Raw genomic sequence first — 54,749 nt, forward strand, 5'->3', positions numbered from 1 at the left:
GCTTGAGGACGGCGCGGTCATCGGCATGGCCGGGTTCGCCAGTGGTGCCCAGGTTGAACAGCAGGACACAGCTCATTGCGTCTTGGTCGATGAAGCCGCGCGCGCCTGGTTCTGCGCGTTCCACCACGTAAGTGCTGAAGTCTGCCAGCGAATGGGTGCTGTAGGTTCCACGGAAGCGGCTACGGCCGGCCTGGAACTTCTCCAAGTCGATGACTTTCGAGCTTTCCGGCAGCACCACGGTAGGGACCAGTGTTTCCAGCTTCTTGCCGTTGGCTTCCAGAGCCGTATCGGTGATCAGCTGAATTGCATCTTTGGTAAGTGACATCGCTTAATTCCTTGGATTGCGGAGGGAGGGTGAGCGGTGTGAATCAGGTGCGTTTGGGAATTGGTGCGTCATCGCGGCTAAACAGCTGGTCATGCTTTTCCGCGAAGAGGGTCACGCGACCACCGGTCCCCACGTGCATTGGCGTATCGAGGCTGGTGTTCTCGCTACGGGTGCCGCGTTTGGTTGGCACCTTGTAGTCGAGCTTGTGCTTGATCTTCACTTGGTGCGATTCGCCGATCTGGCTGAAGTCCAGGGTAATAACCAGCTTGCCGGCCTTGCCATAATCGACAACCCCGGCGGCTACTTCGGATATGGCGTGGCCGATTTGGCTGGCGAAGGCGCCGCCGTTGAGCTCTTCAAGAAACTCGGCTGTATCTGTTGCTGTGGACATGGCTGTTTCTCCGGGATGGCCAAGAGGCCGCTGGGTGGAAGATGGAATTGCGATTGGCGAAGGCGCTGGCGCACCTGGTTGCTGATGCGCCTCATGGGGTGTCGGCAAACTTAAAGCCGTTCTCCTGAGCGATCAGCGTCACGCGCTTTATGTGCATGCCCAGGTTCTTTGCTGCCACGCTGGCCACGACACCCTTGGCTGCTTCTGCGCGCACGGAAGGTGCAAGCTTGTCGCGTTCTTTGCGCAGGCGTTCGTGGTGTGCCGTGGTGCCGTTGTAGGGACCGTCAACACCAACTCCGCTCGGGATGACCTGCGCTTTCTTGCCAGAGCCGAAGAACGCTTCCATCTGCTGGTTCAGCTCGTCGATGATCGAGCGCCGTGGATCCGGCATTGGTTCGCCGATCATGGTTGTGCGCCGTAGTAGGCGAAAAGAACAAGCGGCGACGAGAAGCCAGCCGTCCAGCGCACCATGCGCCAACCGAAGCGCTTCGACGTGGCCTTGGCCGCATTGAGGAAGTCAGCGTTGCGCTCGAGCTGATCGGCGTACTGACATGCACCGTCGTGGCCGGTGCGTGCGCCGCGGGAAACGCCGGTGGAGCGCTCCACCACATCGAACAGGTTCTTGCCGAGCGGGACCACGTTGAAGCGCGGCACCTTCACTGGCTGGTCGCGACCGATCTTCATGTACATCTCCGAAGTGTAAAGCGAAACACGTTCCCGCAGGGCCTGCAGAACGGCTTGGCTTTGTTGGATGGCTGGGTTCATGCCGACTCCTTGGTTGTGGTTGCGTTTATTCGTCAGCACCCTGACCGCCTGGTATGTGCCGGTGGGCCCAGGGGAGGATCCTGACGGATAAAGGCCAGTCGTAGAAAAGCCCAGTCGAAACCGGGCTTTCAGTGCGCTTCGTAGACCTCCCTACGTCACGCGGTCGACGCTGTGGCGTCTAGGGTTCGTTGTGGTTCACATGGCTGCCAATCCTCCCTCTGTTCGCTCACTGGTTTGGCAGTGGCTACCGTTCTCTAGGCCTGTTGAATGCAGGTGGCCGGCGCGCGCCGGGTTTTCGTCCGCATCCCAAAGCCCACTCATCGAATGGGCAGAGGTGATGCTTATTCGGCCTGTAGCGCTTCGATTGCCTTGCGGTAGTCGGCAGCGTTGGGGCGGTTGGTAGCGGCACTTTCGTGTTCGCCTTCGCGCTCCTGGATGGCTGCGTTGTTTTCGCAGTTGGATGCGTGGGTTTCGAGCTGGGAGATTGCTGTAGCGTGCTTCATGGTGGGTGCCTCTGGTGGATGAATTAGGCGAGCAACACGGGTTGTTCGGCCCGGCGCACCATCCGCACCTGTGCCGTACGGCGTTCCGGTACTCGGCGATCACGACGCATTGAGTCGTCACCGATCATTGCGTGCATGGCGATCAGGCTGGCCAGGACAAAGCACATCGGCGAAATGATCTGGCGGCGCATCGCCTCGGCTACCGCAGCTGTCTGGCGGGTCACGCCGAGCTTGAACATGGCGCAGGAAAGGCGCTTGGCCACTGTGCAGGCCGCCACGTCGAACTGGCGGGCAATCTCTTTTGCTGTCTTGCCCTGGGCGGTGCCCAGCAAGTACTGAACTTCCTTTGGCGCAAGGCCGCGTCCGAGATGACCCTTCCATGCGCCGCTGACGATTGTTGCTTCCATCAATGTGACTCCCGGTTGGTTTCCGAAAGCGCCCGATACAGGCGCTGACGTGAAATCTTCTGGTGTCGCTTGCCGGCTTCCCGCTACTGGCGCTGCCGCCGGCCTTATCAAATTGTTCGTCCAGCCGCGGGCCTTTCGGCTTGTTCTCCCGCTGGATAACTCGTCTTGGTGTTTTACGCTGCACACCCGGGTCAGTTGCCAACCCTCTGAACCGTTGAGGCCGGTTCATCGCTGCCTTCCAGCTGGCCGGTTGTTATCCGGCGATGGGAGAACAATACCTCCGGTATTTAAATCGGTCAATACCGCCGGTCATGTATTTTTGATGGGCAATGAAAAGCCCGCTCAGTGGCGGGCTATGGATTCAGATCGAGGAGGAAAGAAACAAGAAGCCCGGCGCTGGGCCGGGCTTTTGAATATTCCGATAGGCGCTTAGTGTATGAATTTAGCAGCCGTAAACGCGATAGCGGCAAGACCGGTTGCGACACCTACGAACTTCCAGGTCTGCTCATTCATCGTCTTGTGAAAGGAAACTGCAAGATCCTGAATGTCTTTGCTGCTGGCGCGGACAAAAGATGAGAGATCGTCTTTCGAGGCTAGGTTGGAAATATCAACCTTGGTAGCCATATGCGATTCAATTCCGTCGAGACGCATCTCCACGCGCACCAGCTTATCCCTAATTTCCTGGGATGCTTTTTCAAGCGCTATTACGCGTGCTTCCATTGGATCGCCTCCGGGTGGATTTCCACCTCCAGTATCGCGACCTTTTCTCGGCTTGTCACTCTCGACACTCGTCGATGACCAGCTTGGGTGCCCATCAACTAGAGACATTTTTGGAGTACTCATGGCTAATAAAGTGACGAATTCGACCCCATGCAAACGTTCTCGTGTTGCCGCAGTTGTTACAGAGTAGGCACAAAACGGCCATCCCTTTGTCAATGTCTCCGACATTGACAAATTGGAGGAGGGTACGCTGGTTAGAAGTCCACTCATTGACACCACATGCTTCGCACTTTCGGTTGCCGATGTGAGTTAAAAAGGCCTCTATTACCTCGCTGGGAGTGTTTTTTGCTTCCATGGCAATATCATTTGCCGAAAAAACTTTTTCATCAGCCATTCGACACCGCCTGGGCGATCAGTAACATATTCATTTAAAGCATCCCTCCGCGCCAAACCACGCGCCCAATGATACGAACCTCGTTTATCTCCCCATCACGCAGCGTCTCATCGCCATAGCGCGCCTTGTCCGGGTTATCACTTCGAATAATCCAACCGTCGAAGTCTGACTTGACCAGGCGCTTCACGATCGTGCCTTTCGACTCGCTCTGCATGGCGAATATCTGACCGTCCTTCGGCTCCACCCTTGACTCATCAACCAGAAGTACGTCGCCATCATTGATGGTCGGCTCCATGCTGTGCCCGTTCGCGTAGATCACGTCCAAGTGCTTCTGGTTGAGGTTGTTCGCACGAAGCCAGGCCGACTTGAAAGCCATGACGCCGCGGATCTCGACATGCGAATTGTCTTCGCCATCGCCGGTTGAGCCGCGAGCGGTCAGCTGCAACACGCCGGTGTAGTTCTTGTCGTCAGCGAGATCAAAGTTTCGCGGAGGAATGCGACTGTCGATTGCTGGTTCTTCACTGTGGCGCCCCGGAACGCCCGAGGTCATCTTCTCTATCTGAGCTGCAAGAGTTGGGCTTATTTCTGAAACCGGGACCTGGAGCGCCCTGGCAAAAACCACCGCAGCCTTGATGCTAAGCGCTGTTCTCCCATTCATGAAATGGCTGACAGCACCCTGCGTAACGCCGTCGCCAAGTTCGCCCGCAATCTTTTCTTGGGTCAGCTTCAGCTCCCCACGCTTCGCCTGGAAAAGCGCTTTCAGTCGAGCACTGTCTTGGAGCTGCCAATCGGACAGCGGGAGCCTTCGGGAATCTTTTTTCATCTGCTGATGTTATTACCTGCGGTATTGAGTCTGCCAATATCGCCGGTATTGACTAGTAACAATACCGGCGGTCATACTCTTGATGAATACTTGTCGAGGACGCCGCAATGCGCCGTATCCCACTTACTGAATTTGCCAAAGAGCACGGGCACACAAAGGCGGCCCAGATGCTCGGATGCACCCAGGGCGCCCTGAGCAAAGCCATTCGCGTTGGCCGAGATGTTTTCGTAACTGTCGAGGAGGACGGCACTTTATCTGCTCTAGAGCAGCGCCCTTTCCCATCTCAACGATCAGTAGCTTGAACGCGTGATGGAGTGATTTTCCGTCTCTTTGAGTACCGGAAGTAGTGATTTGGATTAGCTGTTGATTCATCCAGTACCCAAATCGCGGACATAAAAAAACCGCCTGGCAGGGCGGCTTAGTACAGCTGTATTTCGAGGTGAATAATGATCAATAAAGCCCCCACAGTCAATAGTTATAGGGGTGTCGAGACACTTTCCGACAGCTCCGAAAAGGTGTCTCGACACCTCACCACAAATCAATCCGCCGCGATGAATGCCGCCCTCCTGATTGGCGTCCAGTACTCGCCCGCGTCTAAATCTAAATACCGCCAGGAATGCCTGAGTCACCTGAAGGCATCTCTGGCACCTGCCCAGGATGTTTCCGCATGAGCACCATTATCATGAGCCTGTGCTGGCCGTTGCAAGGCATGAGCGGTCCGCAAAAGGCCGTCCTGATATCGCTGGCTGATAACGCAAACGACGAGGGTGTTTGCTGGCCTTCTGTTGCTCGTATCGCCGAGCGCACTTGCTTGGGGGAGCGCACTGTTCAGTCGGCAATTAAGTGGCTGGGCACATCCGGGATTCTGTCATTCCGCGAGCGCATGGGACGTTCGACTATGTATACCATTACCCCCGCAGCAGATGCACCACCACTCCCGCAGGAGAAGCACACCCCCCCCGCAGCAGCCGCACCCAGAACCGTAATAGAACCATCAAGTGAACCATCAACCCTCAGCGGTGATGAGCCGGCACAGAAAATCGCGAAGCCGAAATGCCCGTCACAGGCAATCGTCGACCTGTTCAACAAAACGCTTCCTGGGCTCCCTCAGGTAGCGATGTTGACGAAGGACCGGGTCACAAAGATTTCTGCTCGCTGGAACGACAGCACGGTTCACCAGGACTTGGGGTTTTGGGCTGAGTTCTTCGAGTTGGTCGGATCGAGCCCGTTTTTGATGGGAGAGGGCGAAGGCAGGGATGGAAACAAGCCTTTCCGTGCCACGTTCGACTGGCTGATCAAGCCAAGCAACTTCGTCAAGGTCGTGGAGGGTAATTACCATGCGTGATCCCTACAGCACCGAGGCGGAACACGCACTGCTTGGCGCCATGATGCAGCGCCCTGACCTGATCGAAACCTTGAGCGACGACCTGTCCGCCGAGGCGTTTTACTTCGCCGAGAACGCCGATGTATTCCGGGCGATCACGGTACTCCGCTCGGAAGGGCGGCCAGTGGATTTCCTCACCGTCGGTAATCACATCGGTGACCTGGCCTCAACGGGCACCCCGGCCTTTGCATATTGCGCCGAGATCGTAAAGAACACTCCGAGCGTGGCCAACGCTGCAGCGTATGCCGCCATCATTCGAGAGCGGGCCGTAGACCGGGCTTTGTACGATCTCGGCAGCCGGGCCATGGAAATTGCGCACGACGATCAGGATATCCAGGCGAAGATTTCCGCCATCCAAGCCGCCGCCATGGCCATTGATTGCGGGTCCGGCGATGACGACATTGTCAAAATCAGCGATGTACTGACCGATCAGTTGGAGGTTTGGCAGGAGCGGCATGATCGGCACGCCAGAGGCGACACACTGATTGGGCTCTCTACCGGCTTGCCAGACCTCGACGACAAGATTGGAGGCCTTCAGCCCGACCACCTGTACATCGTCGCTGGCCGCCCAGGCATGGGAAAGACGACTCTTGGGATGGGCTTCATCCTTGATGCGGCCGTTCGGCAGAGCAAGTCCTCGCTCGTTGTCAGCTTAGAAATGAACCAGGGTCAGCTGCTGGACAGGGCCACGGCTTCAGAGGGGCGAATCCCGCTGACGCTGGTGAAAAACGGAACAGCGTGCCAGAGCCACGGCGCAGAACTCGCCGCTGCTGCGGGCCTGCTGCGTCGTGCGCCGCTGTACATCGCGGACCGGGCAGGGTCGTCGATTGGGCGTATTCGCTCATTGGCTCGCCGCCACAAAATGCGTTACGGCCTCGACCTGTTGATGATCGACTACCTGCAACTGCTTGACGGTGAGGGCGGCAACCGTACTGAAGAGGTCAGCAGTATCAGTCGCGGATGCAAGCTGCTCGCCAAAGAGCTAAGCATTCCCGTCGTGCTCCTCAGCCAGCTCTCCCGAAAGTGCGAAGAGCGTCCAAACAAACGCCCAATCCCCTCGGACTTGAGGGAGTCAGGAGCCATCGAGCAAGACGCCGATGTGATCCTGTTCGTGTACCGGGACGAGGTCTACAACGAAAATTCCGACGCCAAGGGTATTGCCGAAATCATCATCGGCAAGGGCCGTGATATCGAAATGGGCACGGTCCGCGCTGCCTTTCTTGGCCAATACAACCGCTTTGAAACCCTTGCTGCTGGGTGGAGGCCTGAGCCAGTCGAACAGCCGGTCGGCAAGGTGACCAGCATGCGTGACCGTTACAAATCAAAGGATAAATTCTAATGGCAGATCCCCGCCTTGCCGTTCCCAAGCCCGACCTGTACCGCTACGCGGTGTTTTGCTGTTCTTCCAAGATAGACCTGGGGAGTGCATCAGATCATGCGCTAGCGCTCTTTTTTGATAAGGCCATGGCAGTTCGATACGGCGGCCAGATGTGGCCGTCGACGTTTGAGGTTATCGACCTCCTTAATCCGGAGGAGGGCGCGTTTTGAACACCCAAATCAAAACCCTGACGGTGAAGCTGTCGGATGCCGAGATCGCCCTCAATGCCAAGCTTGAGCATGTGCGCGACCTGCGGGACGCCGGACACCCGGCGCTGCACTTTCGTTTCGCCAAGAATCGCACGCGCGGCTCCTGGTACCTGCTCAACAAGCGCAAATGGCATCGCATCGGCGGCTTTCCCGACCTGAATACCAAGCAGGTGATCGCCGCACTGCCGGCGGTGCGCCTGCGGGTCGCTGCCGACTGCGCAGCCAGTGTTTCCGGCTGGGTTACTGTTGGCGAGCTACTCGATTGGTTCGGTGATCGCATGGCCAAGTCGCGCGCGCTGTCCGACAAGCGCCGGGCTGCGGGCAAGTCGGCCATCAGTTGCCAGCTCAAGCCGCGCCTGGACGATCTGCTGCTGCGCGACGTGAGCGCCCAGACCCTCGACAAGCTGCTGATGTGGCCAGCCCAGGCCGAACTATCGCTGTCCTACGTGCAGCAGCTGTACCGGCTGCTAGCGGTGGCCTTCCGTCAGGCCCGCAAGCTGGACCTGATCCCGGTCAACCCGATGGCGGAAATGAAGTTCGTCAATTTCACCACGGCGCGGATCCTGCCCAAGCCGGCGCGGTTGCGTGACGTGCAGTTGCAGGACCTAGTGAGCCTGCTGGCCGAGCGCTTCGACAGCGCGCCGGGTGACGCCATGCTGGCCTTGATGATGCTATGCCACGGCACTCGAATTGGCGAAACCCGTCAGTCCCGCTGGGCCGATATCGCGCTGCCAGAGCGTGAGTGGTTCATCCCGGCAGAACACACCAAGACCAAGACCGAGCTGCGGGTGCCGCTGACCGATCAGGTGTGTTCGCTCCTACAGCTATACCGCACCCGGCAAAACACCCAGGGCTACGAAGGGCCGCTCCTGTTCCCGTCACGCCGTGGCAAGGCACTCAGCGATCACCAGGCGAGCGCGGTATTCACACGGCTAGGGCAGGGCGCTTGGACCAGTCACGACCTGCGCAAGGTGGCCCGTACCGCGTGGACTGACCTCGGCGTCGACGGGCACATCGGCGAGATGCTGCTCAACCACTCCCTGGGCAAGATCGCCTCCACCTACATCAACACTCAGGCCAAGGAGCAGCGCCGCCTTGCCCTGGTGAAGTGGCACAACTGGTTAGATCAGCGTGGCTTCAAGGCGATCCACATGCAGACAGGTGTTAGATATGAAGATTCTCAAAACCTCGCAGACGCCTTGAACGGCGGGGCCTGCGAGGCAGAACCACAATTTGTTAAGGGCGAGGTTTAAAAAATGGCATTTCATCACGCTCTTGCCTGCAAATCTTGCAATGCGATCAGTCGCTTCGACCGCCACTGCGCCGATTTCTATAACTCCTTCGAGAGCCTAAAGCTTTGCGGGCATTGCGGAGCAAGGAAGGGCTGGCGGGACACCGTAGTGGTTTGGGTGCCTCAGTGGGGGTGGTTCAACCCTTTGACCTGGGGCTCTGGAGAATGGATCGAATGAGCATGATGAAGAAGTCCCACGGCCCAGCATTCCGCGCCGCTCAACTGGATCTAGCCAAGTGCCCGGCATGCCGTGGTCGCGCGGTGATCAAGGGCGTGTTCCATGAGCTGCCCTGCGTGCAGTGCAACGCCTCGGGCTGGGTCACTGCCGAAACCGGTGAGGCGCTGCCGCTGGATGTGCTGGTGACACAGTTGAGCATCCGGCTTCAGGCCGCCGAGCACCAGATCGCACAATTCAACTGCTTCAAGCCTGCCGGTGCTGAAGCGCAATACAACGAGAACAACCGCCGTGGCCCAGGTGCCACCAACTACACAGGGGATTGAGCCATGGCCTTCACACCAAGCTTTAGAGAGCGTACTGCCGAGGATCTGCTGGAACATTGGGGCCGCTGGGTTGTGCTGGGCTCCGGTGTGTCGTGCTGCGCATCCCGCGAGAACACCGTCCTGTCGCCAATGATCACTGATGACGACGCCCTGATGATCGATGGCTTGATGGGCCGGTTGCTCAAGCGTTATCCAGAATGCGGCCAGGTTCTAATGAAGTACTACACCAGTCTCGACAGCTCTTTGATGGAGGTAGGAAAGAAGATGAGCTTCGGGGAAGAGAAGACGCGGCAGCTTTGGAAAGCAGGTGTTGCCTGGATCGATGGGGCTTTAGATATTCGTCGTCAGGCTGCTTGAAAATACGATTCGGATTTGGTTCACACGATGGCAGAATGGTTCTAATTTCTATTTTTTGTTATTACTTCTTGGAGTATTTGCGTTGAGCTCAGTCTATAAATATTTCCCTCCGGATAGAAAAAGCTTTCTCGAGGATTTTTTAATTCGTTTTTCGCCACCTGTAGAATTGAACGATCCTTTTGAGTGCTTGCCGGCTTTTACTTTGGCAGATTTGGAAAAAATTGCTGCCCACGTCAGAGAAAGTATTGAGCGCAGGCACAATGCCGATGATGCTCCAGAGGATATTAGGGAGATTGCCAATGAAATTATGGAAATTAAAAAGAAAAAAGCTCTCGAAAGATACGATTCATTAGATAAGGTGCGATCCGCTTGTTATGATATTGCAGGGTCTAACATAAATAGTGGTTTGGGTATACTGTCCTTATCCAGGAGGTGGAATAGCTCACTCATGTGGTCGCACTACACATCATCTTACAGTGGTTTTTGTGTCGGTTTTAACAGTTTGCATGACTATTTTAAAGGCGATGGTAGCTCTCTCGGTAATCGCTCAAAACTGCTTTCTGTGAGATATAGTGAGAAAAGGGTTGTTGTGCCCCCGGGTGATTTTACTGAGGAAGACATTCGAGATATTCTCTTAACTAAATCGAAAGATTGGGAATATGAGCAGGAGGAAAGGCTCATAAGCTCTTTGTTTTTGGCGACGCAGCGAAAGCATAAAGAACCATATCCTATTGATTTGTTTAAATTGCCTAGTGATGCAGTCACGGAAATTATTGTCGGATCTAGAATGGACAGCAAAATTCTAGAGTTTGTGAAAACCGCATCCAGTGCTCTTAATGTCAAGCTGTACCAGACGAAGGCGTCTGAGATGACTTTCGATATCGACCGAATAGAGATAGAAATCTAACCAATTAGTATTGATAGAGAGATGTTGACAGGCCCGGGGCCGATCTATAGATTTAAGTTACTTTGCGTTTTCTACGCGAGCAAAACCCAGCCCTAGAGCTGGTTTTTTTGTTTTTATTACTCATTGGGCCTCGGCATTTGCCGGGGCTTTTTAGTTTTTCGGCTCCACCACACCCGTTGCTCCGAGCTGGGAGTGCTGCTGGAGCCGGACCTAATCGCCCCCCTGATCGGGAGGACAACGGATGCCCAACATGCCCGATAAGCCAGACACCTGGGTTCTTGTACTCGCGTGGCTGAGTCAGCACGCCCCGGCCTTTTACGCCGCAGGCTTTGCGATATCGATCTCTGCGCTGCGGATCATCTACGGCGGTGGCACACGCAAGGCGGCGTTCTTCGAGAGCCTGCTGTGTGGCTGCATCACGCTGTCGATGCTGTCCGGCCTTGAGCTGATGGGCATCCCGCAGTCAGCAGCCAGCTTGATCGGCGGCATGGTCGGGTTGTTGGGCGTAGACAAGGTTCGTGCCTTTGCTGATCGGGTCACGGGCTTCAAGCTTCCAGGTAGGAATTCTGATTGATGGCCAAGCTGACGATGCACAAGTCGCCTCTAAAGATGTCCACGAGCCAAACCTTAAAGGTTCACGTAGTGGCTGACAGGCGAATCACTGGCCGCCGGCTCCAGGCCCGCCGCTTGGCTGTGTGGCGACAAGACCCAACCTGCGCCGCCTGCGGCCGAGTGGCCAACTTCCCTGATGGTTTCGAGTTAGACCACAAGACTCCGCTATTCATGGGTGGTGAGGATGTCGAGGCGAACTGCCAGGTGCTCTGTGTGCGCTTCGAGCTGGTCGATGGCCAGCGCATCAAGAAGGGCTGTCACGCATCCAAGACCATGGCTGAAGCATCCTGAACCCGGCTTGAAAGGCTGCTCCGAAACGGTGTGGCTTTGGGGCTTTGGCGTGCTACAAGGGGAGGGGAGGGGGTAAAACCTCAGGCCCCTTTTACCCGGAAACCTCACCCTCTCCCACTCGTAGATTTTATTCCCGTTAACAGGATCCGTTAACTATGGCGTTAACCGAACAAAAGCGCCGGTACGCCGAAGCGCGGCTGTCCGGTGAAAGCAAAAAGCAGGCAGCAATCTCTGCTGGATGCCCCGAAAAGACTGCATCGCAGGCGGCATCTCGGCTCGAAAAAGATCCGGAGGTTCAGGCAGCGATAGGGCGGTCGACGGCTGTTAAGTCGGTAGCGGCGACAGTCGCACCATCCGGCGATCCAGACCCCTACATCCCCAAAGCTGCCGCCGACCCGCTGGAGTTCTTCGAGGGCATGATGAATGATCTTGCGGCCGATCCTAAGCTACGCCTGGACGCAGCGAAGGCGCTGGCAAGTTTCACGGTCAGCAAACCCGGCGAGAAGGGCAAAAAGGAGAAAGTGCAGGAGGCTGCCGAACAGGTGAACTCGGGCAGGTTTGCGTTGCGTAAGCCGGGTCAGCTTAAGGCGGTTAAGTGATGAGCTGGACGACCAGTTGCCCAGACTGGGAGGCGCGCATTGTCGATCAAGAGTCGATCATGCCTCTGCTCCCGATCTTTCAAGATCAAGCTGATGACGCGCTCGACGTGTTCTGTAACTTGCGGATGGTTGATGCGATTGGCAGCCCGCTGATGGGAGAAACATGCCAGCCGTGGGTGCTGGAGTTGGTGGGAGTGCTGTTCGGTGCCTATGACGTTGAGACCCGGCGCCGACTGATCACTAACTTCTTCCTAATGGTCAGCAAGAAGAACGGCAAGAGCACTATCGCTGCCGGGATCATGCTTACCGCGCTGATACTTAATGCTCGGCCTTCAGGTGAGTTCATCATCCTGGCGCCCACCAAGGAAGCTGCTGACAACGCCTATAAGCCGATCCGCGACATGATCAAGGCGGACGAGGAACTGGAAGCGCGCTTCCACGAGCAAGAGCACCTTCGCTTGATCACCGACCGATTGAATCAAGCGACGCTGAAGGTGGTTGCCGCAGACAGCGCGACGGTTACCGGCAAGAAGGCCATCGGCGTATTCATTGATGAGTTGCACGAATTCGGCAAGCAGGCCAAGTCGGCAAACATGCTGACAGAGGCAACAGGCGGTTTAGCATCTCGGCCAGAGGGCTTTGTCTTCTACTGCACAACGCAGTCGGCATCACCACCCGCAGGCGTGTTCAAGGCCAAGCTGGATTATGCCCGCGGCGTGCGCGACGGCAGGATCATCGACAAACGATTCCTGCCAATCATTTACGAGTTTCCAAGGCGGATGATTGAGCAAGGTCTCCACAAAGATCTTGCTAACGCTTATGTGACAAACCCGAACTGGGGGGTTTCGGTAGACCAGCAAGTCATTGAGCAGAAATATCAGGAAGCCCAAGAGGCTGGCGAAGAAGCCATCCGTGACTTCCTGGCTAAACATATGAACGTCGAGATCGGCCTGGCGTTGCTCAGTAATCGCTGGCCAGGTGCCGAATTTTGGGAGGCCCAGGTCCGTAAGTGCATCACGCTGGACTACATCCTTGAGCGCAGCGAAGTCGTGACCATCGGCGTCGATGGCGGCGGCCTGGACGATTTGCTTGGCCTGGCCGTTCTGGGTCGTGATCGTGAAAGCAGGCAGTGGTTGGTCTGGTGTCGGGCCTGGGCGCATCCATCAGTGCTTGAGCGGCGCAAGGACATCGCGGCGAACCTTAACGACTACGCCCGTACCGATGACCTGGTGCTTGTCAAACACATTGGCGATGACGTTGATGAGGTGGCTGACATCGTGGATCAGGTCGACGCCTCTGGCCTCCTGCATCAGGTAGGCCTAGACCCCGCCGGCATCGGTGCAATTCTTGAAGCGATCACGGCCCGCGGCGTCAGCCAGGAGAAGGTGGTTGGTGTCAGTCAGGGTTGGCGACTTGGTGGCGCGATCAAAACAACTGAGCGAAAGCTGGCCGAGGGCGGGCTTATTCATGCCGACCAGCCTTTGATGAACTGGTGTTGCGGTAACGCAAGGGTCGAGCCCAAGGGCAACTCAATTTTGATTACAAAACAGGCCAGCGGCTCGGCAAAGATCGACCCGCTCATGGCTCTGTTCTGTGCGGTTTCGATAATGGCAACAAACCCGAAAGTGGAAGGCACCCTTTCTGACTACATCATGAAACACGGATTAAGAACCCTATGACCGATGAAATTAAGGCGCCAAAGCTTGCTGCGCTGAAGGAAGCCTTGCCTGACGTTATCGGGATACTTGGGCTTGGCCTACTGACCCGGGGTTTGTGGACATGGATGGGTGAACCTCTGGCCCTGACTGTTTGCGGAGCGCTCCTGATCACCTTGTCTGTTGCCTCGATATTGCGGGGTGACCGGTAATGCTGCGATCACTCCTTGGAAGAAAGAGCGCCCCGCAGGCCATCGATACGTCGGAGAAACTCGCGCAAGCCTTGGGCGCAGGATACGAAAGCAACTCAGGACAGCGTGTGACCACGAATAGCGCCATGCAACAGTTAGTCGTATTCAACTGTGTCCGAGTCTTGGCGGAGTCGATGGGGATGCTTCCTTGTCAGCTTCTCAAAAAGACCGACCGAGTTCGGTTGCCTGCTACCGGCCACCGGCTTTACCCGCTCATTACCATGGCTCCCAACAGCTACATGACCGCTCAGGAGTTCTGGGAGCTGCTGGTGGCCTGTCTGTGTCTGCGCGGTAACTTCTATGCCTACAAGGTATCGGCGCTTGGGAATGTGGGCGAACTGCTACCACTGAACCCAGACATCGTCACACCCAAACTCAAAGACGACTGGACGGTTGAGTACACCGTCAACTTCAAGTCAGGCACCAAGGTTCTGACACAGGATGAAATTTGGCATGTCCGGCTGTTCACGTTGGATGGCCTGAATGGGCTTAACCCTATTGCCTATGCCCGCCAGGCGCTTGGTCTTGGTCAGGCTATGGACGCCCATGCTGCCAAGCTGTTTACCAATGGCGCAGTTACAAGTGGCGTCCTGCGCACCGATCAGGAGCTGTCTCCTGAGGCATTTGATCGGCTCAAGACGGAGTTTCAGGGCGAGCACATGGGCGTGGCCAACGCCTATAAGCCAATGATCTTGGAGATGGGTCTGGATTGGAAGCCGATCAGCCTCAGCGCTCAGGACACCCAGTTCATCGAATCCAAGAAACTGACTGAGGCACAGATCTGCGGCTTGTTTCGCGTGCCGCCACACCTGGTGGCCAGCATGGAAAAGATGACGCTCAACAACATTGAGCACATGGGCATGAGCTTCGTGAACTACTCGCTGGTTCCGATTATGACTCGCATCGAGCACCGCATCCAAGTCGGCTTGCTCAACGAGAAAGACCGTCTGACCCACTACGCCAAGTTCAACGCCGGTGCCTTGATGCGGGGCGACCTGAAAGGGCGATACGAGGCGTATGCCAAGGGTATTCAGTGGAGCATTTTGAACTCCAACGAATGCCGCGACCTTGAGGACATGAACCCGCGTGAAGGGGGGGATGTGTACCTCACCCCAATGAACATGACCACCAAACCAGAGGCTGCCGACGATGCAGACAAAACAGCGTCTTGACCGACCGCTGACGATTAAATCGGTCAGCGAAAGCGGCGAGTTCGAAGGCTATGGCTCGGTGTTCGGCGTTGAGGACAGCTACGGCGATGTGGTTGTTCGCGGTGCATTCACGGCCAGTCTGGCCAAGTGGAAAGAGAAGGGCCGTCTACCGGCCATGCTCTGGCAGCACAACATGAGTGAGCCGATCGGCATCTACACCGAGATGCGTGAGGACGATGTGGGGTTGTTCTTCAAAGGGCGCCTACTTATCGATGACGATCCGCTTGCCAAGCGCGCCCATGCGCACATGAAGGCAGGCAGCCTGACCGGTACCTCGATCGGTTACATGCTCGATGACTACGAGTACGACAAGGAAAAGGGTGTTTGGATTCTGAAGGCGATCGACCTTTGGGAACTCTCCTTGGTCACGTTCCCGGCCAACGATGAGGCCCGGATCACTGATGTGAAATCTCTGCTGGCCCGCGGCGAAACGCCGCCGCCCAGCAAAGTGGAGCGAGCCCTTCGAGAGGTTGGGTTTTCTGGCTCCCAGGCCAAGGCCTTTATGGCCAAGGGCTACGGCGCAGTTTCACCGCGAGAGGCGGAAGCCGACGATGCAATGCAATCCCTCAAATCTCTACTGACCCGCATTTAAGGAGCCTCTCATGGCTGTTGAAAAGAAAGATATCGATGACGTCGCGGAAGCCCTGGGCAAGAAGTTCGACGAATTCAAAAAGACCAATGACAAGCGCATTGATGGCCTGGAAGAAGAAAAGGGCAAGCTGTCCGGCCAGGTCGATACCCTCAACGAGAAGTTAAGCGAGCTGGATGAGCTGAAAAGCAACCTAGAAAAAGAGCTATTGTCCCTCAAGCGTCCAGACGGCACCGGCACCAAGGCCGCCAGTGAGCACAAGACCGCATTCATGCAGTTCGTGCGCAAGGGCATCGAGACCGGTCTGGGCGAACTGCAGGCCAAGGCCTTGCAGGTAGGCGTTGATGCCGATGGCGGTTTTGCGGTTCCTGAAGAGCTGGATCGCAGCATCATCGAGCTGCTGCGCGATACCTCGCCAATGCGCCAGGTATGCAATCAAATCACTGTTGGCAGCCCGGACTACAAGCGTTTGGTGAACCTTGGCGGTAACGGTGCTGGCTGGGTTGGTGAAACCGATGCGCGCCCGGCAACCAATACCCCGAAGTTGGGTAACATCTCTGCCTTTATGGGCGAGCTGTATGCCAACCCACAAGCTACTCAGACCAGCCTTGACGACATCTTTTTCGATGCTGAAGGCTGGCTGAATGGAGAGGTTGCCCGCGACTTCGCCGAGAAGGAAGGTAATGCTTTCCTGAAGGGGGATGGCGTCAACAAGCCAAAAGGCCTGTTGGCTTACGGCTTGGATTTGAAGGGCGACGACGAGCGTGCTTTCGGCGTCCTGCAAAAGCTCGTCTCTGGCACCGCCGGGGCTATCACTGGCGACAGCTTGATCAACCTGATTCACGCCCTCAAGGCGGGTTACCGTGCCAACGGCACCTGGATGATGGGCAACCTGACCGTTGCTTATGTCCGCAAGCTGAAGGACAGCGAGGGCAACTACCTCTGGCGCCCAGGCCTGGAAGCGGGCGCACCGTCGGTTCTTCTGGGCTACGGCATCACCGAAAACGAAGACATGCCGGATGTCGCCGCCGATGCCAATGCCATTGCATTTGGCGACTTCAAGCGTGCTTACACCGTTGTCGACCGTATCGGCACCCGCGTGCTGCGTGACCCCTACACCAACAAGCCGTTTGTTGGCTTCTACACTACCAAGCGCGTCGGCGGCATGCTGGTCGACTCCCAGGCTGTGAAGATTCTCACCCTGAGCGCCGCTGCCTAAATGGACGGGCGCCTACGGGCGCCCAGCCTGCTGGAGGATTTATGCCGATCATTATTGTGAAAAAGCCGTTCCCATTCTCTGCGGACGGCAACCATGTGGTTGAGGTTCCTGCTGGCGAGCAGGAGGTCTCGGAGCGTTGCGCGCTGGTGGCGGTCGAGCACCTGGGGGTGGCGTCTTATACCAATCAACTGGACGCCAATGGTCTGAAGCTGGATGGCCCGACCATTGCTGAGTTTTTAGCAGTCGGATACCTGGCAGTGAATTACCCGCCCGAGGGTTACGCTTCGCGCAGCTCTCAGGAAGAAATCGACGCTGCGATCGAGGCTCAGAAAGAAACCGATCCGCTGAAGATGAAGGTTCCCGATCTGAAGGGCTGGCTCACCGGCAAAGGGATTGAGTTCGATCCCTCCGCCAACAAAGAGGCGCTTCAGGCGCTGGTGCCAAAGAGTGATTGATCTCCCCATCGTCAAGGCTCACTTACGGGTCGACCATGACGACGAGGATGCGCTGATTGAGGGCTACAGGGATGCAGCCCTCAGCGCGTTTGAGACCTGGACCAATCGAACACTTGTCGATCCAGAGATAGCGTTGCCAGATCCGGTCGGCAATGCGCTGCTGATGACCAAGGCGATTAAGCAGGGAGCGCTTTTGCTAATCGGCCATTGGTATAGCAACCGCGAGACGGTGGTAATTGGAACGATCACTGCTGAGTTGCCTATGGCGACCAATGCGCTTTGGAAGCCTCATCGCTGGGTGAATATATGAGAGCCGGCCCAATGCGTCACCGCTGCATGCGGCGCGGCTACATCGAAGGCAAGGACGGCCTCGGCCAGCCCTCGAAGGTCTGGGGCGACCTGGGCAAGCTCTGGGCGGAGATCAACATTCCCTCTGGACGCATGTACGAAGCCGCGTCACAGATGCAGGTCACGGTCAATGTTGAGATCAACATCCGCTACCGCAAGGACGTAGTAGCGGGCCAGCACCTGGTGCACGACGGCACCACTTACGAAATCATCGCGCCGCTTGCCACCAACCAGCGCGACATGCTGAAACTCATGTGTAAAACGGTGAAGCCAAAATGAGCAACGGATCGCTGACTGTTTTGGGGCTTGGTGAGCTGCAGGCCGATTTCGAACGCCTGGCCAAGTCAGTAGGCAACAAGATCGCCAGGGATGCAGTTATGGCTGGTGCCAGGGTGGCTAGGGACAAGGCCCGAAGTACTGCACCAGTTCGCACGGGCAAGTTGAAGAAAAACATTATTGCGGTCAGCGTGAAACAGGCTGACACGCCTGGCGGCGCTACTGCCGGCATTCGCGTAAAGAATCCAACGGGCAAACAAGCCAAGGCGCTCAAGCGCCCCGGCAAAAAAGGGCGCACCTCCAAAACGGATTACGAATCACCGTTCTACTGGAAGTTCCTGGAGCTGGGCACATCGAAGATGCAGGCTCATCCATTCATTCGACCATCTTGGGACGGCAGCCTGCCTCAGATCGAAAAGGCTGTTGCCGACAAGCTGGCCGAAGGCATCGACAACGCCATCACCCGGTAACCCCAATGATTGAGAAATACCTCATCGACAGGCTTTCGCCTCTGGTCGACGGGCGAGTGTACTTCGGCGTTGCGCCGGTGGACGCCGCCCAGCCACGCCTAGTGATTCAAACGGTAGGCACCACCACCGGTTTCACGCTCGCCGGCTGGGACGGATCCAGCGACCTCACTATTCAGCTCGACGCCTGGGGAGAGAGCTTCCTCGAGGCGCTCACGCTTGCTGGCCAGGCCTTTACCGCGATGGCCACGGATGACGCTGACTTCACCACCGGCAGCGCAGACCGCTTGGCGGATGTGTTCGAGAACGACACCAAACTTTTCAGCGTGAGCTGGGAATACACCCTGCAACCATAGGAGGCCACATGGCCGTTCAAACTCCAACGAAAGCGAAGTTCGTCAAAACGCAGGGCACGGCTCTCAGCGTTTCCAAAGCCACCACGCTCGACCCCAAGGCCGTCGGCATTGAATGGGCCGATCTGTCCGTAACGATCAAACAGCCGCAGTTCCAGGGCGGGCAGTCGGATGAGATCGAAGTAACGGTGCTCGCCAGTGAGGCGAAAGAGTTCACCGTAGGCCTGGCCGACAACGGTACCTTCAGCATGTCCGGCAACTGGAAGGCCGACGACGAAGCCCAGACCGTGCTGCGTACTGCTCGTGATGACGGTGAGCCGCGCGCCTTCAAATCGCTGTTCAAGGACGGCTCGTCTTCGAGCTTCCTAGGTCTAGTGACCCAGTTCACCTGGGACGCCGCGCCAAACGGCACCGTCAACGGCACGTTCAACGTGCGTATCACTGGCGCCGTTTCCTTCGACCTGCCGGTGGTGCCGTAATGGCCCGGGCAAAAAACGGCGCCGTGGCTGATCTGCGTTCCATGGCACTGGACCCAATGCGCAACTTCAAGCATGAGCGCCTCACCATTGATGAGTGGGAGGGCGCCCAGGTGGTGGTCAGGGCGTTGAGCGCTGGTGACTGGGTTGAGTATCGCCGCCGCGCCGCTTTGGCGGTTGCTGAGGCCCGTCAGGATGCTGGGCTTCCGGCTCAGTTTCCTGCCGCCGATAGTGCTGATGAGGCGCCGCTGGAGCCGCGGGTGGAGATTCATTCCTCGCCGCTCTATGCATTCGTCCTGGTGCGGGCCTTGCTTGATGAGAACAATGCTCGAGTGTTCCAAGACGAGGACGTGCCTTTCGTAGCTGATGCCTTCAGCCCAGTGCATGACCGGCTCGTCGGCAAGGTTTTCGAGCTGAGTGGCGTAGCGGCCGGCGCTGGCGCGCAAGACCCGGTGGATGCCGCGGGAAACGACTGACGGAGGAGCCGGAGTTGGTGTTTATGCTGACTCTTGCCCTTCGGCTTGGCATGACACTCCAGGACCTGCGCTCACGGATGAGCGCGGAGGAGCTGTTCCTCTGGATGGCCTATAACCAGGAGTCACCGCTAAGCGACACCCGCGGCGATATCCAGGCCTCGATCATTGCTGCTTCGGTGTTCCAGGCTCAAGGCGCGAAAGTTTCTGCTGTGGACCTGATGCCTAAGTGGAAGGATGAGGCGGCTGCGGTGGTTGATGTGGCGGCGGAGGCTGAGGAGGGAGAACAGCTCTTCAAGGCGTTCTTGATGGTCAAGTCATCCGAGTGACGTAGGTTACTCGCCGTCCGAGGTCCCATCCTCATGCTAGATTCTCTCTTTTGCAAGGAAGATGGTCATGAGGAAGTGCGCGGTTTTAGTTGCTGTCGTTATCGCAGGCTGTGGAAATTCGGAAAGGCCGGACTCAGAAGTTGTGATCGATGAGTCCGCTCTTTCAGTTTACTCCAAAGAGCATTACCCGAAGACTTATCAGCAGTGGGGCGATGATGGCGTTGAGCGAATAAAAGTCGCTGAGCGAGCGGCGCTGATAAAGTCAGCCAAACAGATGAAATGCGACAAAGTTGAATACGTGGGGCTCTCTGAGCAGATGAGTAGCCCGCCTAATAAAATAGTTGTTTTTGCCGACTGCCTGAATCGATGGCGTTTCTACATCGATCAGAATTCTGAAATTCTCAGTAGTGAGAGAACCAAATAACCCGCCAAGGCGGGTTTTTTAATGTCTGGAGAAAAGCATGGCAGGGCAAACCCTTCGCTCCCTGATCGTCAGCGTCTCAGCCGAAACGAGCGCATATCAGCGTGAGATGGCAAGGGCTGGCCGCATGGGGCAGAGCTATCTGCGAACCATCACTTCTGGAAACCGTGACGCGACTAGTTCGTGGAGATCCCAGGAGGCAGCAGTTCGAGCCCAGGGCTCTGCGATGCAGGCGCTTACATCCTCAGTGGGAGGCTACGCAAAGGCCATGGCCGGCGCTCTTGCTGTGGGGAATGTCATTCACCAGGCTGACAGCTGGAATCAGGTAAATGCTCGACTGAAGCAGGCCTCCACGAGCACTGAGGATTTTTCTGTAAACCAAAAGGCGCTATTTGAGATCAGTCAGCGCACCGGTACTGCCTTTGCCGACAACGCAGGTCTATTCAGTCGTTCGTCCGCATCGATGCGCGAGTTTGGCTACTCATCGAGCGAGGCTTTGGGTGTCACCGAAGCGTTGGCCCTTGGGCTTCAGCTTTCCGGCGCTGGTGCAGCAGAAGCCTCCTCTGTTATCACGCAGTTCTCCCAAGCTTTGGGTCAGGGTGTATTGCGCGGCGAGGAGTTCAACTCAGTTAACGAAAACGGTGATCGCGTAATCCGGGCGCTTGCCACCGGCATGGGCGTTGCCCGTAAAGACCTCAAGGCAATGGCAGACCAAGGCCTACTTACCATTGACAAAGTGGTGCCGGCACTGATTAGCCAGCTTGGTACCCTTCAGGGGGAATTCAAGGATCTACCTGGCTCGGTTAGTCGAGCCACTACAACCGTCAGCAACTCATTCCAGGCTTGGGTGGGCGGGATGGACGGCGCGACCGGCAGTACCAAAATTCTTGCCCGTGCCGTTACCTTTGTTGCCGAAAACATGGACGTACTTGCGGCGTCGGCGCTTACTGTTGGTGCTGCGTATGGCAGCCTGAAAGCGGGAGATTTGATCAAGAGTCTGTGGGCCCAGGTTACTGCTATTCGGGAAGCAAACTCAGCTGAAATAGGGCGCTCTAGGGCTCAGCTTGATGCCGCCAATATGGCGGTCAGACGGGCAGCAGCCGAGACGGTGGCTGCAAATGCGCAAGTTGCGGCGACAAGGTTTACTGATGGGCATGCAGCCGCTCTCAGCCGCTTGCGGATCGCCAGGCTTGCAGATGCGCAGGCCGCCGCTGCACAAACTGCAGCTCAGTCCGCCCAATCAGCAGCGACGTCGCTGGCTGGGCGTGCTGGGGCGGCTCTTCTTGGCGTTATGGGTGGGCCTGCCGGACTTGCACTGACCGTCGGTGCCGTGGCTGCCAGCTACCTTCTGTTCAGTGATAACAGCGATAAAGCCCGCCAGGCTACCGTCGATCTCAAACGGCCCGTAGAGGAGTTGCGCAAGGAGTTTGCGGCACTCGGTAGAGAGCAGGCTCGATACAAGCTCGGCGGCGTTATCCAGCAGCAGGCCGATGCGCAAGTGGCGGCACAGAAGGCGTTGCGCGAGATCCGCGCCGCTGCCCAAGGCAATGACAAGTGGGGCGATACCTACTCGGCCAACCCACTCCAGCGCGACAGGGCGGTGACGGACTTCAATCGCCGCATTGCCGGCGGCCTGGATATCGACTCGGCTAGCCAGCAGTTGGTCGCGGCAATCGGCCCAAACGAGGAGATGACCAAGGCTATCAATGCTTCTGCATCAGCGTACGGCGAAGCGATCAAAGCCTCTGGCGATTACGGCGACGTCGCCAATATGCTCACCGCCCGCCTGAACGATGTGGCCACCGCAGCCGGCCAGGCTGGCGCCGGGCTGAAAAAGATTGCGGGGCCCGACAAGAAGACCATTGAGGGCTGGAACTCCTACACAAAAACCCTCGTTGAGCGCTTGAACTCCGTCAGAGATGGGGGCGATCTGGTTGGCGAGGTGAACCGGAGGATTGAACGGGAGGGCGTTGACCAGGGTACTGCCGAGGGCTGGCGCATTCTGGCCGGTGCGATCAAGGGGTCTGAAACGGCAGCCAAGGCTTCTGAGGAGGCACAGCAAAAAGCCAAGAAAGCCTCGGAGGACATTCAGCGGCAAGCTGAGCAGCTCAACAATGCATACAAGCAAACCCTGGACAACCTTACCCAACAGGTCGCGCTTTACGGTGAAACAACCGAGATAGGGCGTCTTCGCTACGAGCTGTCAACGGGCGAGCTGTCGAAGCTGTCGGAAAAGAACAAGGTCATGCTTCAGGGCAAGGCTATTGAACTTGATGCGCTAAATGCCAGAAAGGCCTATGACGGCCTGATGTCTAGCCTTCAAACCAAAGAGCAAGCCCTGCTCGCAACGACGAAAGAACGGATGCAGGTGCTGGAAACAGCCAACCGTACCGGCAAACTCTCGTCGGACGACTATCGTGCTGGCGCTGATGCCATATCGAAAGCCACGGTCACCGAGGCGCCGGAGTTCGGCGGCATTGATTCATCGGTGGGCGGTCCTTCCGGTGAGCTGGTAAAAATTGCCGAGGCTGAAGCAGCCCTGAAAAAGTGGCACGACAAGCAGCTGTCCATGCAGGCAGATCTGCGCGATCAGATCCTGGCCGACCAGCAAAGCACCAATGAGCAGAAGCTCGCCGCCGAGCAGCAATACCTGGACCGGGTCGTCGAGATCAATCAAACGAACCAGGCGAGGCTTTCTGACATTCAGGGCGCTTATAAAGTGGCCGTGATCGGCACCTTCAGCGAGTTGTCAGGTCAGGCCGCCGATATGGTTGGCAAGATCGCTGGCGAGCAGTCCGGCGCGTACAAGGCATTGTTTGTAGCGCAAAAGGCGTTCGCGGTGGCGTCGATCATCATGAACGCCCAGATAGCTGCAGCGAAGGCACCGGCGGAACTGACCATCCTGGGCGGTATCCCGGTGGGCGCGGCGCTGCTTGCTGCGGGCTATGCCAATGCGGGCATGGTCGCCGGCATGGCGCTGGCCGGCTTCTCTGAGGGTGGCTATACCGGCCCCGGTGGCAAGTTTGAGCCGAAGGGGGTGGTTCACGGCGGCGAGGTCGTCATCCGCAAGGAAGTGGTCGATCAGCCCGGGATGAAGGATTACCTCATCGGTCTGAACCGTAGCGGTAAGCCGGGTTATGCAACCGGCGGATTTGTCGGAAGCCCAGGTATCTCGCCAGCCTTCACCGCTCCATCTGTCGCAGCAGCCGCCGGCTCAGGATCGGCGCCGGAGATCCACTTGCACATCAATGGCGACGGATCGGGCGGGGCGGTGAACGCTCCGGAAGTATACGAGCAAATGGGTCTGGCGCTTCTGGCCACCGCTCGTTCCGAAATGCCAAAGATAGCCCGGCAGGTGATTCAGCAAGAGAAAGGCCAGAACGGCCTACTTGATCCAAACAATCGGAGAAACAGCTGATGGCAGAAGTATTCAACTGGTCGCCCCGGGTTGGCTCATCCGGTGACGACCAGCCTGACGTGCTTGAGTCGAAGTTCGGCAACGGCTACAGCCAGCGATTATCGGTCGGAATAAACAATGTCGCCGGTGCGTACACCGTTTCATTTACGGGCGGAGAGGCTTACATCAAGCCGATCCGGGAGTTCTTCAAGCGGCACAAGGGGGCAAATCACTTTCTGTGGACTCCGCCGCTTGAGGTCCAAGGGGCGTTCATCACCACCGGAGGCTGGCAACTGCAAACCCACGGCAACAAGAAGTACACCCTAAGCACCACTTTCCAGCAGGTATTCAACCCATGATCACGTTGGACGACCAGAAGCTAGAGCCCGGCGCGATCATCCAGTTGATCGAGCTGGATGGTGAGGCTAGGGGCATGGGCATCTTGCGGTACCACGCGCACCAGCAGTCCACGCCGATCATCTGGAAGGGCGACGTGTATCTGCCACGGCCTTATGAAACGGGTGGGTTCGGGCGAAGTGTTGAGGGCAACAACTCCACACCCATGCTGAAGATCAGCAACATCGACGGCACGATCACCGCACTCTGTCGGCGCTTCCAAGGGATGAGCGGCGTAAAGCTGACGGTTCGACAGACGTATGCGAAATACCTGGATGCAGCGAACTTTCCAGAGGGCAACCCTACGGCCAGCACCATGGAGAGGCTCGACATCTCCTATATCAACCAGGTCACCAGCTTGTTGCGTGAGGAGGTGGTGTTCTCGCTGGCGCCGCCGACGGCCGTTAAAGGTCAGAGGCTTCCAGGCGGCCTAATCATGAACCGGTGCGAGTGGTGCCTATGGGGAGAATACCGCGGGCCCGACTGCAACTACACCGGGATCAAGATGTTCGACCTCGACGGCAACCCAGTCGACGACCCGGCACTGGATCGCTGTGGTGGCCGGCCAAGTGACTGCGAAATCCGCTTTGGCAAGGGCAACCCATTGTCGTTCGGCGGCGCCCCTGGCGCTGCGCTTATTGGATAGACCCCATGAACAAGACGATGCTGAAACAAATTCAGGCCCACGCTGAGGCGGAGTTTCCGAAGGAAAGCTGCGGCGTGGTGATTCGTGAGGCAGGGCGGCTGAAGTACGTTCCCTGCCGCAACGATGCCAAGACCCCGAGCGAGCACTTCATCATCAACCCCGAGGATAAGTGTGACGCTGAGGACCGTGGCGAGGTGACGATGATCATTCACTCTCATCCCGACGTTCCGCCCATGCCGAGCATGACCGATCGTGTCAGCTGCGAATTGCATGAAAAGCCGTGGGGTATTGTGAGCTGGCCGTCTGGCGAGTACTTCGAGTTCAAGCCTGATGGTTACCAGGCCCCGCTGGTTGGCCGCGAGTTCGGCCACGGTCTGCTGGACTGCTATGCCCTGTGCCGCGATTACTACGAGCGCGAGCATGGAATTGAATTGCCGAACTACCCACGCCGGGATGGCTGGTGGAACAATGGTGAGAGCCTCTACGAGAAGTACTACGAGGAGGCCGGTTTCTATCCGGTTTCGATGCCGCGCAAGGGCGACATGATCGTCATGCAGATCAACGCCGCTGCACCGAACCACGCAGGAATCTATCTGGGAGACGGTTTGCTGACCAGCGCCCCGGAACTACACCCGGCCCCAGGCACCTTCCTTCATCACCGCTACAACAAGAAATCCACCCGCGACGTTTACGGCGGCATGTGGGCCGATTACACCGTGCTGATTCTTCGGCACCAACGCATGCAGGAGGTTGACTGATGGCAATGAAAACAACGGTTAACCCGCAGCCCTTGGTGGTGCTGGTGATGCTTTATGGCGTGCTTGGCGCCCGGTTCGGTCGCGTTCACCACCTGGCCGTGACGTCATGCGCTGAGGCAATTCACGCGTTGTGCGTGAAGATCCCCGGCTTCAGACGCTTCTTGCGCTTTTCGGAAGAGCGCGGCCTGACCTACGCAGTGTTCCGCGGGAAGAAGAACCTGAGCGATACCGAGATTGAGATGCGCCAGGACACTGTTGAGCCGATCCGCATCGCCCCAATTGTGATCGGCAGCAAGGGAGGCGGTTTGTTCGCCACGATTGCCGGTCTTGCCCTGGTGGTGATTGGCGCGATCACCCAGCAATACTACCTGGTGGCGGCTGGTGCTGGCCTGATGATCGGCGGCATCGCCATGAGCATGTCTCCGTCACCGGTTGGCGTGTTGGACAAGGAGGGCGACGGCAACAGGCCTTCCTATGCGTTCGGCGGCGCGGTCACCACCACGGCCCAGGGCCGCTGCAAACCACTTCTGTATGGCGAGCGCGATATCGGCGGCGCTCTCATCTCGGCTGGCGTCTTTTCGGAAGATCAGCAGTAAGGAAAACCCATGTCCAAAATCGCAACAGCGCCTGCTGCAAAGCATAGGCGCCGGCCTACTGCTGCCCGCGTTTTGGGCGCCAAGGGCGGCGAGCAGAAGCCATACACGCCCTACAAAGCACCCGACACCGCGCTTTCTGTCGCGACCGTGAAACTGCTCTATGCCTTGAGTGAGGGGCCAATTGTTGGCCTGGTCGATGATAGACGGTCGGTAAAACTCAACGGCACGCCGCTGGTCTCGCCTGACGGTAGCGAGAACTTTCCCGGCACCGTTTGGGATTTCCGCTCGGGCACTGTGGATCAAGAACACATCCCAGGCTTTCCGGCCATTGAGAACGAGGCGTCCCAGGAGCTGCCGGTTGAGCTGAAGTCGGATAACGCCTGGACGCGCGCGATCACTGATCAGCAGTTGTCGGCTGTGCGCATCCGGTTGTCCTGGCCTCAAATTTGGCAGGTCAAGACGAATGGCGATCAGATCGGCTACCGCATCGACTACGCCATTGATCTTTCCGTAGATGGTGGAAGCTATCAAACGGTCTTGTCGGCGACCCTGGACGATAAAGGGACGACTGAATACGAGCGCACCCATCGAATCGATCTCCCTGAAGGCTTTACCAGTGCATTGGTGCGCGTACGTCGGCTCACCCCCAACCGCAACGACTCCAATTTTGCGGACCTGATGCGTATCAAAGGATTGACGGAGGTAATCGACAAGAAGCTGCGCTATCCGAACCTGGCGCTGGGCGGGCTGCAGTTCGATGCGAAGCAGTTCCAGGACACGCCGAAGGCCAGCTTCCTGATGCGCGGCCGCATTGTGCAGGTGCCGACCAACTACAACCCGGAGACTCGAACCTATACAGGTGACTGGAACGGCACTTTTAAGCTTGCCTACACCAACAACCCAGTCTGGGTATGGCGCGACCTGCTGTTACACCGTCGCTATGGCCTGGGCCGTCGCATCACCGCCGACATGGTGGACCATTGGACGCTGTACGAGATCGGCCGCTATTGCGATGTGATGGTTCCAGACGGGAAGGGCGGTATGCAGCCGCGCATGACCACCAACGTCTACATTCAGGACTCGGTTGAGGGCTACGCACTTCTTTCGGATCTGGCCAGCGTGTTCCGTGGCAGCAGCTGCTGGAACGGTTCTCAGGTCACCATGGTGGCGGACATTCCGGGCAACGAGGACGGCTACGTCTTCACGCGCTCGAACATCATCGGTGAATTTGAGTACGTCTCCGCAGCGCTTCCTGATCGCCATACACGGGCGAAGGTGGCGTGGGACAATCCTGAAAACGAGTTCAAGACCCAGCCGGCCCCCGTTACCAACGAAGAGTTGATCGGTGAACTCGGGCACCGGATGCTGGATATCTCGCGATTCGGCTGCACCGTGGAAGGGGAGGCAATCCGCCACGGCATTTGGGCGCTTAAGTCGGAGCAGTATGAGGAGTGGTCGGTAAGCTTCACCGCCGGCTTGGAGGGCCGCAACGTCGAGCCCGGTCAGATTATCTGCGTAGCTGATGAGATGTTCTCTGGCCGTGCAAATGGTGGGCGCATCAGTGCCGCGACCAGGCGCGTGATCACGCTCGACATCGACGCCGAAGTGCACGAAGAGGATCGGCTGATCCTCAACCTGCCCAGCGGCAAGTCCGAAGGGCGCATTGTGAAGTCGGTCTCCGGCCGCCTGGTCACCGTCATGGCAGACTATTCTGAGCTCCCAGAGGCTGAATGCAGTTGGTCCGTGGAGAGCGCTGACCTGGCCGTGATGCGCTTCCGTGTGCAGACCATCGATCCGCAAGGGCTGCACCAGTTCAAGATAGCTGCCACTCAACATGAGCCCCTGAAGTACCCGGCGATCGACACTGGCGCCCGGATTGACCCCCAGCCAACAAGCATCATCCCGCCTGGGGTAATGTCTCCGCCGGAGAACATTGGCATTGAGGCACGCAGTGTCGTGTCTCAAGGTATTGCTGTCACCAGCATGCGTATTACCTGGGATTCTGTGCCGGGGGCTACTGCGTACAACGTGGAGTGGCGCAAGGACAGCGGTAACTGGATCCGCTTGCCACGTACCGGGAATCTCGGTGCGGACGTTGAGGGCATTTACAGCGGCCGCTACGTTGCACGTGTCAGCTCGGTTAACGCCATGGATGTGGCTTCTATCTGGGGCGCCAGCCCTGAGGTAGTACTGACCGGCAAGACCGGCTTGCCGCCGGCGGTGTCGTTCCTGACCACCACCAGCGAGCTGTTCGGCATCAGCATCAAGTGGGGCTTCCCCGCTGGCGCCGAGGATACCCAGCGCACCGAGCTTTGGTATGGCCCGGCGAACAACCTGGCGGCCGCGACGAAGCTGGCCGACTTGGCATATCCGCAGGCCGACTACCGTATGCAGTCCCTGCTGGCGGGCGCGACGTTGTTTTTCTGGGCGCGCCTGGTGGACCGTACTGGCAACATCGGTCCGTTCTATCCGGTGGTGAATGGGGTGATGGGCCAGGCCAGCTCGGATGCTGGGCCGATCCTTGAGCAGATCAAGGGGCAGATCGACGAGACGTCCCTGGGGCAACTGCTGAATGAGCGCATCAACCTTATCGACGGCAATGGCCCAGGCTCGGTCAATGGGCGCATCGAAGCGGCCAAGGATGAGCTGGAAGGGCTGATTGACCAGATCGTCGACGCGCTTGAGTACGATCCTGCGAAGGCGTACGCGCTTAACGATATCGTCCGCATGGGCCAGCACCTGTATCAGGCGAAAGGCCCGGTGCCGGCGAATAATCCTCCACCGAACGCGACCTACTGGACCGATATCGGCACTGTAGCCCAGACGGTGGATGCCTTGGCCACCCAGGTACAGCAGAACAGCGCGACCATTACGCAGCATGGCCAGGACATCACCGCCCAGGCTTCGCAGCTCAATGCGGTGAAGGTCACTGTCAACGATCCAGTCACCGGCGTGAACGCCACGGCCAGCGGGTTAAGCACCCTCAAAGCCACAGTAACCACGCTCGACGGCAAGGTCACCACCACGGCGCAGCGGGTTGACGGCATCTACTTGCAGGTCAATCCACCGCTTCAGGGTGATGACACGGCGCTGATCGGCTCGGACGAAAGCTACGTTGGTGTCTGGTCTGTTCAGTCTGCCCTGATCGAGGGCGACCTGGTGCAGGGGCAGCGAACCGACACAGTGGAAGTGAAGGTTGCCACAAACGCCGCTGCGGTTGTCTCCGAGCAAACCGCGCGTATCAACGCCGATGGGTCTCTCTCTACGCGGATTGATACCGTCACGGCACAGACGGCAAGCAATGCCGCAGCAGTGCAGGGCGAAATAACTGCGAGGACGAATGCTGATCAGGCGCTTGGCCAGCGGATCGACACTGTTCAAACGACGGTTGGCGGCAACACTCTCGCAATCCAGACCAACGCTACGGCCATTCAAACGGTCGATGGCAAGGTCACGGCGAACTGGTCGGTGCGGATGCAGTACGAGACCGCCAGCGGCCTCTATAAGTATGCAGGTATAGGGCTTGGCCTGGAAAACGGTCCAGGCGGGCTGCAGTCGCAGTTCATCATCGACGCGGACAGGTTCGCCATCGGCCAGGCCGGATCGGTTCCGTTCGCAGTCCAGGGCGGGCAGACCTTCATCAAGTCAGCGTTCATCCAGGACGGCACAATCACAAACGCCAAGATCGGTAACTACATCCAGTCGAACAACTATGACCCAGGCAAGGCAGGCTGGAAGCTTTTCTTCGACGGGACCTTTGAAATCAATAGCTCACTGGGAACTGGGCAGGCTCGCCAAGTAATAAACAATGCTGGCGGCAAGGTATTCGATGCCGGCGGAATTAAGCGCTATCAATGGGGAGATCTTAACGCATGAGTTTCGGCGCGAGGGTGTGGGGGCCTACTGGAGTACTGGAGCTTGATGAGACCTCATTTACCGTGGGGGTCACGTATTCGGCCTTGGTGCCAAAGAGTGCCGGTAGATACGTTGATATCTCGGTTCCTGGCGTCGAGCCGACAAAGTATTCGGCGGTTTGCGTACCCATTGCGCCTTATGACACAGGTGGGCAGTTCTATAGCGCGATTGGATTTATTCCAGAAATATTAAATGGCGTTGTCCGGGTTTGGTTCGGTAATAGGCAAAGCGCGAGTGGGCCGCTGGGAACATCAACTCAAAGGTTACTTGTGATGAGGTACAGGTAATGTCTTATGGAATGATGTTTAAGAACGGGTCGGATGTTGTAGTCATCGACTCTGAATTCTCAAGGCTGTCAACGCTGGATAAAGGAACTTGGAGCGGTACAGGGTCGGGCGTCGTGGTGAACTTTGCAAAAACCATCACGACAGATGAGCCTCCACTGGTATTTGTTCGGCCTGATCAGTCCAATTGGTTCTGCTTCTGCTTGGTGCGCGGATCAGCTGGGGCCTGGACCGGTTTCTCCTTTGTGGGGGTTGTTGGTCAGGCTACATCCGGAAAGTGGTTTGCAGCCGCGTTCAAGTCCGAGCCGATCGCCAGTTTCGGGTTCAGATTGTGGGATGCGAACGGAAAGCTTCTCTTTGATAACGGAACTCCTTGTGCTCAGTTCACCAGAACCATCACAAGCTGGACTTACCTGGGGTCAGTGTCCACTGGGCAGGGGCAGTCGCGCCTCTCATGGACGGCCCCATCTAGTTTGGCTGGTGGTGACTACATGCTGCTAAATAACATCGCCATGGATGTTGCTGGACTAACTTCTCGCCAAGGAAATATGTACGCGATATGGGAATACAACAATGACCGGCTTCTAATTCAAGCTGTTGGGGTAGACCTAGCAACCACCTTGTATAACCCTGTCGTATTTGCGAAACAAATTATTTAAGGAGTCGAGAATGGCACGGCAAGAAATAAATATAGGTGTAGCTCCAACAGGTGCTGGCGGCGACACGACTCGCAGTGGTGCGGTAAAGATAAACGCAATGACGCAAGAGCTCTATGCTAGGACCAATTTATTGGGGTCGGCAGCCAATCTTGATGCATCGGCATTGGTCCTCAAAAACCCTTCTGGTGTTTCTACGCCGGTCGCACCTGGTGCTTCTGGCTATGATTCTCCTGGCAACGGTCAGGGCGGAGGGTTCTATCAAGTAGGAGAGGGACCTTCATCCTCTGGAGTATCATACGCAGGGATGATCCGGATCCCCTACAACGCTACATACGAGGCGCAGCTCTATTTCCCGATGGGCTTTTCCAGCAATCGAATGCTTTTTCGCTGCGCTCTCGGAAATGCAGGGACATTTGGTGCTGCTCAAGAGGTGTATCACACCGGGAACACCACTCGCGGTTCGGGCGGCGCTTTGTCAGCAGCATCACCCATCGCTCGAATCGCAAACGTATCGCAAAGTGAGCGCCGAGACCTTCAAGAGCAATCGTTTGAGCCAGCCGGAGAATGGGGCGTGGCCAATGATGAGGCTAGGGGGATCACAGTAGAGCGCATCAGTTTGGGCGAGTACAAACTGTCGGGTAGCCTTGGGCTGGCGCTTGAGGGGTGGCGCACCCATGATCCGAGCTCCCCTGACGGCGGTCGAATGCTGGGGCTCACTGAAAGCCACCAAGATGAGGATGGCACGGTCGTAGTGCGCCTGTTCAAGCAGCGATGGACGCTCACTGAGGACGGGGAGATGGTGCCGGGCCGGGGGGCGCCCATTGATGTGCCTCTGAATAGCTGGATCGATGTGCGACTTGAAATGCCCAGGGTAGACATGCAGCCGCCAACGACCACTGCCGAAAAATAACAGCCCGCCAACTGAGCGGGCTTTTTTACGCCTGGAGAAAAGTATGAACGCAACCGAGAAAGACCGGGACATCCTGGCGCGCACGCTATGGGGTGAAGCCCGCGGTGAGGGGCTGTCCGGCCAGATCGCCGTGGCCTGGACCATCCGCAACCGTGTGTTCGACGGCAAGGCCAAGTCGTGGTGGGGGGAGGGTTACGCCGGCGTGTGCCTGAAGCCCTGGCAGTTCAGCTGCTGGAACCAGAACGACCCGAACTACGCATATCTGAGCGGTGCAAAGCAGATCCCGGCGGCGCAGTTCGCCCAGGCGCAGCGGGCGGCTGACCAAGTGATGTCTGGCGCGGTACCAGATCCAACCGGCGGCGCCACGCATTACTACGCGACAACCATGCCCAAAGCCCCGGCTTGGGCGGCGAAGGCCACGCAGACGCTGCGCCTTGGTCACCATGTCTTCTTCAAGGATGTGCTGTGATGACGCCCGTTCAGAAGCTGATCGGCTTGGGGCTGGCAATCCTGCTGGCGCTGGCCATCGGATTTGGTGGCGCGTGGCAGGTTCAGGACTGGCGCCTGGGCAAGAAGATGGCCGAGCGTATCGCGGAGCAGGGCGCCCATCACCAGAAGGAACTGGATGCAATCACTGGCGAGGCCTGGCTTCAGCAGTCGGCCGAGCTGGATAAGCGCCTGGCCACCGAGGAAAAGCTCGCGCTCCAGGACCAACAACACACCAAGGAATTATCCGATGCTCAGCGCAATCAGGCTCGCCTGCGTGACCAGCTTGCTACTGCTGATGTCCGGCTGTCAGTCCTCATCGAGGATTCAGCCAGTGGCTGCAACGTGCCTACCACCCCCGGCGCCATCGGCGTGGTTCATGCAGCCCGTCGAGCCCAACTTGACCCAGCGTATGCTCAAAGAATTTTTGCCATCACCGACGATGGGGATAACGCCGTAATTGCCTTGCGTGCGTGCCAAGCGTATGTCAGAGCCATCAAATGAATCATCCATGGGGTGCTAAGGAGTCCTTCGTTTAAAATGCAGAGCGAGTGAAAAAAAGATATTATGGTAGGAATGAATAGTAAAAATACAATAGGAAGTAAAAAGAGTGGAAGTGATTGGCGTGCTTTTTGCCTTTTTGGCGATATCTATAGCTTTGTTGTCGACTTACTTTATTTCTAGCAGATTGTCTGTTTCAGATAGTGTCGGTCGGTTTGTTACTATTGATGGATTGAGAGGGTATTTGGCTTTTTTTGTATTCCTTCATCACTCTTGCATATGGTTTTTTTATTTGAAGAGTGGTAGTTGGTCTAATCCGCCAATTAGAGTTTTTGTAAGTTTTGGACAGGTCGGAGTTTCGCTGTTTTTTATGATAACGGGATTTCTGTTCTTTTCTAAAATGCTCGATGCTCGTAACACTGGAGTTGATTGGCTTAGGTTGTATGTGTCTAGATTTTTAAGGTTGGTACCACTCTACTTTTTCTCGATGGGGTTGCTGTTTTTAATTGTTTTTATGGTTACCAGGGATAAGCCGCTCGGTGAGCCCAGTGAAATACTTCTGAGTATTTCCAAATGGCTTTTATTCACTATTAGATATGGCTCTCCTGATATAAATGGTCTGGCGAATACAAATCTTATTAATGCGAGTGTTGCATGGAGCCTCCCATACGAGTGGACGTTTTATTTTGCGCTTCCTTTGGTATTTTTGGCCATTGGAGGTAGGTCCTCAATTAAGTATCTGTTTTTGAGTGTGCTATGCATGTATATGTTTGGTAGCCTGTACTTTGCCAATGGTTTTTATTGGCTGTTTGTTGGCGGTATGTTCGCGGCACTTGTTGTCAGGCTGGAGTCGTTTAAGAATTTCTCCGCTTCTAAGTTTTCTTCTGTAATTATCTTGTTGTTATTGGGTGTGGTTTTTACAGGGTTTTCGTCTATTTATGAGAGTGTGTTGGCGAAGGCGTTAATGGTAGCTGCTTTCTGTCTGATTGCAGGTGGTAATAGTGTTTTCGGTTTGTTTAAAAGCAAGGTCTCGCGAGTGATGGGGGAATTAGCTTATAGTATGTATCTTCTTCATGGGATTCTGTTGTATGTGATGTTTAAGTTGGTTTTTGGGGTTGCGGTGATTAGTCAGGTCAGTGCGCTTCAATACTGTTTTGTTATTCTGGCGCTCACGCCGGTTTTGGTTTTTATATGTGGCCTAACATTCTCCTTGATTGAGCGTCCTGCGATGAAAAAAGTTACAGCCGTCACAGAGTGGCTTAGGTTTGAGAAATCAACCCAAGTAAAGCTCTAGGTGCAGCGGGGGAGCAGTTAAAGACTCTGGGATAGTGTTTTGATGGAGCGCGCGCTCCCGGATTTCATGCTCAAGATTCCAGACTGCTCTCCAGTTGGAAAGCTCCATGAGATCAGCCTCAAGGAAATGCTCATCTGCATAGAAATTGGAAAGCAGGGAAGGTATAACGAGTACCGTTTTTCCAGCTTGCCTATTTTTTCAAGCGCCTCGGCGAGCTTTGCTTCTGTCTCGGCCTTTCCCTTCATCAGCAGGTCGTTCATCTGCACCAGGCCGGCGATATTCGCCCGCGCTCTACGCAGCATGCGCTCGGTCTCTACCAGCTCGTCCACGAGGATTGCGCACTGGTGCTGGTACATCTCCAGCGGAGTGGGGCAGCCGAGCCAATCATCGGTGTCCATGTCAACGTTCATAGCGTGAATCTCAAATACTGTATGTACGTACAGTAATCGAGGTTTGGACGTGGCGCGATTTGAGCCGACGAGCTGTAGGGGCTTGCGGCTATTCCGATTCCATCAGCACGGCGAGAGTCATTTTGATGAACTCTTCGTTGTGCCCGATGGTGAAAAGAGCGCCTCGCACGTTGTCTGCCACCTCGGCGGAGCCACGTTGCTCAACCCAATTTGACAGCTCCAGGATGAACGCCTCGAGGGCAAGCTGGTTTTCGTAGAGTTTGGAAAGCAGGGAAGGGATTAGGTCTGAGTTCGGCATCGGTGTTCCTCCGTGGAGCGAACAGCGTAGCAGGCAAATTATTGAGTTGGGAGATCGTTCGGCAGGACGCCGGAGGAGGGGTAAATCATTTCCGCAACCCAATGCACGCCCCTTGATACATGCGGGCTGTAGGCTGGCTAAAAACTCCAAGTTGCGGAAACGATAAATAGCTAACCTATTGATTTTTTTAGTTAACTCGGCAGTCTTGAAAACCGGCGGACGTTAATAGCGTCTCCAGGGTTCGAATCCCTGGTTTCCCGCCAAACATCAAAGAGAAATCCCGCGAGCTAAACGCTCCGCGGGATTTTTTTGTCCCCGATTTATGCGCCTACCCCGTCTGTACCCCCGTTTGTGACGGGATTGGCATGGCCCGTGTGGGCCGGTATGGCGGAGGGGGGGGAGCAAAAGTGACAGGCCGGCAGCACCGCTACGGAATAGGCCTGTGCTGCAGGGCTGACACTTCGAAGAGTATGCAGCACCAGCCGCCGCATCCAGGGGGGATAACCGTCCAAGCTGCGGTTCAACCAGCGCCGCCAGTCGTAGCGCACATGATCGCGGACTTCCTCGGCATCCAACTCACCCCCAAAACCAATCGGCGACAGCGGGCTGCAGCCGAGAACGCGCTGGCAGTTGGCAAACGAGAACGGCAGCGGGTCGTGGCGGGCTCGGCTAACACCCAACGCAGGGTGTCGAATTTCTCTGTCAGCGGTGCAAGAGGATTGGCCAACTCGCCGACGTCCTGAAGCAGACGCCAATGCAGGTAGACCGGTTCTTCTTTATTCCAGTCGGATGTATCGCCAGGCGACTCGTTCGCTTGCGCATGTGGGATGCCCGTCAGCGGTAAGGTACCCGACAGGCGATGCCGGGGCCTGCTGTCGAGGCTGTGATCAATGGCGCGACTTACGAGTGTGTGGCTGCCGAGTTCGGTGTTTCCCGTTCTTCGGTCGAGCGGCGAATCAAGCTGATCGCCACTCAGTTAAGTGAAACGGTCGGCATTGAAGGATTGTGAACGGAGGGCACGTTGTTTGCGATGCGGCTGCGCCAGGCCGGCCCTGAGATCCCGCAGGCATTGCCGCACGTTCACGCCCCAGCCGCCGAGTCGTGCGGCCCATCACAGACTGTTAAGCCGTGAGGACATTCATCGCGGTGCGGCGCGTATTCGCGCGGTCTTCGCGCCCCAACCATGACTCGGCGTTGTATTACCTGTTGTTTTCCACTGGAGGCTGGTCATTGGAAATGGTACGGCTTAAGGTCGGTGATTAGGCGCCAAGTGCATCAAACCTGACTACCGGCCATTGAGCGTTCAGCGCCTGAGCAACCTCCCGCCTTAGCAACTCACGGCTGCGGATTCGATAGATAAATGCCGGCCACGCGCCAAGTCGCTTCAGATCTGCTGGCAGTGTGCTACCTTGGAATCCTCTCACGGAAAGCAGGGACGATAGCGATGGTCACAGGCAAGTCAATCAACAGCGTTAATCGAATCATCGCGCACTCGCATGGCGCCCGCGAAATGCTGTTCGTGATTGAGCGAGAAAAGGTCGATCAGAACCTTCAGGCGCGGCTGGCGATCGCTCACCTTGAAGAAGACGGTGACTCGATCCTTCCTGCGACGATCGGCAAAGTCAGCGAATTCAATGCGCGCGGCAAGGAGATCAAACGGCGAGATCTCCCGCTTATCAAAAAATCAGTCCCTCAGTACCGGAGCTGGAAAGACTGGCATGGCAACGATCACAGTGGTGTGCAAATCCGAACCATGGATGTGTATCCCATCGACTTTGTTCGTCCGCCCATGGAGCACCTTTCTCTAAGTGTCATTGATGGGAAGGAATACGTCGTGACGCGCAGGGTGAAAATCGATGAGCCGTCCACCGCGCTTATTCACGTGGCGAACCTCATGCTCGAATTTTTCCAAGAGTTTGAGATTTTCGACGTTGACCGCAAACGCATTGCAAAGGTGCAGGCACGCCAGCTGCAGTGGGATTTGCTTCCTCCTGGGAAGTACCCTTGGAAGAGCGCAGAGGTCATCGTGAAACCATATCTGGCCGGTCTGCGACCTTCAGAGCAGGGAGTGATCGAGCACCGTATCAGGGAGATTACTCGATTCGAGCCTGATTTCTTTGCCACGGGCCGAGGTGGCTACCAAGGTTACTTCGTCTTTGGCTTTGTCAAGCGTGGGATTTATCTTCTTGAAAGCTCACATTTGGATAACGCCACCTATAAGTTTGGTGAGGATTGGGAAGTCCTGTCGACCCTGACCAAGGACGAGATCATCAACGGCGATCACAACCATAAACGTCTGATCCACGATAAAGCCTGGGGACGTAAGATCCGTGAAATGCTCGCGTACGCGTAGTGGTTTAAGACTCTTCCTAGTGCCAGGCACGGGTTCTACGAAGACTCGGCTTCTGGCGCGTCGTGACTGGCTCTTAGCCAGAGGTCGACGTATTCGTCGAATTGGATCGCAATGCTCGCGGCTGGATTGGCTAAGCGTCGGCGATGTTCGCTGTTGGATTCATTGAACGTCTAGTTGCGATTGAACCTTATATCCTCAAGCACCGCTGACCTCACTTGGAAAGGATTCTACTTTGAAGCTTCAGTTCGTTCGCATCTGTGGTTTTCAATCGTTTGGTGCAGAACCAGAAATTGTTGATCTGTCTGACCTTACATTCTTGATCGGGCCGAACGGCTCAGGGAAGACCGCGACTCTACAAGCGCTTTGCCGCCTCTTTTCGTTTGACCCGAATCAGCGGCGACTCCGTAAATCGGATTTCTTTGTCCCGCACGATGAGACTCAGGTTCTCGATCAGCGAATTCTGTGGATCGAGGCTGAGTTGGGTGCATCAACTGCAGTACTAATTTGTTTTCTGCCAACTCCCCCATTCGGTAATCTACGTACTCAAGGCGACTTCGCGCCAGTTCTTTTACTGGCGGATGTAGGCGCGTCCACGCTGAACCGCTCCCACTGAAATGTTTGCGGATGCGCTTGTCCGGATCTTTGGATTGTCCCACATAGAATTTATCGTTCGCGAGTTCACGAACGTAGAGATATCGCGTGCACTTTTCTAACATCCAGTCCATAGATCCCTTTGGCCTCCAGTTGCCTAAGTCAGCGCGTAAAGATTCGGCGCTTACTTTGCGCCGGATGAGGGGGTGGGATCGTTTTGCTCTGGATCATTCAGTACCTGCTGGTGCATGTACATGAATTGGTGGGCTGTTTTCAAAGCAGGCGGTAAATCTTCTTCCGGGTGATACACCGGATCGCGTAATGCGTTGCCGTAGCGGGTTCGCAGGTTCTCTGCGATCAACTCTGGCGTTATTAGGTTCGCAACAGAATCGTAGCTGCGCCTTTCAAAGTCAGATCTGACAGGCAGCCCTGACTCTACAAACCACCCCTCACCAACGAAGCACTCCAGAAAAGTGTCGACACCAGTTGGATCCGCTTCGAAGTGAGCACTGAGCGCTTTTCGTACAGAGGTATTTCCAAGATGCTTATTCCAGAGCCAGTACAGACTCGGCATGTCCTTTGGGTCCGAAGCAAAGAGTGGTCGTTCGTTGTCAGCACTGCAAATTTTGTGAGCCAGACGTTGGTTTAAGATCTCTTCAATGGCATCGGAAAAAACGCGCTCGTCTTCGTGGCGTCCTTCATGGTGATGAATCCATCGACAACATTCCATTCCGAATCCCAGCGGATTAGCTGCGTCGATTACTTCTTCTGCCGCACGTTGTCGGGTGTCAGGATCAGGTATTCGCCTCAGTAATTCAGATACCAGCATGCCCCCTTGCATGATGGTGCCGCCTATCACCATTGGCCCGCGCTCTCGGGGCATCAGTGTCGCATTGGCAGAGAGCGTGACCATCAGTGCATATGCCTGCTCTTCTGGGATTTCTTCCGCGTGGGCACGAAGCTTTTGAATAAGTTTTGGAAACGCTCCGCGCGACGAAAGGTCCGTGAGGATTTCAGTTCGTTCAGCCTCATTAGCTCGCGTGAGACTTTCCAGCAGCGAATGAATCGCAGCATCCCCCACGTCCCCATGAGGAATACCGTATGTGAAGTAGCGAGCGAAATATTCGCTTGAGCAGGCTTTTTGCTTTCGCGCCCATGATTGATCCCATTCGCCGCCATAACCCATCCTGCCTATGCGGGGGAAGAGCGGCTCAAGCAGTCCTTTTCTGACTCTCAGGCGTTCTTGCTGAGTGGCCTCAGGCAAGCTACGGATAAGTAAGGTGTCGAGGGGGCTTTCTTGAGGTGCTTGCGCGAATACGTTTTGGTTCTGAGCTTGAGCTTGCTTTAAGAACAAATCAGGATTGCCGCGGATTTCGGCATACAAGTTAGGGTAAAAGATACGTATACCCTCAATTAACATGAGATCAACAATGTCGACTTCACCCTTGAGCAATGGAAGCGCAAAGGTCAACGCGTTGGCATACAATTTCCCAAGGCGCGGTGTAGTGAGGCGCGGTTCGAGGCCATCAACAAAATGCCGTCCAAACGTATCGGCCATTGCTTGGGTGAGTGGAATTTCAGCCTGATCCAAAGCTGCCTGTACCCCTTCAAACGCCAGGTTGCGCAAGCTTTTCTCATCAGCAGGGGGAAGGTGGAGCGGAACTTGAATGATTTTCTCAAGAAATGCACGGCCCGCGCGCTCGCCGCCTTGGCCATATCGTTCGCCCAATGCTGCGGATACGACGGCATCATCGAAGGCCAGTACGTAAGAGGTATGACGAAAGCTTGCTGACAATTTCACCAGTTTGAATATTGCATGGGTTTCGTTGCGATCTAAACGGTCTATGTCATCAATAAATGTGACCACGCGTTTGCCACATTTCTCAAGAATCGATTCTATCCTCTGCTTTAGCTCTTCTAATTTGACCGCTGATAACGATTCCCCTAGCCCCTTTGCAGCATCTCCGGGGTTGATTTGAAGCACTCCGGCAACTGTTAGTGATCCGAGCGACAGCAAAGAGCCGTATTGCTGCAGTGCATCACCTGCACGCTCTTTAAAATTGGGAAGCGACTGATTTAGAGCCCCCGCGAGTGTTGCGAAAAAGCCACGGAGTAGTTGGTCTTCAGACTGAAAGTGCCAGGGATTAAATTTCACGCAGATAACATCTGGGTAGGCTTTCAGCGCCTCCTCCATCATTTCCAGTACGGATGTTTTGCCGTCTCCCCACGGTCCATAGAGTCCGATGACGATGCTCGCAGGATCTACTCGCGTTGCAATCGTATCGGCCATGCGCGTGGCAAAAGGGGCACGATTGAAACGGTCGTCGGCGCGGGTGGCAATCGGTTGGTCCGAGGCGTATTGATGTCCCGGTGTGGCGGGCTCGGGCGGCGGCACGTCGACAGATACTTTTTCGTTGATGAAAAACGCTTTGATCCTTTTGAACATCTCAATTCCTTTTAAGGGCCCACGGTTTTCCCGAGTTTGTGCATAGTCATTTTGATACGGTTGAGCCGAAGAGCCCGACGCGCTGCGCTACTCAGCCAGAGCCGCCATAAAGTCTTCATGCTCAGGTACTTCGCCAATATCTTCCGGCAGGCACCTATCGGCCCCATCGATGCGGCACAGCAGTGGCGTAAATAAAAGCTCGGGAATGGTCTTCTCAACTTTAATTGCAGCTATCGGTTACCGCTGAAATCATAGATGCAAAAGGTCCCTTGTTTTGTCAGAGTAACGCAGGCAGCAAGCATTCCGCCACGTGTCACGCGTCAGGTGCGTGATTCTTTTGCTATCAATTTATTGGGTAGCAATAGAGCCAAGGTAGCCAGCGCTGGCTGCGGGGGGGTCAGAGGGCAGAGCAGGGAACTGCAGCACCAGGCTTTGGCGAGTGTTTAGTTATTGCGTGAAGGCTAGGTGCCACCTTCGACAATGTGACAGGTTCGAATTCGCCTCTGCCAAGAGATAAATACTGCTGTATACCCCAGTCTGTACCCCCGTTTCTGACGCGATTTGCTCGGATGCCATGACTGAATATGAAACCATGTTCGCAACCGAGTATTGGCTTCAGCCCTATCTATGTCAGGCCGTTGAGCCTTCCTGACGCAGGCTGAGTCAGCATAGGATGTTCAAATTAAAAGTCTTTTGGCGGCCTGGTTTCCCGCCAAGATTTACACAAAAGCCTCGCGAAAGCGGGGCTTTTGCGTTTCTGGGGTTTGGGTGTGCTGATAATCAAAAAAATGCTGTTTTTCGCATTCATACCTTTCAAAGACGAACCACCATTCGTCTAACATCCGGCACTCTCCATCCGTTGCTACCTCTCAATCTTAAGCGCGGATATCCCGAGCGATACACGGAGAGCCAGCATGGAAATCAACGAGAAAGCCCCAGGCAACATTTCCCAGCAAGCGGTTACTCGTAACACCGATAATGAGACGGGGCATGACCCACGGCGCGATGAGGACAATATCCCGCTACCCCCGGATGACGAGGCCCCGATCGAGGAGGACATGTCGGATGTAGACGCGGCGGATTCCGTGGCAAGTGAGCACCCTGCTACCTGAAGACCTCCCGATCAATAAACCCGACCCAGCGCCGGGTTTTTATTGCGGTTTTCGGCGCATTTAATTAACCGTAATCCTTAAGTATTGGCATCGCATAATTGTGAATGGCTTCACGATGCCTCTATGATCAGCACGCACTGTATTGGATCGCTGAGCCTCAACCCTTTGAAGGACATGAGCATGGACAAGCACTTCGGTAATTCAGGCCTTTTCAAAACCACTTCGTATCAAGGCAACGACGCTCACGACGGCTGCAGCACTGCCGACTGGGAGCTGAAAAACAGTGCGCTGAATACGAAGGAGTTTTTGATATGTCCAAAGAACTACTCGGAGTTTTTGCTCTAGGGTTGATGGTGGTCGGTGAGTTTTGTGCAATCTACAGTGAGGTGGTGACCGCCAAGTTGGCCCAGACCGGCAGTGGTTCCTGGGAGGTCTTTGTACTTCCTGTGGTCTTGATGTGTTTTGCAGGGCTGTGCCTGCTGGGTGCCTATTGGCTGGGGTATATGGTTGTCGGTGATATCTGGATTGTCACGGTAGTCTCGGTCACTTCGTTATTGCTTCTGGAGCCTGTGGTGGTCTGGGCGCTGTTTCATGAAGCACCAGGGCGCGGCGCGTTGATCGGGTTCTGCCTGGGCGCCTTGGGGATGCTTGCGACGGTAGTGCTCTAGCACCCCGGGGAATCAAGTGCCGGGTCAGATCAGCATCTGTAGTCCGATGCTTATCTGGCCCGCACCACTGCACTTTTTTCCATTCTGCTGATCTACCCTGTCCCAGCCACCCGACTCACACGGGTGGCCAACAGAATCAGACCCGGTGCCGATGGATCGAACGTCAACTGTTTCCACCTCCCGATGGCCGCTGCTGCTTGCCGCGGTTTTTGCGCTCTGCGCAACAGGTTGCAGCCAGCAACAGGGCCGCGATATCGCCAGGCAGTTCAGCGATGGCAAGCCCGATGAATTCTTCCAGACTAGCGTCGACCGCATGGCCACCCTGGGCATGCGTGACAACCTGCAAAGCCTCTACTTGCTGATGAGCAAGCTCTACCTGCGCAACCCCAACCAGTGGCGTCAATCGGGCTACCCGGATGCGGTGACCGCCGCCCGGCAAATCCGCCAGGCCATCGAAAATCGCCAACCCTTGCCCGCACTGGGTGACCGGCGTGACCTGGCTGCCCTGAGCTATTCCCTGAGCCCCGACTTTCGCGGCGACCGCGTCGGCGCGTTCATCTATGCGATTGGCAGCATGCTCGTGACCGCTCACGGCGGGCGCACGCAGTTTTATGTGACCGACTCGATCAACCCGCAGTTTGTCAGCAATGCCGCGCGCAATATCGAAAAGGCCACCTGGTTGCTCAGCCAGCGTCAGGATGCCAACGGCGTGTTGCTGTTGTTTTCCAATGAAATATCGGAGGAGGGCAGTAACCTCAGTTTTGCCGTTGAGTTCGGCAAGATCGTCGCGCGTTTGGACCTGCTTACCCAAATCCTCGATGAGCGCTACCGGCGCATTGGCCTCAATTACGCACAAAGCCTGTTGCTGATGAATTTCCTGCCGGTGCAATAAGGCCCATCGCATCGACCAATCGGTGCGGTGTTTCCCTTTCCGCTGTAGGAAGCGGCCTATCTTGCCTCTCGCGGCTTGAAACGCTTGCCTGCGGGCAATAGCCTCGGATTTTTCTTAAACACGAGGCCCTCCCTTGGGTAAACGAAAAACGGTTTGGCCCACGGATCGCGAAATACGCTTGCGGTTTATCCTCTATGCGGTGATCGACGCCGCGACGGCCCAGGGCGTGTCTGCCGAGTTGTTGCTGCCGGCGCATAAGTTATTGCGTGACTCGCCCACGGAAGCCCAGTTGCGCGACACCTTGGGGGAGATTCTCGCCACTGACGAAATGTATGGCTTTCGCTTTGCGCCGGGGTCGGATGCAGATGATCTGCTGCGGGCATTGTCGGCGCCCGATGGCTGAACCTGCCACCGGGTTCGCCGCTGTTTTTAAATCGTCCTTGTCCGTCATTAAGGAGTGACCTGAGGGGCGTGCCTGCCTTCCCATCACTGTTCGCGTGGTGGGCTTGGCCTGGCACGTTCCCGGATTCCAAGGACCTGCCCCCAATGCTGCTGCGCCACCCCCCGTTTATTTTTGCCGCCTTGACCCTCAGTTCGCTGGTACAGGCCGAAGGCCTGCAATTGGCGCCGGTTGAAGTCACCACGGCTGAGGCCAGCGCCGCAGAAATCGCCCAGGCGCAGCTCAAGAGCGTGCCCGGCGGCACCAATTACATCGATATGGACAGCGTGCAACAGGGGCGGGTCAGCAGTAACGAAGACGTTTTCAAATATCAGGCCGGTGTGTACGCCAAGGCGGCCAATAACGAAGGGGTGAAGGTATCCATTCGTGGCTCGGGCCTGAACCGCGCCCCCGGTGCCCACGCCTCCGGCCTGTATGAAATGTTCGACGGTCTGCCGCTTACCGGCCCAGGTGGTACGCCTTATGAGCTGAAGGACCCGCTGTGGCAAAGCCGGGTAGAGGTGCTGCGTGGCGCCAACGGGTTCGATCAGGGCGCGTTGGCCTTGGGAGGCGCGGTCAATTACGTCACCCGCACCGGCTTGGACGCGCCCAAGCTGCAAGTGCGCTATGAGGTCGGCAGTCGCGGCTATGCCCAGCGCGAAGTCAGTTCCGGGCAAGTGCTGGGGGACGCCGACTATTACATCAGCCTCACCGATTCGGAGTCCGACGGTTATCAGCACCAGAGCGCCGGCAGCGGTAAGGGCATCGCTGCCAATTTCGGCTATCGCTTTAACCCGGACCTGGAAACGCGCTTCTATTTGCGTTATCGCGAAACCACCAACGATTCTCCCGGCAGGCTCACGCGTGACCAGATCAGCCATGATCCGCGTGCCGCCAACAGCCTCAATGCCGCCCGCGATTCAAAGCGCCTGCAACCGGGCTCTACCTGGATTGCCAACAAGACCACCTTGCGGTTGGACGATAATTCACGGGTCGAGGTCGGGCTGGCCTATCACGATTACCCCATGGACCTGCGCGAAGGCACCAACCGCCTCAAAGTCGCTTACACCGATATCAGCGGCACCCTGAATTACATCCGCCAGGACAGCCTGTTCGGCCACGCCAGCACCACCACGCTCGGCCTGCGTACCACCCAGGCGATGCCGAACAATGGCGCGTCGGAATATGTTCGCATTCCTGCAAACAATACCGCCATTTATCCCCCCGGCACCAAGACCCGCGACTACAGCTACCTGGGTTCCGATACCGTGCTGCATGTAGGCAATGAGCTGGAACTGGTGGAGGATCTGTGGCTGACCACCGGCCTTGCCGCGATCTATACGCGCCGCGAAACCCAGGTCACGTATCCCGACGGCCAGGCGCCGATCAGTCAGCATGATTGGGGTTACGCGCCGCGCATTGGCCTGCGTTACGACTTCACCCCGCAGCTGCAGATTTACGGCAACCTGAGCCGCTCGGTAGAGCCACCGCACGCATGGTCGATGATCTGGGGGTCGAACAAATATTTCGGCAAGGGCAGTGGGGCAGCCACGGGGTTACAGCGCGAAGGCGTGAAGCTGCGTAATCAGACCGCTACCACCCTGGAAATCGGCGGGCGCGGCGAAGCCTGGCTTGGCCAATGGGACCTGGCGCTCTATCGTTCTGAGGTTCGCCACGAGCTGCTCTCCGTGGAAACCCAGGCCCAAACCGCCAACAGTAGCGCGATCATCGCCGAGTCCAACGCTAGCCCCACCGTGCATCAGGGTGTGGAGTTGAGCCTGCTCAGCCCGCTGTGGGACGGCGGCCGCAGCGGTAAGCTCGACCTGCGCCAGGCCTACACCTTCAGCGACTTCCATTACCGCGACGACGACCGTTTCGGCGACAACACCTTGCCCGGCATTCCCAAGCACTACTACCAGGCGCAATTGCGCTACAGCCACCCGACGGGTTTCTACACCAGCCTCAACACCGAGCACGCCTCACGGGTAGCGGTGGACTACGCCAACTCCTACTACGCGGCGGCCTACACCACCCTCGGCGCCACCTTCGGCTACGACGCGCCCAAGCAGGACTGGCAAGCCTGGGTCGACCTGCGCAACCTCACCAACCGCCGCTACGCCAACACCGTCACGCCGGGCTACGACGACAAAGGCATGGATGCGGCGCGCTACACCCCTGCGGATGGGCGGGGCATCTACACCGGCGTTTCCTGGAGTTGGCGTTAAATCAGCCTTCGTGCTGGCGCAGGCGCTTGTACAGGGTGTTGCGACTCACCCCCAGCTCCCGCGCCAGGTGGGAAATATTTCCGCCCACGGCTTCCAGGCGCTGGTTCAGGTCAAGGCGTTCATCCAGGTGTTCGGGTTTGGACTGCGGCACCGTCGCCTGCAAATCCACGAAAAAATCATCGGGCAGGTGCTCTGCGCGGATCGGCTGCTCTTCGGCCATCGCCAACGCCACCTGCAACACGCTGCTCACCTGGCGTAAATTCCCTGGCCACGGGTGTTGCTCGAATAACTTCAGCACCTCGGCACTCAGCCCGGCCCATTGAGTCGGTTCGCGGTGTTGCTGCCACAGTTGCTGGAACAGCGCCTGCTTGTCGGTACGCTCGCGCAACGGCGGCAATTCCAGGGTCAGGCCGCCGATGCGGTAGTACAGGTCTTCGCGAAAGCGTCCGGCCTGCACCAGCTCGCGCAAGGCGCGGTTGGTCGCCGAGATGATGCGCAAATCCACCGGGAACACTTCGCTGCTGCCCACCGGTTGCACACAGCGTTCTTGCAGCACCCGTAACAGGCGGGCCTGGGTCGGCAGCGGCATATCGCCGATCTCGTCGAGAAACAGCGTGCCCTTGTCCGCCTTGCGGATCAGGCCGATGCTGCCTTTCTGGTTGGCACCGGTGAAGGCGCCTTTTTCGTAGCCGAACAGTTCCGATTCCACCAGCTCTGCGGGGATCGCCGCACAGTTCACCGCGATCAACGCCTGTCGGCTGCGGGAACTGGCCTGGTGCAGGGCTTTGACGAACACCTCTTTGCCCACGCCGGTCTCGCCGTGAATCAACAACGGAATGTCTTTTTCCAGCAGGCGCTCGGCCTGGCGCACGGCTTTTTCCACGCGCACATCGCCAAAATGCAGGGTCTGGAGGTTGATCGAGGTCGGTGCTGGCGGCGGCGGTTGGCTGAACACCCGGGCCTGCACCGGCATCTGCTTGGGCCGCTTCAACAGGCACTGGAACCGATTGCGTCCCGCCGCTTGCAAGGCGAAGGGCAGCCCTTCCGGTTGGTTGAGCAACTCCAGCAGCGAGACCTTGAACAGGCTGTCGATCATCACCCGTGACAGGCTGATGCCCAGCAGGTTATCCGCACGCCGGTTGGCCGACAGCACCTGGCCGCTTTCATCAAAGATCAGCAGGCCGGCCCATTGGCTGTCGAGGTTGCTCAAGCCGGTGTTGAAGGTCAGTTGGAAGTGTTCGCCGCGAAACAGGTTGAGGATCAGCCGGTTTTCCACGGTCTGGCTCATCATCTTGACCATGCCCAGAGTGTGGGAGGGTGGCAGGTAACTGTCGCTGGACACATCCAGCACGGCGATGATTTCGCGCTGGGCGTCGAAAATCGGCGCTGCGGAGCCGGTCATGAAGCGGTTGGCCTTGAGGAAGTGTTCATCGTGTTCAATATGCACGGCCTGGGCACAGGCCAGCGCGGTGCCGATGGCATTGGTGCCGCTGGCGCGTTCCATCCAACTGGCGCCGGGGCTGAAGCCACGGGCCAGCGTGGGTTCGATAAACCGCTGGGTACCCCACGAGGTCAGCACCTGGCCCTGGTTGTCGGCCAGCATGATCAGGCAATTGGAATTGCTGAGGATGTTTTCGTAGTAGGGCAATACTTCCTGGTGGGTGGTCTGTACCAGGGAGTGCTGGCTTTCCAGCAGTTGGCGAATGCCTTCGGCGGGCAGTTGGTCAAAGCTGGGGGCGCTCTGGTGGTCCAGGCCATAGGCGCGGCAACGGCGCCAGGATTCCTGGATAAGGGTGTCGTGGGTCAAGGGTTCGGCCATCGTGCGACCTTCATTTTTATTGTTATTGTTTTTGCATATCTAACTGAAGAAACCGATTCAAACTGTGGGAGCGGGCTTGCTCGCGAATGCGGTGTATCAGTCGACCGATGATTGACTGACCCACCGCATTCGCGAGCAAGCCCGCTCCCACATTTAGTCTGTGTTGGTTATGAGAGTGTTGTTCACAACTGTTCATTGTCAACCCCGGCAGTGTTCAGTTGTTCAGCCGGATTGTTCACTCCTGAACATCATGATTCACCCATTTCCTTGCACATCAAGCGCTTGCGGTTTTGGCACGAAACTCGCTCTGACAACGGACCAGATTCATTCCAATAATAAAAAAGGTCGTGTCATGTCATTGACCCTGGAACATGTCTCCCGCGTTGTCGACGGCCAAACCTGGATCGACGACGCCAACCTGCGGTTCGAAGCCGGTTCTTTCAACGTCCTGCTCGGTCGCACCCTGTCGGGCAAGACCAGCCTGATGCGCCTGATGGCCGGCCTGGACAAACCCGACAGCGGTCGCATCCTGATGAACGGCGTGGACGTCACGCAAAAGCCGGTGCGCCTGCGCAATGTGTCGATGGTCTACCAGCAGTTCATCAACTACCCGACCATGACCGTGTTCGAGAACATCGCCTCACCGTTGCGCCAGGCCGGTGTCTCCAATGAGGTGATCCAGAGCAAGGTGCTGGAAACCGCCAAGATGCTGCGCATCGAGAAATTCCTGCAGCGCCACCCCCTGGAGCTGTCCGGTGGCCAGCAGCAACGCACCGCCATGGCCCGCGCCCTGGTGAAAGACGCCGAACTGATTCTGTTCGATGAACCGCTGGTCAACCTGGACTACAAACTGCGCGAAGAACTGCGCCAGGAAATGCGCGAACTGTTCAAGGCGCGCCACACCATCGCGATATATGCCACCACCGAGCCCAACGAGGCTTTGGCCCTGGGTGGCACCACCACGATTCTTCACGAGGGCCGGGTGATCCAGAGCGGCAAGGCTGCCGAGGTCTACCACCAGCCGCAGACCGTGCTCGCCGCTGAGCTGTTCTCCGAGCCGCCGATCAACCTGATGCCAGGGCGCATCAGCGGCAACGAAGTGAGCTTCGCCAATTTCGTGCATTTCCCACTCAACGTTGACCTGCGCCCCATCGGCGAAGGCGAATTCCGCTTTGGCGTGCGCCCAAGCCATATCAGCCTGGTGCCGAGCAATGACGATGACCTGGAGCTGGCGGTGACCGTGGAAGTCGCGGAGATCAGCGGCTCGGAAACTTTCCTGCATGTGCGCAGTGAGCACTTTCTGTTAGTACTGCACCTGCCGGGGGTGCATGAGTACGACGTGGACGCGCCGATCCGCGTGTATATCCCCACCCATAAACTGTTTGTGTTCGATGGTCAGGGCCGCTTGGTCCAGGCCCCCGGGCGCCGTGTCGCGAGGGTTGCCTGATGGCCGAGATCCATTTGCGCAACCTGGCCCATAGCTACAGCCCTACGCCCATAGGGCCAGAAGACTACGCCATCCGGGAAATGAACCATGTGTGGGAGCAGGGCGGTGCCTACGCCTTGCTCGGGCCGTCGGGCTGCGGCAAGTCCACGCTGCTCAATATCATCTCCGGGCTGCTCAGCCCGTCCGAAGGTCAGGTACTGTTCGATACCCAAGTGGTCAACGACTTGACCCCGGAAAAACGCAATATCGCCCAGGTGTTCCAGTTTCCGGTGGTGTACGACACCATGACGGTGTTCGACAACCTGGCGTTCCCGCTGCGTAACCAGGGCATGGCCGAAGCGAAAATCCATAGCAAGGTGCAGGAGATCGCCGAAGTCCTCGACCTGCAAAACCTGCTCAGCAAAAAAGCCCGCAACCTCACCGCCGACGAAAAACAGAAAGTCTCCATGGGCCGTGGCCTGGTGCGCGATGACGTGTCGGCCATTCTCTTTGATGAGCCGCTGACGGTGATCGACCCGCACCTGAAGTGGAAACTGCGGCGCAAGCTCAAGCAGATTCACGAGCAGTTCAATATCACCATGGTCTACGTCACCCACGATCAACTGGAAGCCTCCACCTTCGCCGACAAGATTGCGGTGATGTATGGCGGGCAGATCGTGCAGTTCGGTACGCCGCGTGAATTGTTCGAGCGGCCCAGCCACACCTTTGTCGGTTACTTCATCGGTAGCCCTGGGATGAATCTGATCGAGGTGCAGGCCAAGGCTGGCGGTGTAGGGTTCGCCAATACCCTGTTGCCGCTGTCCGAAGCGTTGCAGCAACGTCTCAACACCACCGACTACAAAAAGCTCCAGGTCGGCATTCGTCCGGAATTTATCCACGTATGGGACGAGTACAACCCTGACGCCCTGCAAGCCGACGTCGTCCATGTGGAAGACCTCGGCACCTACAAGATCATGACCCTCAACCTCGACGGTGCCACGCTAAAAGTGCGCTTGGCCGAGGACAAGCCGGTGCCGGAAGGGAAGGCCTCCATCAGCTTCCCCGCGCAATGGCTGATGCTCTACGCCGACGATTACCTGCTGGAGGTGGCGCCATGAACAAGGTGCAGAACAACAAGGCCTGGTGGCTGGTGTTGCCGGTGTTCTTGCTGGTGGCGTTCAGTGCGGTGATCCCGATGATGACGGTGGTCAACTATTCGGTGCAGGACATTTTCGACCAGTCCAGCCGCTATTTTGTCGGGGCCGACTGGTACAAGCAGGTGCTGCTCGACCCACGCCTGCACGATTCGCTGCTGCGCCAGTTCATCTACTCGGCCTGCGTGCTGCTGATCGAGATCCCGCTGGGCATCGCCATCGCCCTGACCATGCCCACCAAGGGCCGTTGGTCCTCGCTGGTGCTGATCATTCTCGCCATTCCGTTGCTGATTCCGTGGAACGTGGTCGGCACCATCTGGCAGATTTTTGGCCGTGCCGACATCGGCCTGCTGGGCTCGACCCTCAACGCCATGGGCGTCAGCTACAACTATGCTGCCAACACCATGGACGCCTGGGTCACCGTGCTGGTCATGGATGTGTGGCACTGGACCTCATTGGTGGCGCTGCTGTGCTACTCAGGTTTAAGGGCCATTCCGGACGTGTACTACCAGGCCGCACGGATTGATCGTGCATCGGCCTGGGCTGTGTTCCGACATATCCAGTTGCCGAAGATGAAAAGCGTGCTGCTGATTGCGGTGATGCTGCGCTTCATGGACAGCTTCATGATTTACACCGAACCCTTCGTGCTCACCGGCGGCGGGCCGGGTAATGCCACCACTTTCCTGAGCCAGACGCTTACTCAAATGGCCGTCGGCCAATTCGACCTGGGCCCGGCGGCGGCGTTTTCCCTGGTGTACTTCCTGATCATCCTGTTGGTGTCCTGGCTGTTCTACACCGCCATGACCCATTCCGACGCCAACCGCTGAGGCCGCCAACATGAGCAAACGCAAGCTGATTCCATTACTGCTTTACATCCTGTTCCTGCTGGTGCCGATCTACTGGCTGCTGAACATGTCCTTCAAGAGCAACACCGAAATCCTCGGCGGCCTGACCCTGTTTCCGCAGGATTTCACCCTGGCCAACTACAAGGTGATCTTCACCGACCCGAGCTGGTACACCGGCTACCTCAACTCGCTGTACTACGTGAGCCTGAACACGGTGATCTCCCTGAGCGTGGCGCTGCCAGCGGCCTATGCGTTCTCGCGCTACCGCTTCCTGGGTGACAAGCACCTGTTCTTCTGGCTGCTCACCAACCGTATGGCGCCCCCGGCAGTGTTCCTGCTGCCGTTCTTCCAGCTGTATTCATCCATTGGCCTGTTCGACACGCACATCGCCGTGGCGCTGGCCCATTGCCTGTTCAACGTGCCCTTGGCGGTATGGATCCTGGAAGGCTTCATGTCCGGTGTGCCCAAGGAAATCGACGAAACTGCCTACATCGACGGCTATAGTTTTCCCAAGTTCTTCGTGAAGATTTTTATCCCGCTGATCGGCTCCGGTATCGGCGTCACGGCGTTTTTCTGTTTCATGTTTTCCTGGGTCGAATTGCTGCTGGCGCGCACGCTCACCTCGGTCAACGCCAAGCCCATCGCAGCGGTGATGACCCGTACGGTGTCGGCCTCCGGCATTGATTGGGGCGTGCTGGCAGCGGCGGGGGTGTTGACCATCCTGCCGGGCATGCTGGTGATCTGGTTTGTTCGCAACCACGTGGCCAAGGGCTTTGCCCTGGGCCGGGTCTAGAGGAGTCGATGATGGAATGGATGGCCTGGACCACCCCCACAGCGCTGTTCTTTGGCGGTATTGCCCTGATTCTGGCGGGCATGACCACTTGGGAACTGCGTTCGCCAAGCATCCCGCGGCGCGGTTTGCTGCCGATCAGCACCACCCGTGGCGATCGCTTGTTTATCGGTCTGCTCGGCAGCGCCTACCTGCATTTGCTGGTCATTGGCGTTACCGACTGGAGCATCTGGGTGGCGTCCGCGCTCTCCCTGGTATGGCTGTTGAGTGTGATGCGTTGGGGCTAGCTGTGCGCAACCCTGTAGGAGCGAGCTTGCTCGCGAAAGTCGTCAACGATAACGCAGTGCTCCTGGTAGCCCGCGGTGTCTTTGCGTTCTTCGCGAGCAAGCTCGCTTCTACAAGGGAGGTGATTGCCGATAGCCCCGTTTGAAACTAACCTGGAGGTCTCTATGTTGAATAAAAACAATAAGCTGCGACATAGCATTTCATTGGCCGCCGTACTGGCCCTCAGTGGTTTGAGCGCTTCGGCCTGGGCCGATGCGTATGAAGATGCCGCTAAAAAATGGATCGGCAGCGAGTTCAAACCCTCGACCCTTACCGAAGCCCAACAGCTGGAGGAGTTGAAGTGGTTTATCAAGGCGTCGGAGCCGTTCCGTGGGATGAAGATCAACGTGGTGTCGGAAACCCTCACCACCCACGAGTACGAATCCAAGGTGCTGGCCAAGGCCTTCAGTGAAATCACCGGCATCAAGCTGACCCACGACCTGCTGCAGGAAGGCGACGTGGTGGAGAAGCTGCAAACCCAGATGCAATCCGACAAGAACATCTATGACGGCTGGGTCAACGATTCCGACTTGATCGGTACGCACTTTCGCTATGGCAAGACCGAATCCATCACCGACCTGATGGCCAACGAAGGCAAGGACTTCACCTCGCCCACCCTGGACCTCAAGGACTTCATCGGCCTGTCGTTCACCACCGCGCCGGACGGCAAGATCTACCAGTTGCCCGACCAGCAGTTCGCCAACCTCTACTGGTTCCGCGCCGACTGGTTCGAGCGGCCGGAGCTGAAGGCCAAGTTCAAGGAGAAATACGGCTACGACCTGGGCGTGCCGGTGAATTGGTCGGCGTATGAAGACATCGCCAAGTTCTTCAGCGAAGACGTCAAGGAAATCGACGGCAAGCGCATTTATGGGCACATGGACTACGGCAAGAAAGATCCGTCCCTGGGCTGGCGTTTCACCGATGCCTGGTTCTCCATGGCCGGCGGCGGCGACAAGGGCTTGCCCAACGGCCTGCCGGTGGACGAGTGGGGCATTCGTGTGGAGGACTGCCACCCGGTGGGCTCCAGCGTCACCCGTGGCGGCGACACCAACGGCCCGGCGGCGGTATTCGCCACGCAGAAATACGTGGACTGGATGAAAGCCTACGCGCCACCGGAAGCGGCGGGGATGACTTTCTCTGAATCCGGCCCGGTGCCATCCCAGGGCAACATTGCTCAGCAGATCTTCTGGTACACCGCGTTTACCGCCGACATGGTCAAGCCGGGCCTGCCGGTGGTGAATGCCGACGGTACGCCGAAGTGGCGCATGGCGCCGTCCCCAGTCGGGCCGTATTGGGAAAAAGGCATGAAGAAGGGCTATCAGGACGTAGGCTCCTGGACCTTCCTCAAGTCCACCCCCGAAAAGCAGAAACTCGCGGCCTGGCTCTACGCGCAGTTCGTGACCTCCAAAACCGTGTCGTTGAAGAAAACCATCGTTGGCCTGACGCCGATTCGTGAGTCCGATATCAACTCCCAGGCCATGACCGACATGGCGCCCAAACTCGGTGGCCTCGTGGAGTTCTACCGTAGCCCGGCGCGCACCGAGTGGTCGCCGACGGGCACCAACGTGCCGGACTACCCGCGCCTGGCGCAACTGTGGTGGAGCAACATCGCCGCAGCGGCCAGCGGCGAGAAAACCCCGCAACAGGCGCTGGACAACCTGGCCAAGGAGCAGGATGCGATCATGACGCGCCTGGAACGCTCCAAGGTGCAACCGGTGTGCGGCCCGAAAATGAACCCCGAGCGTGACGCGCAATACTGGTTCGACCAGCCGGGCGCGCCGAAGCCGAAACTGGCCAACGAGAAGCCCAAGGGCGAAACCGTGAACTACAACGACCTGCTCAAGCAGTGGGAGGCTGCACGTAAGTAATTTCGCTGAATGAGCTGAACACAACGGCACGCTTGCGTGCCGTTGTTTTTTTGTTTGTGGGTGGGCCACCTGCATTTCATCTGGTGGTCCGAGACAGCCTGCTAGCTTGGGACTAAACTGCTGAGCATTCATACAGGAGATCATCCCATGGGTGTTCCACTTTCCCCAATTGTTTCCGAATTTGAAACTGAAGAGCAGGCAAGTAGCCATGATCTTTGGTTTCGCGCCAAAGTAGAAAAAAGCCTGGCCAACCCCGGACCTGGTGTGCCCCATGACGAAGTCATGGCGAGGGTTGAGGCGATTATTCTTGAAGCAGAACGCAAGCAGAGGGTCAAAGCCTGATGTTGAGTGTCGTTTGGCTTGATGAGGCTATCAGCGACCTGATTGACATCGTTACTTTCATTGCAGCAGAGAATCCTGGGGCTGCGCGTCGTATCAAGACACGTCTTGAAGGTGCGCCTCTGCCACTGACCGAGCATCCTTACCTGTATCCGAACGGCCGCGTGCCCGGCACTCGGGAGGTCGTCGTTCACCCCAATTATGTCCTGGTGTATCGAGTAACAGCAGAGCGCATCGAGATAGTCAACGTGTTGCACGCTCGGCAGGAGTATCCCTGATTTCCCCTCATATCGCGTTGGGCACGACTATTGACCCAATGCCCCATCGCAATAACACCGCGACCGCTTGTCTCCAGGTTAACAATCCCATCTGAATTTTCCGCACCTCTCAAGGTTCTGCATCTTAGAAGCGCATGTTTTTCAAGCGCTCTTGCGGGGCCACCTTGTGGGAGGCCCGTTGTAACGGACTTTGCGGAAACTGCCATCATGACACTCCTTACAGCGCTGTCAGGCCAGCCGGCCTCTCTCA

The 54,749-nt window shown here is 57.1% G+C and carries 64 protein-coding genes and 2 pseudogenes (1 of these 66 running past the window's edge); 52 read left to right on the plus strand and 14 right to left on the minus strand.

All coding sequences use genetic code 11. The features are described 5' to 3' along the window. The 9 genes from MF6394_RS22515 to MF6394_RS22545 form a co-directional block, all read right to left on the minus strand. Positions 1–325, minus strand: a 325-nt coding sequence (locus MF6394_RS22515) for a DUF2303 family protein (protein ID WP_153046030.1), incomplete at its 3' end; no start/stop codon positions are given. Between the two features lie 43 nt (positions 326–368). Next, the gene (locus MF6394_RS22520; protein ID WP_078467578.1) at positions 369–716 is read right to left on the minus strand and encodes a hypothetical protein; all 348 of its coding nucleotides are present in this window, start codon (positions 714–716) and stop codon (positions 369–371) included. Positions 717–807: 91 nt separating this feature from the next. Next, the gene (locus tag MF6394_RS22525) at positions 808–1,122 is read right to left on the minus strand and encodes a hypothetical protein (protein WP_078467579.1); all 315 of its coding nucleotides are present in this window, start codon (positions 1,120–1,122) and stop codon (positions 808–810) included. Next, entirely contained in the window at positions 1,119–1,481 is a 363-nt protein-coding gene (locus MF6394_RS22530; RefSeq protein WP_078467580.1) for a hypothetical protein, read from the minus strand. Before MF6394_RS22530 ends, MF6394_RS22525 begins: the two co-directional genes overlap by 4 nt. Before the next feature lie 341 nt (positions 1,482–1,822). Continuing rightward, the gene (locus MF6394_RS34190) at positions 1,823–1,984 is read right to left on the minus strand and encodes a hypothetical protein (protein WP_161952178.1); all 162 of its coding nucleotides are present in this window, start codon (positions 1,982–1,984) and stop codon (positions 1,823–1,825) included. A gap of 23 nt (positions 1,985–2,007) precedes the next feature. Then, complete coding sequence (locus MF6394_RS22535) at positions 2,008–2,391, minus strand: LuxR C-terminal-related transcriptional regulator (RefSeq protein WP_032903581.1); 384 nt, start codon at positions 2,389–2,391, stop codon at positions 2,008–2,010. A 429-nt stretch (positions 2,392–2,820) separates the two neighbouring features. Beyond that, a complete protein-coding gene (locus MF6394_RS22540; protein ID WP_078467581.1) occupies positions 2,821–3,111 on the minus strand; it encodes a hypothetical protein in 291 nt (96 codons plus the stop codon). Between the two features lie 94 nt (positions 3,112–3,205). Then, the gene (locus MF6394_RS33935; protein ID WP_153046031.1) at positions 3,206–3,505 is read right to left on the minus strand and encodes a hypothetical protein; all 300 of its coding nucleotides are present in this window, start codon (positions 3,503–3,505) and stop codon (positions 3,206–3,208) included. 34 nt (positions 3,506–3,539) lie between these two features. Next, complete coding sequence (locus tag MF6394_RS22545; RefSeq protein WP_078467582.1) at positions 3,540–4,328, minus strand: LexA family transcriptional regulator; 789 nt, start codon at positions 4,326–4,328, stop codon at positions 3,540–3,542. Between the two features lie 107 nt (positions 4,329–4,435). On the opposite strand from MF6394_RS22545, the gene MF6394_RS22550 reads away from it, so the two are divergent. The 36 genes from MF6394_RS22550 to MF6394_RS22730 all read left to right on the plus strand — a co-directional run bounded on the left by MF6394_RS22550 (position 4,436) and on the right by MF6394_RS22730 (position 34,222). Next, on the plus strand, positions 4,436–4,630 hold the full coding sequence (locus MF6394_RS22550; protein WP_078467583.1) for a Cro/CI family transcriptional regulator: 195 nt from the start codon (positions 4,436–4,438) through the stop codon (positions 4,628–4,630). Positions 4,631–4,995: 365 nt separating this feature from the next. Next, positions 4,996–5,673, plus strand: coding sequence for a helix-turn-helix domain-containing protein (locus MF6394_RS22555; RefSeq protein WP_078467584.1), 678 nt, complete (start codon positions 4,996–4,998; stop codon positions 5,671–5,673). After that, positions 5,666–7,051, plus strand: coding sequence for a replicative DNA helicase (dnaB, locus tag MF6394_RS22560; protein WP_078467585.1), 1,386 nt, complete (start codon positions 5,666–5,668; stop codon positions 7,049–7,051). The genes MF6394_RS22555 and dnaB overlap by 8 nt, the downstream gene beginning before the upstream one ends. Continuing rightward, positions 7,051–7,260, plus strand: coding sequence for a hypothetical protein (locus tag MF6394_RS22565; RefSeq protein WP_078467586.1), 210 nt, complete (start codon positions 7,051–7,053; stop codon positions 7,258–7,260). Before dnaB ends, MF6394_RS22565 begins: the two co-directional genes overlap by 1 nt. Beyond that, entirely contained in the window at positions 7,257–8,552 is a 1,296-nt protein-coding gene (locus MF6394_RS22570; RefSeq protein WP_078467587.1) for a tyrosine-type recombinase/integrase, read from the plus strand. Before MF6394_RS22565 ends, MF6394_RS22570 begins: the two co-directional genes overlap by 4 nt. A gap of 221 nt (positions 8,553–8,773) precedes the next feature. Further along, a complete protein-coding gene (locus MF6394_RS22575; protein ID WP_078467637.1) occupies positions 8,774–9,091 on the plus strand; it encodes a hypothetical protein in 318 nt (105 codons plus the stop codon). 3 nt (positions 9,092–9,094) lie between these two features. Then, the gene (locus MF6394_RS22580; RefSeq protein ID WP_078467588.1) at positions 9,095–9,448 is read left to right on the plus strand and encodes an antiterminator Q family protein; all 354 of its coding nucleotides are present in this window, start codon (positions 9,095–9,097) and stop codon (positions 9,446–9,448) included. A gap of 82 nt (positions 9,449–9,530) precedes the next feature. Then, the gene (locus tag MF6394_RS22585; protein ID WP_078467589.1) at positions 9,531–10,355 is read left to right on the plus strand and encodes a DUF2971 domain-containing protein; all 825 of its coding nucleotides are present in this window, start codon (positions 9,531–9,533) and stop codon (positions 10,353–10,355) included. Positions 10,356–10,596: 241 nt separating this feature from the next. Continuing rightward, a complete protein-coding gene (locus tag MF6394_RS22590) occupies positions 10,597–10,929 on the plus strand; it encodes a phage holin, lambda family (protein ID WP_078467590.1) in 333 nt (110 codons plus the stop codon). Then, positions 10,929–11,258, plus strand: a complete 330-nt coding sequence (locus MF6394_RS22595; RefSeq protein ID WP_238597307.1) for an HNH endonuclease — start codon at positions 10,929–10,931, stop codon at positions 11,256–11,258. Before MF6394_RS22590 ends, MF6394_RS22595 begins: the two co-directional genes overlap by 1 nt. A 155-nt stretch (positions 11,259–11,413) precedes the next feature. Next, positions 11,414–11,857, plus strand: a complete 444-nt coding sequence (locus MF6394_RS22600; RefSeq protein ID WP_078467591.1) for a terminase small subunit — start codon at positions 11,414–11,416, stop codon at positions 11,855–11,857. Continuing rightward, positions 11,857–13,536, plus strand: a complete 1,680-nt coding sequence (locus tag MF6394_RS22605) for a terminase large subunit (RefSeq protein WP_078467592.1) — start codon at positions 11,857–11,859, stop codon at positions 13,534–13,536. The genes MF6394_RS22600 and MF6394_RS22605 overlap by 1 nt, the downstream gene beginning before the upstream one ends. Further along, complete coding sequence (locus tag MF6394_RS22610) at positions 13,533–13,724, plus strand: hypothetical protein (protein ID WP_078467593.1); 192 nt, start codon at positions 13,533–13,535, stop codon at positions 13,722–13,724. Before MF6394_RS22605 ends, MF6394_RS22610 begins: the two co-directional genes overlap by 4 nt. Next, the gene (locus MF6394_RS22615; protein ID WP_078467594.1) at positions 13,724–14,935 is read left to right on the plus strand and encodes a phage portal protein; all 1,212 of its coding nucleotides are present in this window, start codon (positions 13,724–13,726) and stop codon (positions 14,933–14,935) included. Before MF6394_RS22610 ends, MF6394_RS22615 begins: the two co-directional genes overlap by 1 nt. Then, positions 14,913–15,566 carry an HK97 family phage prohead protease gene (locus tag MF6394_RS22620; RefSeq protein ID WP_078467595.1) on the plus strand — a complete coding sequence of 218 codons (654 nt, stop codon included), beginning with the start codon at positions 14,913–14,915 and terminating at the stop codon, positions 15,564–15,566. The genes MF6394_RS22615 and MF6394_RS22620 overlap by 23 nt, the downstream gene beginning before the upstream one ends. A 10-nt stretch (positions 15,567–15,576) precedes the next feature. Continuing rightward, complete coding sequence (locus MF6394_RS22625; protein ID WP_078467596.1) at positions 15,577–16,782, plus strand: phage major capsid protein; 1,206 nt, start codon at positions 15,577–15,579, stop codon at positions 16,780–16,782. 41 nt (positions 16,783–16,823) lie between these two features. Continuing rightward, positions 16,824–17,237, plus strand: a complete 414-nt coding sequence (locus MF6394_RS34245) for a HeH/LEM domain-containing protein (RefSeq protein WP_078467597.1) — start codon at positions 16,824–16,826, stop codon at positions 17,235–17,237. Then, positions 17,230–17,547, plus strand: a complete 318-nt coding sequence (locus MF6394_RS22635) for a head-tail connector protein (protein WP_078467598.1) — start codon at positions 17,230–17,232, stop codon at positions 17,545–17,547. Before MF6394_RS34245 ends, MF6394_RS22635 begins: the two co-directional genes overlap by 8 nt. Positions 17,548–17,558: 11 nt before the next feature. Next, positions 17,559–17,864 carry a phage head closure protein gene (locus tag MF6394_RS22640; protein ID WP_238597308.1) on the plus strand — a complete coding sequence of 102 codons (306 nt, stop codon included), beginning with the start codon at positions 17,559–17,561 and terminating at the stop codon, positions 17,862–17,864. Continuing rightward, positions 17,861–18,331, plus strand: coding sequence for an HK97-gp10 family putative phage morphogenesis protein (locus MF6394_RS22645; RefSeq protein WP_078467600.1), 471 nt, complete (start codon positions 17,861–17,863; stop codon positions 18,329–18,331). Before MF6394_RS22640 ends, MF6394_RS22645 begins: the two co-directional genes overlap by 4 nt. Before the next feature lie 5 nt (positions 18,332–18,336). After that, on the plus strand, positions 18,337–18,684 hold the full coding sequence (gene gp17, locus MF6394_RS22650) for a tail completion protein gp17 (protein WP_078467601.1): 348 nt from the start codon (positions 18,337–18,339) through the stop codon (positions 18,682–18,684). An 8-nt stretch (positions 18,685–18,692) separates the two neighbouring features. Next, a complete protein-coding gene (locus tag MF6394_RS22655) occupies positions 18,693–19,160 on the plus strand; it encodes a phage tail tube protein (protein ID WP_057711965.1) in 468 nt (155 codons plus the stop codon). Next, positions 19,160–19,633, plus strand: coding sequence for a phage tail assembly chaperone (locus tag MF6394_RS22660; RefSeq protein WP_078467602.1), 474 nt, complete (start codon positions 19,160–19,162; stop codon positions 19,631–19,633). Before MF6394_RS22655 ends, MF6394_RS22660 begins: the two co-directional genes overlap by 1 nt. 23 nt (positions 19,634–19,656) lie before the next feature. Continuing rightward, positions 19,657–19,959: a phage tail assembly protein T gene (locus tag MF6394_RS22665; RefSeq protein ID WP_102047817.1), complete on the plus strand. Its 303-nt coding sequence runs from the start codon at positions 19,657–19,659 to the stop codon at positions 19,957–19,959. 67 nt (positions 19,960–20,026) lie between these two features. Continuing rightward, entirely contained in the window at positions 20,027–20,383 is a 357-nt protein-coding gene (locus tag MF6394_RS22670) for a hypothetical protein (RefSeq protein ID WP_078467603.1), read from the plus strand. Positions 20,384–20,420: 37 nt separating this feature from the next. Further along, positions 20,421–23,798: a tape measure protein gene (locus tag MF6394_RS22675; RefSeq protein WP_078467604.1), complete on the plus strand. Its 3,378-nt coding sequence runs from the start codon at positions 20,421–20,423 to the stop codon at positions 23,796–23,798. After that, positions 23,798–24,136, plus strand: coding sequence for a phage tail protein (locus MF6394_RS22680; protein WP_005785361.1), 339 nt, complete (start codon positions 23,798–23,800; stop codon positions 24,134–24,136). Before MF6394_RS22675 ends, MF6394_RS22680 begins: the two co-directional genes overlap by 1 nt. Beyond that, entirely contained in the window at positions 24,133–24,819 is a 687-nt protein-coding gene (locus tag MF6394_RS22685) for a phage minor tail protein L (RefSeq protein ID WP_078467605.1), read from the plus strand. The genes MF6394_RS22680 and MF6394_RS22685 overlap by 4 nt, the downstream gene beginning before the upstream one ends. Positions 24,820–24,824: 5 nt before the next feature. Continuing rightward, positions 24,825–25,577: a C40 family peptidase gene (locus MF6394_RS22690; RefSeq protein ID WP_078467606.1), complete on the plus strand. Its 753-nt coding sequence runs from the start codon at positions 24,825–24,827 to the stop codon at positions 25,575–25,577. Then, on the plus strand, positions 25,577–26,173 hold the full coding sequence (locus MF6394_RS22695) for a tail assembly protein (RefSeq protein ID WP_233100670.1): 597 nt from the start codon (positions 25,577–25,579) through the stop codon (positions 26,171–26,173). The genes MF6394_RS22690 and MF6394_RS22695 overlap by 1 nt, the downstream gene beginning before the upstream one ends. 9 nt (positions 26,174–26,182) lie before the next feature. After that, on the plus strand, positions 26,183–30,049 hold the full coding sequence (gene gpJ, locus MF6394_RS22700; RefSeq protein WP_078467607.1) for a TipJ family phage tail tip protein: 3,867 nt from the start codon (positions 26,183–26,185) through the stop codon (positions 30,047–30,049). A gap of 325 nt (positions 30,050–30,374) precedes the next feature. Next, positions 30,375–31,031 (plus strand): hypothetical protein, encoded by a 657-nt coding sequence (locus MF6394_RS22710; protein ID WP_078467608.1) that lies wholly within the window; start codon positions 30,375–30,377, stop codon positions 31,029–31,031. A 10-nt stretch (positions 31,032–31,041) separates the two neighbouring features. After that, a complete protein-coding gene (locus MF6394_RS22715; RefSeq protein ID WP_153046032.1) occupies positions 31,042–31,941 on the plus strand; it encodes a phage tail fiber protein in 900 nt (299 codons plus the stop codon). A 43-nt stretch (positions 31,942–31,984) separates the two neighbouring features. After that, positions 31,985–32,410, plus strand: a complete 426-nt coding sequence (locus MF6394_RS22720; protein ID WP_078467609.1) for a cell wall hydrolase — start codon at positions 31,985–31,987, stop codon at positions 32,408–32,410. Continuing rightward, positions 32,410–32,931: a lysis system i-spanin subunit Rz gene (locus MF6394_RS22725; protein WP_078467610.1), complete on the plus strand. Its 522-nt coding sequence runs from the start codon at positions 32,410–32,412 to the stop codon at positions 32,929–32,931. Before MF6394_RS22720 ends, MF6394_RS22725 begins: the two co-directional genes overlap by 1 nt. Positions 32,932–33,037: 106 nt before the next feature. Next, entirely contained in the window at positions 33,038–34,222 is a 1,185-nt protein-coding gene (locus MF6394_RS22730) for an acyltransferase family protein (protein ID WP_078467611.1), read from the plus strand. Between the two features lie 17 nt (positions 34,223–34,239). Here MF6394_RS22730 and MF6394_RS34695 read toward each other — a convergent pair whose 3' ends face one another. Further along, positions 34,240–34,620, minus strand: a complete 381-nt coding sequence (locus MF6394_RS34695; RefSeq protein ID WP_233098610.1) for a hypothetical protein — start codon at positions 34,618–34,620, stop codon at positions 34,240–34,242. Between the two features lie 100 nt (positions 34,621–34,720). Then, positions 34,721–34,930, minus strand: a complete 210-nt coding sequence (locus MF6394_RS22740) for a hypothetical protein (protein ID WP_078467613.1) — start codon at positions 34,928–34,930, stop codon at positions 34,721–34,723. Positions 34,931–36,374: 1,444 nt separating this feature from the next. On the opposite strand from MF6394_RS22740, the gene MF6394_RS22745 reads away from it, so the two are divergent. Then, positions 36,375–37,283: a hypothetical protein gene (locus MF6394_RS22745; RefSeq protein WP_078467614.1), complete on the plus strand. Its 909-nt coding sequence runs from the start codon at positions 36,375–36,377 to the stop codon at positions 37,281–37,283. Positions 37,284–37,515: 232 nt separating this feature from the next. Further along, positions 37,516–37,761, plus strand: a pseudogene (locus MF6394_RS22750) (AAA family ATPase); the annotation flags it as partial. 154 nt (positions 37,762–37,915) lie between these two features. Here MF6394_RS22750 and MF6394_RS35230 read toward each other — a convergent pair. Together MF6394_RS35230 and MF6394_RS22760 are read right to left on the minus strand one after the other, a co-directional pair. After that, positions 37,916–38,008 (minus strand): annotated as a pseudogene (locus MF6394_RS35230) (hypothetical protein); the annotation flags it as partial. A gap of 50 nt (positions 38,009–38,058) precedes the next feature. Next, on the minus strand, positions 38,059–40,320 hold the full coding sequence (locus MF6394_RS22760; RefSeq protein ID WP_078467615.1) for a KAP family P-loop NTPase fold protein: 2,262 nt from the start codon (positions 40,318–40,320) through the stop codon (positions 38,059–38,061). Positions 40,321–41,234: 914 nt separating this feature from the next. Here MF6394_RS22760 and MF6394_RS22765 point away from each other — a divergent pair. The 5 genes from MF6394_RS22765 to MF6394_RS22790 all read left to right on the plus strand — a co-directional run bounded on the left by MF6394_RS22765 (position 41,235) and on the right by MF6394_RS22790 (position 45,656). After that, positions 41,235–41,432 (plus strand): hypothetical protein, encoded by a 198-nt coding sequence (locus tag MF6394_RS22765; protein WP_069558233.1) that lies wholly within the window; start codon positions 41,235–41,237, stop codon positions 41,430–41,432. A 350-nt stretch (positions 41,433–41,782) separates the two neighbouring features. Next, entirely contained in the window at positions 41,783–42,100 is a 318-nt protein-coding gene (locus tag MF6394_RS22775) for a hypothetical protein (RefSeq protein WP_069558232.1), read from the plus strand. Positions 42,101–42,251: 151 nt separating this feature from the next. After that, the gene (locus MF6394_RS22780) at positions 42,252–42,992 is read left to right on the plus strand and encodes a hypothetical protein (protein ID WP_069558231.1); all 741 of its coding nucleotides are present in this window, start codon (positions 42,252–42,254) and stop codon (positions 42,990–42,992) included. A gap of 133 nt (positions 42,993–43,125) precedes the next feature. Continuing rightward, complete coding sequence (locus tag MF6394_RS22785) at positions 43,126–43,395, plus strand: hypothetical protein (RefSeq protein WP_044273968.1); 270 nt, start codon at positions 43,126–43,128, stop codon at positions 43,393–43,395. A 143-nt stretch (positions 43,396–43,538) separates the two neighbouring features. Beyond that, a complete protein-coding gene (locus MF6394_RS22790; protein ID WP_078467617.1) occupies positions 43,539–45,656 on the plus strand; it encodes a TonB-dependent receptor family protein in 2,118 nt (705 codons plus the stop codon). A gap of 1 nt (position 45,657) precedes the next feature. On the opposite strand, the gene MF6394_RS22795 is transcribed toward MF6394_RS22790, so the two are convergent. Beyond that, positions 45,658–47,475, minus strand: coding sequence for a sigma-54-dependent Fis family transcriptional regulator (locus tag MF6394_RS22795; RefSeq protein WP_078467618.1), 1,818 nt, complete (start codon positions 47,473–47,475; stop codon positions 45,658–45,660). A gap of 352 nt (positions 47,476–47,827) precedes the next feature. On the opposite strand from MF6394_RS22795, the gene MF6394_RS22800 reads away from it, so the two are divergent. The 9 genes from MF6394_RS22800 to MF6394_RS22840 all read left to right on the plus strand — a co-directional run. Next, positions 47,828–48,922 carry an ABC transporter ATP-binding protein gene (locus tag MF6394_RS22800; protein ID WP_032896727.1) on the plus strand — a complete coding sequence of 365 codons (1,095 nt, stop codon included), beginning with the start codon at positions 47,828–47,830 and terminating at the stop codon, positions 48,920–48,922. Beyond that, on the plus strand, positions 48,922–50,019 hold the full coding sequence (locus MF6394_RS22805) for an ABC transporter ATP-binding protein (protein WP_069558229.1): 1,098 nt from the start codon (positions 48,922–48,924) through the stop codon (positions 50,017–50,019). Before MF6394_RS22800 ends, MF6394_RS22805 begins: the two co-directional genes overlap by 1 nt. Next, positions 50,016–50,882: a carbohydrate ABC transporter permease gene (locus MF6394_RS22810; RefSeq protein ID WP_069558228.1), complete on the plus strand. Its 867-nt coding sequence runs from the start codon at positions 50,016–50,018 to the stop codon at positions 50,880–50,882. The genes MF6394_RS22805 and MF6394_RS22810 overlap by 4 nt, the downstream gene beginning before the upstream one ends. A gap of 10 nt (positions 50,883–50,892) precedes the next feature. Beyond that, complete coding sequence (locus MF6394_RS22815) at positions 50,893–51,693, plus strand: carbohydrate ABC transporter permease (protein ID WP_044273973.1); 801 nt, start codon at positions 50,893–50,895, stop codon at positions 51,691–51,693. 11 nt (positions 51,694–51,704) lie between these two features. Then, positions 51,705–51,977 carry a DUF2160 domain-containing protein gene (locus tag MF6394_RS22820; protein ID WP_014718862.1) on the plus strand — a complete coding sequence of 91 codons (273 nt, stop codon included), beginning with the start codon at positions 51,705–51,707 and terminating at the stop codon, positions 51,975–51,977. Positions 51,978–52,139: 162 nt separating this feature from the next. Then, the gene (locus MF6394_RS22825; RefSeq protein ID WP_003192009.1) at positions 52,140–53,882 is read left to right on the plus strand and encodes an ABC transporter substrate-binding protein; all 1,743 of its coding nucleotides are present in this window, start codon (positions 52,140–52,142) and stop codon (positions 53,880–53,882) included. A 147-nt stretch (positions 53,883–54,029) separates the two neighbouring features. Beyond that, positions 54,030–54,224 (plus strand): type II toxin-antitoxin system RelB family antitoxin, encoded by a 195-nt coding sequence (gene relB / locus MF6394_RS22830; protein WP_044273976.1) that lies wholly within the window; start codon positions 54,030–54,032, stop codon positions 54,222–54,224. Further along, positions 54,224–54,499 (plus strand): type II toxin-antitoxin system RelE/ParE family toxin, encoded by a 276-nt coding sequence (locus MF6394_RS22835; protein ID WP_044273978.1) that lies wholly within the window; start codon positions 54,224–54,226, stop codon positions 54,497–54,499. Before relB ends, MF6394_RS22835 begins: the two co-directional genes overlap by 1 nt. A gap of 207 nt (positions 54,500–54,706) precedes the next feature. Further along, on the plus strand, positions 54,707–54,749 hold the start of the coding sequence (locus tag MF6394_RS22840; protein WP_078467619.1) for an iron-containing redox enzyme family protein. Its footprint extends 1,337 nt past the window's final position; only the first 43 of its 1,380 coding nucleotides appear in the window; it begins with the start codon at positions 54,707–54,709; the stop codon falls past the right edge of the window.

This window comes from Pseudomonas sp. MF6394, from assembly GCF_002018845.1.
In the GTDB taxonomy this organism is placed as follows: domain Bacteria; phylum Pseudomonadota; class Gammaproteobacteria; order Pseudomonadales; family Pseudomonadaceae; genus Aquipseudomonas; species Aquipseudomonas lactis.

Excerpts from the sequence above, each read along its gene's own strand:
- MF6394_RS22520 (WP_078467578.1), bottom strand. The coding sequence starts at position 716 with ATGTCCACAGCAACAGATACAGCCGAGTTTCTTGAAGAGCTCAACGGC.
- MF6394_RS22525 (WP_078467579.1), bottom strand. The coding sequence starts at position 1,122 with ATGATCGGCGAACCAATGCCGGATCCACGGCGCTCGATCATCGACGAG.
- MF6394_RS22530 (WP_078467580.1), bottom strand. The coding sequence starts at position 1,481 with ATGAACCCAGCCATCCAACAAAGCCAAGCCGTTCTGCAGGCCCTGCGG.
- MF6394_RS34190 (WP_161952178.1), bottom strand. The coding sequence starts at position 1,984 with ATGAAGCACGCTACAGCAATCTCCCAGCTCGAAACCCACGCATCCAAC.
- MF6394_RS22535 (WP_032903581.1), bottom strand. The coding sequence starts at position 2,391 with ATGGAAGCAACAATCGTCAGCGGCGCATGGAAGGGTCATCTCGGACGC.
- MF6394_RS22540 (WP_078467581.1), bottom strand. The coding sequence starts at position 3,111 with ATGGAAGCACGCGTAATAGCGCTTGAAAAAGCATCCCAGGAAATTAGG.
- MF6394_RS33935 (WP_153046031.1), bottom strand. The coding sequence starts at position 3,505 with ATGGCTGATGAAAAAGTTTTTTCGGCAAATGATATTGCCATGGAAGCA.
- MF6394_RS22545 (WP_078467582.1), bottom strand. The coding sequence starts at position 4,328 with ATGAAAAAAGATTCCCGAAGGCTCCCGCTGTCCGATTGGCAGCTCCAA.
- MF6394_RS22550 (WP_078467583.1), top strand. The coding sequence starts at position 4,436 with ATGCGCCGTATCCCACTTACTGAATTTGCCAAAGAGCACGGGCACACA.
- MF6394_RS22555 (WP_078467584.1), top strand. The coding sequence starts at position 4,996 with ATGAGCACCATTATCATGAGCCTGTGCTGGCCGTTGCAAGGCATGAGC.
- dnaB (WP_078467585.1), top strand. The coding sequence starts at position 5,666 with ATGCGTGATCCCTACAGCACCGAGGCGGAACACGCACTGCTTGGCGCC.
- MF6394_RS22565 (WP_078467586.1), top strand. The coding sequence starts at position 7,051 with ATGGCAGATCCCCGCCTTGCCGTTCCCAAGCCCGACCTGTACCGCTAC.
- MF6394_RS22575 (WP_078467637.1), top strand. The coding sequence starts at position 8,774 with ATGAAGAAGTCCCACGGCCCAGCATTCCGCGCCGCTCAACTGGATCTA.
- MF6394_RS22580 (WP_078467588.1), top strand. The coding sequence starts at position 9,095 with ATGGCCTTCACACCAAGCTTTAGAGAGCGTACTGCCGAGGATCTGCTG.
- MF6394_RS22590 (WP_078467590.1), top strand. The coding sequence starts at position 10,597 with ATGCCCAACATGCCCGATAAGCCAGACACCTGGGTTCTTGTACTCGCG.
- MF6394_RS22595 (WP_238597307.1), top strand. The coding sequence starts at position 10,929 with ATGGCCAAGCTGACGATGCACAAGTCGCCTCTAAAGATGTCCACGAGC.
- MF6394_RS22600 (WP_078467591.1), top strand. The coding sequence starts at position 11,414 with ATGGCGTTAACCGAACAAAAGCGCCGGTACGCCGAAGCGCGGCTGTCC.
- MF6394_RS22605 (WP_078467592.1), top strand. The coding sequence starts at position 11,857 with ATGAGCTGGACGACCAGTTGCCCAGACTGGGAGGCGCGCATTGTCGAT.
- MF6394_RS22610 (WP_078467593.1), top strand. The coding sequence starts at position 13,533 with ATGACCGATGAAATTAAGGCGCCAAAGCTTGCTGCGCTGAAGGAAGCC.
- MF6394_RS22615 (WP_078467594.1), top strand. The coding sequence starts at position 13,724 with ATGCTGCGATCACTCCTTGGAAGAAAGAGCGCCCCGCAGGCCATCGAT.
- MF6394_RS22620 (WP_078467595.1), top strand. The coding sequence starts at position 14,913 with ATGCAGACAAAACAGCGTCTTGACCGACCGCTGACGATTAAATCGGTC.
- MF6394_RS22625 (WP_078467596.1), top strand. The coding sequence starts at position 15,577 with ATGGCTGTTGAAAAGAAAGATATCGATGACGTCGCGGAAGCCCTGGGC.
- MF6394_RS34245 (WP_078467597.1), top strand. The coding sequence starts at position 16,824 with ATGCCGATCATTATTGTGAAAAAGCCGTTCCCATTCTCTGCGGACGGC.
- MF6394_RS22640 (WP_238597308.1), top strand. The coding sequence starts at position 17,559 with ATGCGTCACCGCTGCATGCGGCGCGGCTACATCGAAGGCAAGGACGGC.
- MF6394_RS22645 (WP_078467600.1), top strand. The coding sequence starts at position 17,861 with ATGAGCAACGGATCGCTGACTGTTTTGGGGCTTGGTGAGCTGCAGGCC.
- gp17 (WP_078467601.1), top strand. The coding sequence starts at position 18,337 with ATGATTGAGAAATACCTCATCGACAGGCTTTCGCCTCTGGTCGACGGG.
- MF6394_RS22655 (WP_057711965.1), top strand. The coding sequence starts at position 18,693 with ATGGCCGTTCAAACTCCAACGAAAGCGAAGTTCGTCAAAACGCAGGGC.
- MF6394_RS22660 (WP_078467602.1), top strand. The coding sequence starts at position 19,160 with ATGGCCCGGGCAAAAAACGGCGCCGTGGCTGATCTGCGTTCCATGGCA.
- MF6394_RS22665 (WP_102047817.1), top strand. The coding sequence starts at position 19,657 with ATGCTGACTCTTGCCCTTCGGCTTGGCATGACACTCCAGGACCTGCGC.
- MF6394_RS22670 (WP_078467603.1), top strand. The coding sequence starts at position 20,027 with ATGAGGAAGTGCGCGGTTTTAGTTGCTGTCGTTATCGCAGGCTGTGGA.
- MF6394_RS22675 (WP_078467604.1), top strand. The coding sequence starts at position 20,421 with ATGGCAGGGCAAACCCTTCGCTCCCTGATCGTCAGCGTCTCAGCCGAA.
- MF6394_RS22680 (WP_005785361.1), top strand. The coding sequence starts at position 23,798 with ATGGCAGAAGTATTCAACTGGTCGCCCCGGGTTGGCTCATCCGGTGAC.
- MF6394_RS22685 (WP_078467605.1), top strand. The coding sequence starts at position 24,133 with ATGATCACGTTGGACGACCAGAAGCTAGAGCCCGGCGCGATCATCCAG.
- MF6394_RS22690 (WP_078467606.1), top strand. The coding sequence starts at position 24,825 with ATGAACAAGACGATGCTGAAACAAATTCAGGCCCACGCTGAGGCGGAG.
- MF6394_RS22695 (WP_233100670.1), top strand. The coding sequence starts at position 25,577 with ATGGCAATGAAAACAACGGTTAACCCGCAGCCCTTGGTGGTGCTGGTG.
- gpJ (WP_078467607.1), top strand. The coding sequence starts at position 26,183 with ATGTCCAAAATCGCAACAGCGCCTGCTGCAAAGCATAGGCGCCGGCCT.
- MF6394_RS22710 (WP_078467608.1), top strand. The coding sequence starts at position 30,375 with ATGTCTTATGGAATGATGTTTAAGAACGGGTCGGATGTTGTAGTCATC.
- MF6394_RS22715 (WP_153046032.1), top strand. The coding sequence starts at position 31,042 with ATGGCACGGCAAGAAATAAATATAGGTGTAGCTCCAACAGGTGCTGGC.
- MF6394_RS22720 (WP_078467609.1), top strand. The coding sequence starts at position 31,985 with ATGAACGCAACCGAGAAAGACCGGGACATCCTGGCGCGCACGCTATGG.
- MF6394_RS22725 (WP_078467610.1), top strand. The coding sequence starts at position 32,410 with ATGACGCCCGTTCAGAAGCTGATCGGCTTGGGGCTGGCAATCCTGCTG.
- MF6394_RS34695 (WP_233098610.1), bottom strand. The coding sequence starts at position 34,620 with ATGGACACCGATGATTGGCTCGGCTGCCCCACTCCGCTGGAGATGTAC.
- MF6394_RS22740 (WP_078467613.1), bottom strand. The coding sequence starts at position 34,930 with ATGCCGAACTCAGACCTAATCCCTTCCCTGCTTTCCAAACTCTACGAA.
- MF6394_RS22745 (WP_078467614.1), top strand. The coding sequence starts at position 36,375 with ATGGTCACAGGCAAGTCAATCAACAGCGTTAATCGAATCATCGCGCAC.
- MF6394_RS22760 (WP_078467615.1), bottom strand. The coding sequence starts at position 40,320 with ATGTTCAAAAGGATCAAAGCGTTTTTCATCAACGAAAAAGTATCTGTC.
- MF6394_RS22765 (WP_069558233.1), top strand. The coding sequence starts at position 41,235 with ATGGAAATCAACGAGAAAGCCCCAGGCAACATTTCCCAGCAAGCGGTT.
- MF6394_RS22775 (WP_069558232.1), top strand. The coding sequence starts at position 41,783 with ATGGTGGTCGGTGAGTTTTGTGCAATCTACAGTGAGGTGGTGACCGCC.
- MF6394_RS22780 (WP_069558231.1), top strand. The coding sequence starts at position 42,252 with ATGGATCGAACGTCAACTGTTTCCACCTCCCGATGGCCGCTGCTGCTT.
- MF6394_RS22790 (WP_078467617.1), top strand. The coding sequence starts at position 43,539 with ATGCTGCTGCGCCACCCCCCGTTTATTTTTGCCGCCTTGACCCTCAGT.
- MF6394_RS22795 (WP_078467618.1), bottom strand. The coding sequence starts at position 47,475 with ATGGCCGAACCCTTGACCCACGACACCCTTATCCAGGAATCCTGGCGC.
- MF6394_RS22800 (WP_032896727.1), top strand. The coding sequence starts at position 47,828 with ATGTCATTGACCCTGGAACATGTCTCCCGCGTTGTCGACGGCCAAACC.
- MF6394_RS22805 (WP_069558229.1), top strand. The coding sequence starts at position 48,922 with ATGGCCGAGATCCATTTGCGCAACCTGGCCCATAGCTACAGCCCTACG.
- MF6394_RS22810 (WP_069558228.1), top strand. The coding sequence starts at position 50,016 with ATGAACAAGGTGCAGAACAACAAGGCCTGGTGGCTGGTGTTGCCGGTG.
- MF6394_RS22815 (WP_044273973.1), top strand. The coding sequence starts at position 50,893 with ATGAGCAAACGCAAGCTGATTCCATTACTGCTTTACATCCTGTTCCTG.
- MF6394_RS22820 (WP_014718862.1), top strand. The coding sequence starts at position 51,705 with ATGGAATGGATGGCCTGGACCACCCCCACAGCGCTGTTCTTTGGCGGT.
- MF6394_RS22825 (WP_003192009.1), top strand. The coding sequence starts at position 52,140 with ATGTTGAATAAAAACAATAAGCTGCGACATAGCATTTCATTGGCCGCC.
- relB (WP_044273976.1), top strand. The coding sequence starts at position 54,030 with ATGGGTGTTCCACTTTCCCCAATTGTTTCCGAATTTGAAACTGAAGAG.
- MF6394_RS22835 (WP_044273978.1), top strand. The coding sequence starts at position 54,224 with ATGTTGAGTGTCGTTTGGCTTGATGAGGCTATCAGCGACCTGATTGAC.